The sequence below is a fragment of the Paenibacillus sp. FSL R7-277 genome (assembly GCF_000517965.1).
Taxonomy (GTDB): Bacteria; Bacillota; Bacilli; order Paenibacillales; family Paenibacillaceae; genus Paenibacillus_AQ; species Paenibacillus_AQ silagei.
The window spans coordinates 1-57,671 of record NZ_ASPX01000025.1; the positions used below are offsets into that span (position 1 = coordinate 1).

45 protein-coding genes (1 of these 45 running past the window's edge) are annotated in these 57,671 nt (G+C 43.3%); 1 reads left to right on the forward strand and 44 read right to left on the reverse strand.

Translation table 11 applies throughout. The annotated features are described in order from the left end of the window. The 7 genes from C173_RS09970 to C173_RS10000 form a co-directional block, all read right to left on the reverse strand. Positions 1–792 (reverse strand): sacsin N-terminal ATP-binding-like domain-containing protein (locus C173_RS09970; protein ID WP_036724474.1); only part of this gene is annotated, 792 nt, incomplete at its 3' end. 932 nt (positions 793–1,724) lie between these two features. Beyond that, positions 1,725–2,870 carry a macro domain-containing protein gene (locus C173_RS32815; protein ID WP_051477955.1) on the reverse strand — a complete coding sequence of 382 codons (1,146 nt, stop codon included), beginning with the start codon at positions 2,868–2,870 and terminating at the stop codon, positions 1,725–1,727. A gap of 65 nt (positions 2,871–2,935) precedes the next feature. Then, on the reverse strand, positions 2,936–4,288 hold the full coding sequence (darT, locus tag C173_RS09980; protein ID WP_051477956.1) for a type II toxin-antitoxin system toxin DNA ADP-ribosyl transferase DarT: 1,353 nt from the start codon (positions 4,286–4,288) through the stop codon (positions 2,936–2,938). A gap of 276 nt (positions 4,289–4,564) precedes the next feature. Further along, positions 4,565–6,007: a CD-NTase-associated endodeoxyribonuclease Cap4 gene (gene cap4 / locus C173_RS09985; protein WP_036724476.1), complete on the reverse strand. Its 1,443-nt coding sequence runs from the start codon at positions 6,005–6,007 to the stop codon at positions 4,565–4,567. Between the two features lie 4 nt (positions 6,008–6,011). Further along, a complete protein-coding gene (locus C173_RS09990) occupies positions 6,012–6,479 on the reverse strand; it encodes a Mov34/MPN/PAD-1 family protein (RefSeq protein ID WP_036724478.1) in 468 nt (155 codons plus the stop codon). After that, positions 6,472–8,193 (reverse strand): ThiF family adenylyltransferase, encoded by a 1,722-nt coding sequence (locus C173_RS09995; RefSeq protein ID WP_036724479.1) that lies wholly within the window; start codon positions 8,191–8,193, stop codon positions 6,472–6,474. Before C173_RS09995 ends, C173_RS09990 begins: the two co-directional genes overlap by 8 nt. Next, positions 8,194–9,189 (reverse strand): SMODS domain-containing nucleotidyltransferase, encoded by a 996-nt coding sequence (locus tag C173_RS10000; protein WP_036724480.1) that lies wholly within the window; start codon positions 9,187–9,189, stop codon positions 8,194–8,196. A 233-nt stretch (positions 9,190–9,422) separates the two neighbouring features. On the opposite strand from C173_RS10000, the gene C173_RS10005 reads away from it, so the two are divergent. Next, positions 9,423–15,770, forward strand: coding sequence for an ATP-binding protein (locus C173_RS10005; protein WP_235191844.1), 6,348 nt, complete (start codon positions 9,423–9,425; stop codon positions 15,768–15,770). Positions 15,771–15,868: 98 nt separating this feature from the next. Here the strand turns inward: C173_RS10005 and C173_RS10010 are convergent, their stop codons facing one another. The 37 genes from C173_RS10010 to C173_RS10200 form a co-directional block, all read right to left on the reverse strand. Further along, positions 15,869–16,921 carry a hypothetical protein gene (locus tag C173_RS10010; RefSeq protein WP_036724483.1) on the reverse strand — a complete coding sequence of 351 codons (1,053 nt, stop codon included), beginning with the start codon at positions 16,919–16,921 and terminating at the stop codon, positions 15,869–15,871. A 2-nt stretch (positions 16,922–16,923) separates the two neighbouring features. Further along, complete coding sequence (locus tag C173_RS10015; protein ID WP_036724485.1) at positions 16,924–18,573, reverse strand: hypothetical protein; 1,650 nt, start codon at positions 18,571–18,573, stop codon at positions 16,924–16,926. A 165-nt stretch (positions 18,574–18,738) separates the two neighbouring features. Then, positions 18,739–20,016 carry a Wadjet anti-phage system protein JetD domain-containing protein gene (locus C173_RS10020; RefSeq protein ID WP_036724486.1) on the reverse strand — a complete coding sequence of 426 codons (1,278 nt, stop codon included), beginning with the start codon at positions 20,014–20,016 and terminating at the stop codon, positions 18,739–18,741. Between the two features lie 11 nt (positions 20,017–20,027). After that, positions 20,028–23,366, reverse strand: a complete 3,339-nt coding sequence (locus C173_RS10025; protein WP_036724487.1) for an ATP-binding protein — start codon at positions 23,364–23,366, stop codon at positions 20,028–20,030. Further along, positions 23,335–23,940 carry a DUF4194 domain-containing protein gene (locus C173_RS10030; protein WP_036724489.1) on the reverse strand — a complete coding sequence of 202 codons (606 nt, stop codon included), beginning with the start codon at positions 23,938–23,940 and terminating at the stop codon, positions 23,335–23,337. The genes C173_RS10025 and C173_RS10030 overlap by 32 nt, the downstream gene beginning before the upstream one ends. Beyond that, complete coding sequence (locus C173_RS10035) at positions 23,940–25,373, reverse strand: Wadjet anti-phage system protein JetA family protein (protein WP_036724491.1); 1,434 nt, start codon at positions 25,371–25,373, stop codon at positions 23,940–23,942. Before C173_RS10035 ends, C173_RS10030 begins: the two co-directional genes overlap by 1 nt. 415 nt (positions 25,374–25,788) lie before the next feature. Then, a complete protein-coding gene (locus C173_RS10040; RefSeq protein WP_235191845.1) occupies positions 25,789–25,947 on the reverse strand; it encodes a hypothetical protein in 159 nt (52 codons plus the stop codon). Between the two features lie 955 nt (positions 25,948–26,902). Beyond that, on the reverse strand, positions 26,903–28,756 hold the full coding sequence (locus tag C173_RS10050; RefSeq protein ID WP_081751109.1) for a TnsD family Tn7-like transposition protein: 1,854 nt from the start codon (positions 28,754–28,756) through the stop codon (positions 26,903–26,905). A gap of 92 nt (positions 28,757–28,848) precedes the next feature. Continuing rightward, positions 28,849–30,645, reverse strand: coding sequence for a TnsD family Tn7-like transposition protein (locus C173_RS10055; RefSeq protein WP_081751110.1), 1,797 nt, complete (start codon positions 30,643–30,645; stop codon positions 28,849–28,851). 30 nt (positions 30,646–30,675) lie between these two features. Continuing rightward, on the reverse strand, positions 30,676–32,481 hold the full coding sequence (locus C173_RS10065) for an AAA family ATPase (RefSeq protein ID WP_235191846.1): 1,806 nt from the start codon (positions 32,479–32,481) through the stop codon (positions 30,676–30,678). Further along, positions 32,408–34,591 (reverse strand): hypothetical protein, encoded by a 2,184-nt coding sequence (locus C173_RS10070; protein WP_036724503.1) that lies wholly within the window; start codon positions 34,589–34,591, stop codon positions 32,408–32,410. The genes C173_RS10065 and C173_RS10070 overlap by 74 nt, the downstream gene beginning before the upstream one ends. Positions 34,592–34,607: 16 nt before the next feature. Continuing rightward, positions 34,608–35,447: a heteromeric transposase endonuclease subunit TnsA gene (locus C173_RS10075; protein ID WP_036724504.1), complete on the reverse strand. Its 840-nt coding sequence runs from the start codon at positions 35,445–35,447 to the stop codon at positions 34,608–34,610. A gap of 278 nt (positions 35,448–35,725) precedes the next feature. Further along, the gene (glmS, locus tag C173_RS10080; RefSeq protein ID WP_036724505.1) at positions 35,726–37,558 is read right to left on the reverse strand and encodes a glutamine--fructose-6-phosphate transaminase (isomerizing); all 1,833 of its coding nucleotides are present in this window, start codon (positions 37,556–37,558) and stop codon (positions 35,726–35,728) included. Positions 37,559–38,216: 658 nt separating this feature from the next. Continuing rightward, a complete protein-coding gene (glmM, locus tag C173_RS10085) occupies positions 38,217–39,557 on the reverse strand; it encodes a phosphoglucosamine mutase (protein ID WP_036724506.1) in 1,341 nt (446 codons plus the stop codon). Between the two features lie 112 nt (positions 39,558–39,669). Then, a complete protein-coding gene (locus tag C173_RS10090; RefSeq protein ID WP_051477958.1) occupies positions 39,670–41,124 on the reverse strand; it encodes a CdaR family protein in 1,455 nt (484 codons plus the stop codon). Continuing rightward, positions 41,117–41,950 (reverse strand): diadenylate cyclase CdaA, encoded by an 834-nt coding sequence (cdaA, locus tag C173_RS10095; protein ID WP_036724507.1) that lies wholly within the window; start codon positions 41,948–41,950, stop codon positions 41,117–41,119. Before cdaA ends, C173_RS10090 begins: the two co-directional genes overlap by 8 nt. 211 nt (positions 41,951–42,161) lie before the next feature. Then, a complete protein-coding gene (locus C173_RS10100) occupies positions 42,162–42,776 on the reverse strand; it encodes an anti-sigma factor family protein (protein WP_036724508.1) in 615 nt (204 codons plus the stop codon). Positions 42,777–42,875: 99 nt separating this feature from the next. Further along, positions 42,876–43,442 carry an RNA polymerase sigma factor SigW gene (gene sigW, locus C173_RS10105; protein WP_036696241.1) on the reverse strand — a complete coding sequence of 189 codons (567 nt, stop codon included), beginning with the start codon at positions 43,440–43,442 and terminating at the stop codon, positions 42,876–42,878. Positions 43,443–44,351: 909 nt separating this feature from the next. Continuing rightward, positions 44,352–47,144, reverse strand: a complete 2,793-nt coding sequence (ppc, locus tag C173_RS10115; protein WP_036724511.1) for a phosphoenolpyruvate carboxylase — start codon at positions 47,142–47,144, stop codon at positions 44,352–44,354. 299 nt (positions 47,145–47,443) lie between these two features. After that, complete coding sequence (locus tag C173_RS10120; RefSeq protein WP_200869530.1) at positions 47,444–47,722, reverse strand: holin; 279 nt, start codon at positions 47,720–47,722, stop codon at positions 47,444–47,446. After that, positions 47,722–48,432, reverse strand: a complete 711-nt coding sequence (locus C173_RS10125) for a M15 family metallopeptidase (RefSeq protein ID WP_036724513.1) — start codon at positions 48,430–48,432, stop codon at positions 47,722–47,724. The genes C173_RS10120 and C173_RS10125 overlap by 1 nt, the downstream gene beginning before the upstream one ends. Continuing rightward, positions 48,404–48,796 carry a hypothetical protein gene (locus C173_RS10130; protein WP_036724515.1) on the reverse strand — a complete coding sequence of 131 codons (393 nt, stop codon included), beginning with the start codon at positions 48,794–48,796 and terminating at the stop codon, positions 48,404–48,406. Before C173_RS10130 ends, C173_RS10125 begins: the two co-directional genes overlap by 29 nt. Beyond that, positions 48,783–49,004 (reverse strand): hypothetical protein, encoded by a 222-nt coding sequence (locus tag C173_RS10135; RefSeq protein WP_235191847.1) that lies wholly within the window; start codon positions 49,002–49,004, stop codon positions 48,783–48,785. The genes C173_RS10130 and C173_RS10135 overlap by 14 nt, the downstream gene beginning before the upstream one ends. Beyond that, positions 48,982–49,299 (reverse strand): hypothetical protein, encoded by a 318-nt coding sequence (locus tag C173_RS10140; protein WP_036724518.1) that lies wholly within the window; start codon positions 49,297–49,299, stop codon positions 48,982–48,984. Before C173_RS10140 ends, C173_RS10135 begins: the two co-directional genes overlap by 23 nt. 158 nt (positions 49,300–49,457) lie before the next feature. After that, a complete protein-coding gene (locus C173_RS35340) occupies positions 49,458–49,589 on the reverse strand; it encodes a hypothetical protein (protein ID WP_268748445.1) in 132 nt (43 codons plus the stop codon). A gap of 56 nt (positions 49,590–49,645) precedes the next feature. Next, positions 49,646–50,119, reverse strand: a complete 474-nt coding sequence (locus C173_RS10145; protein ID WP_036724519.1) for an XkdW family protein — start codon at positions 50,117–50,119, stop codon at positions 49,646–49,648. A 13-nt stretch (positions 50,120–50,132) separates the two neighbouring features. Then, positions 50,133–51,590 (reverse strand): hypothetical protein, encoded by a 1,458-nt coding sequence (locus C173_RS10150; RefSeq protein WP_036724521.1) that lies wholly within the window; start codon positions 51,588–51,590, stop codon positions 50,133–50,135. Positions 51,591–51,601: 11 nt separating this feature from the next. Beyond that, positions 51,602–52,213, reverse strand: coding sequence for a YmfQ family protein (locus C173_RS10155; protein WP_036724522.1), 612 nt, complete (start codon positions 52,211–52,213; stop codon positions 51,602–51,604). A 2-nt stretch (positions 52,214–52,215) separates the two neighbouring features. Beyond that, positions 52,216–52,551, reverse strand: a complete 336-nt coding sequence (locus C173_RS10160) for a hypothetical protein (RefSeq protein WP_081751111.1) — start codon at positions 52,549–52,551, stop codon at positions 52,216–52,218. Positions 52,552–52,563: 12 nt separating this feature from the next. Next, entirely contained in the window at positions 52,564–53,586 is a 1,023-nt protein-coding gene (locus C173_RS10165) for a DUF2793 domain-containing protein (protein ID WP_036724524.1), read from the reverse strand. A gap of 1 nt (position 53,587) precedes the next feature. Continuing rightward, entirely contained in the window at positions 53,588–54,001 is a 414-nt protein-coding gene (locus C173_RS10170; protein ID WP_036724526.1) for a hypothetical protein, read from the reverse strand. A 2-nt stretch (positions 54,002–54,003) separates the two neighbouring features. Next, positions 54,004–55,062, reverse strand: a complete 1,059-nt coding sequence (locus C173_RS10175; protein WP_036724527.1) for a baseplate J/gp47 family protein — start codon at positions 55,060–55,062, stop codon at positions 54,004–54,006. Further along, positions 55,055–55,483, reverse strand: coding sequence for a DUF2634 domain-containing protein (locus C173_RS10180; protein ID WP_036724528.1), 429 nt, complete (start codon positions 55,481–55,483; stop codon positions 55,055–55,057). Before C173_RS10180 ends, C173_RS10175 begins: the two co-directional genes overlap by 8 nt. Next, positions 55,480–55,773: a DUF2577 domain-containing protein gene (locus C173_RS10185; RefSeq protein WP_036724530.1), complete on the reverse strand. Its 294-nt coding sequence runs from the start codon at positions 55,771–55,773 to the stop codon at positions 55,480–55,482. Before C173_RS10185 ends, C173_RS10180 begins: the two co-directional genes overlap by 4 nt. Positions 55,774–55,778: 5 nt before the next feature. Continuing rightward, positions 55,779–56,741, reverse strand: coding sequence for an XkdQ/YqbQ family protein (locus C173_RS10190; protein ID WP_036724531.1), 963 nt, complete (start codon positions 56,739–56,741; stop codon positions 55,779–55,781). Between the two features lie 12 nt (positions 56,742–56,753). Beyond that, positions 56,754–57,500 (reverse strand): LysM peptidoglycan-binding domain-containing protein, encoded by a 747-nt coding sequence (locus C173_RS10195; protein WP_036724534.1) that lies wholly within the window; start codon positions 57,498–57,500, stop codon positions 56,754–56,756. A gap of 1 nt (position 57,501) precedes the next feature. Further along, positions 57,502–57,671, reverse strand: the 3' portion of a protein-coding gene (locus tag C173_RS10200) for a hypothetical protein (RefSeq protein ID WP_036724536.1). Its footprint extends 1,816 nt past the window's final position; the window shows 170 of its 1,986 coding nt (coding positions 1,817–1,986); its start codon lies off the right edge, out of view — the gene reads right to left on this strand; it ends in the stop codon at positions 57,502–57,504.

Sequence of the window (57,671 nt, forward strand, 5' to 3'; positions counted from 1 at the left end):
AAGGGCCATACTTTCATTACGTAAAGGTAATTTGATTACTGTAGCAAAGCCTCTTTTGCCTAATCTTGCTATAACAGGATCTTTTTGCTCCACTATTGGAATCGGAAATTGATAGGGCGACAGGTTATCGACTTGACGAAGGATCGCATTCTTAATTGACTCAGTCTGTTCGTCAAGTTCTGGAGTGCTTTGCAACCATCGGCTGTAAAACTCTTCGTGTTGTGTTGGAGACCAGTTTGGAAGGGAAATCCTATCATGCAAAACCGAAAATAATTCTACGTCGGCCTTTGTCTCGATGATCTGATTAATGGCAGTTACCATAGCATCCCGTAGAAAGGCAGGAGAGAAGCGGAAAGAATAACCAGAAAACTTTTCTTCTGTATACGGACCAGAATATATTTCTGGCTCTTCAGTAATTTCCAAAACACTCTTGAAGCCGATCCCCTTATTGCCAATTGATGTATTTGGCTCCTTCGAGCTTTGTCCTAACTTACATATTGCTTTAAAATTATCGTCATTAAGCGGATCTCCTGTATTGGCCACATAGAAGTTAAGGTTATCACGATCGAAGATAATACGAACCGTTCCACCAGTTTCCAGCAATGCGTCGTGTGCGTTTTGGACCAATTCTATAATGAATCTCGAATGGTAATCATGAGTAATTTGCTTAGTTAAACTCGTTATTGATGCAAAGTCATCTGTACCGTTTCGTAACTCGTCCAAAAACGACCTGGTTTTACGGGCAAACCAATCGGCTACGATATAAGATTTGTTGTCGTCTACAGTGATCACTTACTCACCCACTTAGTGTAAATTAATTTAGCGAAAGGATACAAGTTTGATTCATTGTTACACAATATACATGTAAAAATTCGACATTTATCAAAAAAATCCTGTAATCCCCAAAAAACAGACGACAGTAAAAACTAAAAAATGAAGTGCTGCGCAACTTTTTTGCTTTTCATCATTACTATCCATTTCTTAAAATGATAATTTTTTTAAATAAAAAGAGAGAAGCCTGGATTTGTTACTTCAGGATTCCCTCTATAATTAAAATACCAAGTGTCATAATGAAAAGCTCTTACACCCAAAACATCTAGCGAATTAATTGGGACAATCGGTACAATTTTTATGATGTTATTATCTCTTGCAAAATCGAACCAAAATTGATACTCCCCATTGTTTCTGCTACCACATAATATCCGAAAGATGATGGGATAGGTTGTCCGAAAATAGCTGGAGTAGTTGTCCGGGACACTGAACCCGTCAAGGCCGCGAAGCGTTCATTTAGCCTTGACGGGTGTTTCCAACCTGGAAAGCTATCATAAATCCCAGCAAACCCTTGCTGGGCCTGCCACGCGGCGAGCGATGGGGTGCAGGGGAGACATCCCCTACGTGTTCCCCTCTGGGGGACGGAAGGGGAGTTTTTCAAGTAATCACCTTATTCTCCCATGGCAAGTCGGTCGTCAATGTCCACCAGGTGGGGTGAAATGGCCAGTTCTGTCCGTCAGGGCCCCTTTTAGCTAGAAAACAGAAGAATTCGGACAATTTCGTCTGTCAAAATCGGTGAAATGCTATGATATAACAGTGAGCTTTGGACACGTTTCCCGTCAAAATGAGGACAACTTATTTTATCAACCTTCGGAATGGATAGACTGGTAATAACACCCCATCTAAAATTTTATAAAACAAGTGTGCTAAATGAAGTGAGTTCACATATACTATTAGCAATTTTCTAGCCCACTTAATAATGGTTCTAATTTTATCTTTCCGGTGTTATTGCTTATTCCGATTTTTTGCGCTTTTAAAATTTTAAAAACTTCCTGCTCATTATACCAATAATTTATATAGAATATATTGTCGAATGGCTTTTTAAGATACTTCAATAATGAGTCTATTGCTTTCACTTCTAAAGAGTTAATTAATGTTGCATCTGCAAGCTTCTGTCGAAACTTCAGAGCGTTTGAGTTTTCGTAAACTTTCCAGGTTTGATTTGGAATTGCTATTGAAATCACAAGAATTCTTTCATCATCCCAACTATTCTGAAACCTCTTTTGAACATCAAAATTAAGAATACCATATGGTATTACAAAGATCGCTCTAAAGCCCTTTTCTAATATAGCTTTTGCAAATTCATAATCATTATTATTCTTTAAACTAAGTAATAATACCATACTATCTATTGGAATCTCGTTTGTCACCATTAACAAAGAATTAATTTCTTTTTCTGAGGATTTCGCATTAGCTAGGATTGAAAGTTTTTTCCACTTTAATAATTTTGTATTTCCAATACAATATAAATTAAGGCTTGAGCGTCCAGCTAATTCTTTTGGATACAAATCATCATTTGGAGCAATAGTAACAACATTATGCTTAACAAGTTGATTAAACCATTCCTCATTTTTTTTGTTATCTACTGAACTTGTTGGATTAAAAACAAAAATTTTAGTATCTAGGTCGCCCAAATATTTAATAATCATCTCTTTAACTATGTCCCAATCAAGGCCACCATGCCCACATCCTAACGCTGGTAGTGTGACTGTAGCCTCCTTATGCTCGGTAAGATAGTCTCTCAACCAAATTAAACCTTTTTCGATGTAGACGTATTCCGAAGGATTTCTCCAATGTATTTTAGTCGGAAAATTAATAATTGTACAAGTTGTCAGTAGATCAGACTCTATCCAAACATGTGGCTTACCTGGGGCTACTTTATTTTTCTTACAGGCCCGCACATAATCATTAAACATTTGAGGATACCTAGTTTTAAATATCAATGCAACTCCAGCCCCCATAACCCCAACACAATTAACTGTATTCACTCGAATATTTGCTTTATAATCAAAAAAATCTCCACTTACAAACTCCAACACCTCTCACTTCACACTCCCTCCCAGAACGATATTAATATAATATCATTTTCACTATAGATCGTTTATTAGTCTAGCATCGATTCAATAAGAGTATGAATTCTCTCCTCAAGATCAACAAACCACCAAATATTAATTGATTTTACGTCGGCAAGTGTTATAGCTGCTAACATATCTAAACTATTACTGTTTAAATCAAGGTCTCTTAGCTCTTTTTCGCTTCTTCCCTTTACTAAAATTTCGCCAATTAAGTCATGATAACCTACTAGAAGACAAATAGTATTTATTTCATACTTGGATAATTCCTCGAATTCCTCAACAAGTATTCTATTCATCATCATCAGAGAGTCAACTGGATGATCTGCATATGCTGGTTGTACTCCATCTTTCCATTTTGTTTTCGGTCCTTTCCCTATATCATGGAAATATGCTGAAAGCTCTACAATAGAGCTATCCTCCGCATCAAGTCCATTAAAGTAATCAATAGACCTTAAATTATTTACTACTTCTTTTGTATGTTCACAAACAGTATTTCTATGAACATCGTTTTTTGTTTCTAATTTATTTATTCCACTTAATTCATCGATAACACAAAAATCGCTTTTGATTTTATCAAGAGCATCTTTTACATTTTTGAATGATGGATTAGAAGGTTTTCCCTTAAATCTTTCATCTATTATACTTTTTGTTACTTCATCATAAATATCTTTCAGCATACTTGGACCTGTAACAAGTGTTTCATTATGCCTGTCCTTAAAAATCTTAGAATCCTTAAAAAAATGCTTTGTAAAATAAAAATAGGTATCATTGAATGGTTCATACGTAATATTAGGCTCCTGCATCCCCATTTTCTTGAAAAGAGCTTTGATTCTCTTCATGCATACTTTATTAAAAACAATAAAGTAATCAATCCAATCCAATGGGACCTCTTTATAAACCAGAACCTCAGCCATTCTAGCATGTAAATCATCTCTATTCGGAGTTGTCCATTTTTTGGTATTTATAAGTTCCCAATTCAACTCGTCCAAGTACTGTGGATCATTATAGAAATTCGGAGGAATAACTGTATTCGCCGAAGCGTCAGTAAATATCACATTATTCTCTTTTAATTTTTTAAAGGAGATAGCTATATACACTACATATGGCTGATCAATATTTTTGCTATTCAGAACAGAGAGTAACATCGGATTTCTACTGGCAAAATAGAAAGGGACATAATCATGTATATTTCCGTAAGGGTGACAAGGAACTTGAGTATTACTTCTTCGTTCCTGAATATCTTTATTAGCAATATTAATATGGTTTATTCCTTTTAATATCTTTTCATTTGTTGAAATCAACCCATTACTTAAAATAGATTCTATATTATCCATGTGCGTAAAATGATAAAAATGTTTGTTTGAACGACGGTTTTGTAACATGTATATTCCCCTCCAGCTAGTTCGTTAGAATTAGACTGTATTCGATAATTTGGGTCAATATACCTTCATCGTAACAAAAAATACATTTTTCCTATTTTTTCTCTATACCTTTATTCAATCTTCATTAGGACGACGGGATGTATGCTTAAGTAGATTCAAAAGCAAAGACACAGCTACGTAAAGGACTACTATGTCTCTGTTTAGATGCAATTTTCAACTGCAGTATTCTGTTAAACTGCTCGGTGCTTCAGATTTGTTAATATTTAAGTTCAGTCACTATATTAAGCATGTAGCCACATAACTGTTCGCTCCTACCCATTCATAACATTGAATCGGTGGCAGTGAATTGATTCTATGACCAAAGAACAACGCCAAATGTGCAGGTCCTGCATAGAAAAAATCAATTTGTTTTGATTTACTTTCTAAAACAGCAGCAACAATCTCTTTCTTGATCTCATTTACCGCTAAATTAGCTTGTTTAGCAGAGGTGATGGGATGTGAAGAGCATAGGTGTAATCTCGGAGGTGAAACTCCTTGCAGTTTCTTGAATTGAGCAACTTCCGAAGCAAGATTGTCCTTCATAATTCCTACCGTGAGAACTAGGTTATCACCAGTGCCGGCTTCGTAATTACGCTCAAACGAATAATCCGGCGTCTGGAAATCAGGATGATCTTGAGTCGACCAGAGTTCACCACGGTAATCCATAACTACATTAAAGCCCGCAACAGCTGAAAACACAGAGCCTATAGCAACTGAAGTTGAGAGTCGCCGGTTGCCCTTTAATAAGATACAGCGTGACCCACGATTTTCTCTGATCCAACCTGCAGTTTCACGTAACTGCGACATAACTGTGTCATTCCATTTATCAGGTGTAGGATAACTACGATTTGCTCCACCAAAAAAATCTGCCCATTTAAACTGCAGATATTTTTCTCTCTTTGACAATTCTTCAATTTCAGTTGATATAACCACTGAATCTTTTAGCGATTGGATCTTTCCGCCAGTAGCATTTTGGATAGTTTCTTCTATTTGTCGTCTTGTGATTGGGCGTGCTTTATTTGCTTTTAGTAAATCGAGCAGTGCTTTATAAATCTCAGATATTTCTCTACCTGTAAGATCTTGATACTGTGGCATATGAGTGTTTAGTTGTCCCGTTAAAATTCCTTTTGAAGTCGATTCATCACTATTTAGATTCCAAAGGGGTTCAATTAACACATTTTCGTAAAGAAAGTTCGCTACCTTTCTATCTTTTCCGAGCCGTTCAACCCTACGTAAATAATCATCAAATGAATTGATCATTAAAGCAGAGTCTGCATCATAAAAGGACTGCGGATCTCGCACGCGACGCAAACCGATAATCAAAGGCTTAATCTCATCCGAAATCCCGTTGCAACATATCGTAAAATGCTTGTACGTCCCCGGAATTCCTTCATGCAACTCCATAAACCGGTCGATCTCAGCCCAAAATTCTGATGGGGCCATATGATGGTTCTTCGCTTCCACCGCTTCTCTGTATATCCCTTCACTTGGAGAGAAGATCTTAGCTTCAAAATCAGCTGTCGCCTCTCGAATAAGTGAGTCAAATCCCTCCATTGATAGCCAAAGGGGGATTTTACAAAGAATCATATTTGTTTGAAAATCGAAGCCTGACTCTGCTGTATCTCCGCCTTGCGATTGGGGTTCTAGTAAAGAAGGTTTCAACCTATTATTATCAGTCACTAGCTTATCCCTCCAATACGAGCTCACCAGGTATCATTTCATACCCCGGGGCAAATATAAATACATTCCCGGCTAAATTCTCCTTCTGCACTTTCAAAATTAAAAGAACAGCAAAATTTGCGCCTACTAAGGGATCATTCACAATATTCCACATGCTATCTTGATCGCAGCTACTCGGTATGAGTGCAAATGAGGGGTGCGAGTGCCACTCCCCTAAGTAGTTGTACTTTGTGTATTGCTGTCGTGTACTGAGAAAAAATCTCTGCAAAGAATTTCTTAAGGACCCGTCGATTTTTCGTAAGAATGATATCCAAGTACCGCCCTGATGTTGTACAGTTACATCCCATATGCGGAAAACACCATCTTCGATATGTTCTCCCATAAGAATACCGCCAATCTCTTGTACTGCAGCCATTTTCAAATGTTTGAAAAGCCTTCTCTGCATCTCATACGGCATAAGAATCTTAATCATCTTCATTCTCCAAAAGGGACATTAGAAATTCAGTATTCTCCGTATGGGTTTTGTCATCGACCTCTATCATGAACTCTTCTTCAAGCAAGTGTTTAGTATCAATAGGTATAGTATCGAAAGGTTGACTAAATATCCACCCTTCAGACAACCCAATGAGATACATGGAATAAGGAAACATCGAATTTTCTGCGCGCATGGCAGTGTCTATAACTAACCTTGTTAAATGACTGGAAATAACTGATACATCCGCATCGGAAGCGATATAAACTTGGCCATCGCTACTTTCCGCTGTGTAAGGTGCTAAGATTGTATGACTAAATTCCGGTGAATCTACTTTAAACTGATGATATGCCTGTCTCATCGTTTGTGGGCTTGGGTCGTATTCTGGCCGGCTGCGGGCAATCAAACCTCCAATTCCACCAGCATAAACTTCCGCCCAAATAAGCGGTTTCTTGCTGCTGCTAGAAATAAAAGCAAGTAAATTGAAAACCTGTCCATTTGCTGTTGCGTCCACTATAACATCACAATTACTAATCTTGACGACCGCACTATTTACTGAGGCATTCGACTCTTGTCCAGTCAGGTTAATATTCACTGTCTGAATATCAGCTTGAGGAGAAATATACCTGAGCTTCTGGGCGATAGCATCTACCTTATGAAATGCGATGTTACGCCAATCGAGTGTATGGCGTGTCAAATTGCCCTCAAGAAACAAATCTTCATCAATTAAATAAAATGTTTGGGCTCCTATACGGCAAAGGGATTCCGCCACTTTACTACCTACAGAACCTAGTCCAATAATAGCTATTTTTTTGTCACACAATCCTTCACAATAATCAGGTATGCGTTTGCTTTCACTATCATCTAAAACAACCGCAATTTCCGATAACTTATCATTTAAACAATAATAAAAGCGCGGAATGCCGCGTCGATCTATTAAAATGATTCCCGTTATCGATTCCGGTCCGTCGGCTATTGTTAGAGTGAGAGTCTCATTATCATTTGCTTTCGCCAGCTGTAATAATCCCTCTGTTGTACTTACTTTCTTAACTTCGTCTCCAGTAGCAGATGTGCGATAAACAAGCCAACGTTCTTCCATATACTTTTTCAAAAAAGAATCCGGCAATGACACATTAGTGAATTCATCAATTTTCACTACATGAAATACAAGTGTTTTATTTTCAAGAACATATTTCAAGGTAGCATAACCTATTCTCTTCTCTTCGAAAGCCATCAAATATTGCAGTAATGGTAATGCTACATGGATACGAAAAACCTCTGATCGAAGCGATTGACCCGATGTCTGATAATGACGTGATGGAACCACGTCTTTTTCACTAGCCGTTCCAAGAGGGTTTTCCATACTTAGCAGACGAAAAGTGCTCTCAATCATTTGTGCCCCTGTCACATCAGGATGCCAATTATCCGGGCCCCATTCAAGACAAAGTGCACCTGAAGAATATTGATGCGAAGACCAAAACTTATCAAAAGAATCTGGTTCAACGTTAGGTGGTAACGCAGGGAAAAAGTCAGGATAGGTAAGTTTAATATTATATTGATGACTATGTGCTGCGATACTTGCCCTAACTACAAGTTTTTTTCCTTCGAGGTCCCACTCTAATCCTAATAGCCAATCCACATATTTCTGAAGCTCCTCAAGTGCACGGCGTTCATGAGCCAAACGACTGTTATCAGTTAAATACCAAATGGCCATTTACGCGAACCCCTCAGGTTTTTTAGGCTCTACTGCATGATTTGGAAAAGACAGGGACGGGGAGATGGCGCTAGCAATAAGTGAATTAGTTTGTGTCATTCCGGATTTAGGAAATTGCCCCCCAAATAATACACGCCACTTTTGAAGCGATTTCTCAGCATCAAGCTCATTTATAGCTTCTCTCCCAATTATAGCGTGGAGCTTGACTTTATTATAAAATCTCTCGAATGCTTCAAATGTCATGCCGTTGGTAACCGAATTGAAACTAACACCTGGGTCTTGGATAACCGGAACTACTTTAAGTGCAATACTTATGGCATATTTATCGACGATTCTTTCTAAAGTGCCCACAAAGAGCTCACCATATTGGGTCTGATTCCGATCCATGCATTCCGCAACTATGCACTCAATTACAAATCCCTTCGGCTTTTTAGCATTTGTTCCATTCTCTCTTCTCCACCATTTCATAAGCTTCACGAGTGGTTTAAAACGTTCGCCGCTACCTTGATTGACTTCCGTAGTCCAAGACGTATGATTTGGAGGATTAGTCTCAATCCATTGTACTTTTTTACGATCAGGGATATAAAGAGTCCCTTCCATCCCGTAAGGTGCAATGATTGGTACCACATCAATATCGACTTTATCAGTCTTAATACCCACTGACCGATTTTGTGGACGAATGGTTGGATAAGCCGGCTTCAATGCATCATATAATATAGTAATTACTTCTTGGGGGTTATGTGAACGTGTATGGTTTGTAACAACGATGATGTCAACATCGGGACGTGCAGTCTCACCTTCAACTATTTTCGGCCGAATAGCAGTATCCCTTTTATAAGAACCTGTTAAAAATGAATTAACGTATTTCTGCTTATAGGCGAAATGTCCATGAAGATAATTTCGGAGTTTGATATGCCCATCACTTGCATTTGATTTTGTAGTGGGGCTTGGTTCGATATTACGTAAAAATGAGATGAATTGCGCCTGAGTGATCATGCGTCCAACTCCTATCTTCAGTTAATAATGTAAGCGTTATACCCGATTCTATTTATATTATAGTTTTTTTGTTAAAAAAAGATCAATGATAATTCCAATTAACCGCATCTATTAATTATTTACAAGCTCTTCTCGGCCACCACTCCAATAGATATTATATAATGTAGGTGAAAGAAAACTATGGTTTTTTTGATTACTACTACTTATAGAACGGTGTGATGCAAATGCAGAGTATGAATACCAATGCTGGAGCACTTCCTTCAAACGCTGGTGATGACTTCCACCTCCTTTGGGCAGCGGAAAAATTATTAAATATGCTTTATCCTAACTCTGATCTTACCACCGTGACCGTGGAAGGGCCGGCTTGGCAAGACTCTGTTGTTGCTGATCTAGAAGAGAGTAAATTGTATTCGATAGACTTGGCTGAGTATTACGGAGGCGAGACGGTTCATACAGCAACTCGAATTGTCTTTTCACAGTTAAAATATAGTACCTATATGGGTAGTACTGCGTGGACAGTTTCGTCTTTATGTCAATCAGATAATAAAAAAAAGACTAACTCTGTTATCCGTCGACTCGCCGATACCTATGAAGAATACACCAGCAAGTTTGATGATATAAAAGACAAGCTAACTTTAAAACTGGTTAGTAATCGACCAATTTCAGAAAGTTTTAAACAAGCAATCAACGAAGCAAAAAAAACATTGCATGCTGAAAAACCAAAAAATACGAATAGTTTAATAAACAGCCTCTCCGAGACGTCCAAAACAGAAATCAAAAAATTATATGAAGAATCAAAGCTCAAATCACTAGCATTTTTAGGTTTTATTAAGGCTATTAACTTTGAGGATTGCGGAGCAGACACCAGAAGTATCCTAAAGGCTAAAATCATTCAACAATTAGGACATTGGGGTATAGATAGTTTGCAGAATAAGTATAATGAAATAATAATGACCTTACGAGAACAGATGATGTATGAAAGAAACTCACGAATATCTATGACAAAAGATTTTGTATGCTCAATTTTCGGTGGGAATTATATGCGACTTTTTCCTGCTCCTACAAGCATTCCAGAAAAGAAATATGTTGAAAGAGAATGCTCTAATGAACTTATAAAGACTATACTGCAGCAAGATAATAAATCAGTCTTTGTTCATGCCACTGCGGGCATCGGTAAAACTACTCTTGTCAATAATTTTCATAATTACCTTCCCGATGGTTCTACAGTAGTGTTTTATGATTGCTACGGCGGGGGAACTTACTTACAGCCTGCTGATTCAAGGTATGATTATGACACTGCGATTCTTCAAATATGTAATACTTTAGCTCTTGAATGTAAAACCGACTTCCTGTTAGAACGTAGATTAAAGGAAACTGAATTCTGGTATGAATTATCAATAAGACTGACACAAGCAGCAAAATATACTAAATCCTATTCTGAAGATGCTATTGTATTGTTAATTATTGATGCAGCAGACAATAGTGTATTTGCAGCCGAGAAAAATAATAAAGTTTCCTTTGTTCACAAGTTACTACAGCAACCACTACCAGATGGAGTAAAAACACTACTGACTTATCGTACCGAACATACTTTTTATTTCAACTTTCCACATAATTCAGCATTTTTTGAAGTCCCTGCATTTAACCTGCAAGAGAGTACAGAACATGTTAAATCTTATTCACTTGAACTGGCCCAAGAAGTCCTAACAGAATTTCACCACCTAAGCCGGGGAATTCCCCGGGTTCAATCCTATGTATTAGCTGCAAAGCAAAATACACCAAATCAATTAGTCAACATGCTGCTTCCTAATGGTAAAAACACTGAGGATCTACTAAGAGACATTCTTGAAGAGCTTCGTTTGAGATATGGAGAAAGAAACGATGTTATTTCTTTCACCCTTGGTGTCATGATTAATATGCCACGGCCTATACCAATGAAAGTTATTACAAAAATTCTAGATTGCTCTCCAAATATGTTACAAAGTCTAAGTGTTGACTGCTCATTTGGACTATACATTGAAAATGACTTCATTTATTTTAGAGATGAAGATTTTGAAACTTTCTTACGAGAGAAGTATTGTGATAATTCAAAGTCAATAAATACAATTACGGAATATTTATATCAGCATCGTCAATTTGATCCTTACTGTGCAAAACATGTACATAGTTTTCTATCTTTACTCAATGATGGAGTGAGATTATTAGACATCTCCTTAAACGAATCTATTGATGAAGCAATTATTGATGTTACAGAAGTCAGCAGAATTATGCTTTCACGTATTAAGAGCACATTAAGCCTTCCTATACTCAAAACCCAACAATATAGCAACCAAGCCTTCCAACTTATTTATAGAAGCATTGATTTCTCTAAAAGCGATGAAGCTATAATAAAACTTATTAAGGAATATCCTGAGCAGGCATCGTTATACTGTGATAAAGATACACTCTTAAATATCTTTACAACTGAGAGAAATGGCTTTAAGAGTCTAGGAAAAGCGGTATTTGTATTCTCTATGGACTCAAACACAAAATCAAAAGCATTATCTTACTTGGATAGCTATCGGGGCGCTTTTAATTATTATTATAGTAAACAAGAAGAGGAGCAGGACTCATTTGAAGAACCACGTCTAGATGATACAGTAAACATTGCTGACTCGGTTTTACGTCTAAAAGATGAAACTGAGATGAAACGCTGGATAACAGTTTGGAGTAGCAAGAAATTGCAAGCAACCATACTGTTCAAAGTCGTAGTACGATTAATCAATCGGAATGATTTAGAATCAATCTCTAATATTTTAAGAATAGACTGGCCCACTCACTGTATGCTTTCTATAGTTGCCGCTCATTTAAAATGCAAAAAAGATCCACCAATTAATTTAACAGAGTATCTCATTCGCCTGTTCAGACGGTCAAAAATGATCGATTTAAACGTTTTGGAGCAAACTCAATTGATTTTATTTCTTGAGTATCTACTCAGCCAAAATAACGTTGATTTGATTAACATTGTGCTTTCTGAATATCAAATTAATACTCGAGTATCATATGTACCTTATATTCATCGTGAAGATGAACAACAGATCGACTTAAATATTCGACTTTATGTACTAAAGAAAACTGCCCAAGATGAACCTGTCAATTCAGATGATTTTGTAGATTATGACGGACTGAATAAAGACCTCAAACATAAAGATATTTCAGAGCGAGTAAATGAAATAAAAAAAGTGTATAATCTTCTTCTTCCCGCCTATAAATACCGCGTTATGGCTATAAAGCATCAAAGCTGGGAGAAGACAAAACCATTACATGATGAGTGTGTAGAAAATTTAGATCGCTTATTCTGGAGTGATAGAAACAATAATAAGATTGGCAGTATTCGGCTTTGCTTATTGGCTCTAGCTGATGGAGTTTTAAATACTCCTGAATTCACTCCCCAACAAACACATAATCACCTATCGAAAATTTTAAATGTCACCAAAATATATCGAGAAACAAAGTTAGCTTTGTCTGATTTATGTGCATATGATCGTCGCTCACACCAATTTTCTTTAGAAATCATTAAATCTCTGTCAAACGAGCTCCTTCAGCATCCAACTTCTGCTCCGGAGGCATATGAGTTTTATGTCCAATGCGCTCAGATTGGGCAGAGAATTCAAGTCAGTGTTGGCCAACATTATTTTGATCAAGCTCTCCAAGCTGCTAAGGGATTAGATTATGAATCTTATAAAAAGCTTGAATTACTTAATATCATATCTTTTATGGCCTCAGAAGAAAACGATTTAAATGAAGTCAGACTTTCTCATGAATTTATTCGGCTATCAGAGGATTTTTATCGAAAAATGTGGGATTCTAAGCACTTCCCATATGAAGAAGTATTCAATACCGCGACACAATTATGTCCAATGAATATTTTCTCCATAATGTGTCGTCTAGATGATCGTGATGATTTTGACCATTTTTCTCTACCTGAAAGCGCCTTTCATGTATTAAAAGAGTTATTAAGAATAGGCGTGTATCCAGCAGATATAATCACATCATTAGCAACTATTTTATTGCCAGATCAACCATCAGATTATGTTGAAGTGGCAGGATATATATTATCTAAGCTTTCAGAATCAGATGCGACAATCCAACAAAATGTATTAGAACTTTTAATCCAAAACACATTATTTTATGTGCCGTTAAACTATAAGAATACCTTAGCAACGGAAATTGCGGCTACTATAAATAAACTTCGACTGACTAATATTAAAAACAGCTCTCTGATTGTAACGTTAAATGACTTTCTTGAGTCTATCTCAAAGCCAGAAAAAGATATTCAATTGTACTTAAAACCATCAAATAAAGAAGAAATATACTTACCTAAAGAAGAGTTAAAGGTTGGTCCATTTTGTTTTTCTGATGCAAAACAATTTACTGAGCATCTAAAAAGGTTAGATCAAGATAGCCAGACGATTTTCGTGGGCGAGTGGCTTGCTAATTCTCTACCAGAATCTTATGTTATCAATGTAAGTATTTTATTAGAGTCATCTTTTGAAATCTCAAATTTATTTTATAATTCAAAGATACAAAAGATTTTCATGGAGTATCTAAATAATTGGAGCGTTTGGCCTGATGTAGCTGCATGGCGAAACAATGTGGATATCCAAAGGACATTTTTTATTAGTAATATGCACGAAATAATACATTTTCAAAATTATTATGATAATTTGATCCAAATATTCAAATGTAAACCTGAAGATATAAAGTCATTTTTTATAGAATACTTAGTACAGGAAGATAATGTGTCGAGTGAAAGTATCATTGAAATACTAAAAAGAATATCTATTATCCTCCCTCCTAACATGGCAATGCATATCATGAGATGGTGTATAACTACAGAAATCTCTAATATTCATCCTAAGTCTGGAGACCAACCATATTGTGATTCTTTCTCTCAAAATGATGAAGCACTAATGCCAATCAGTAAATTGTTATGGCGTATGTTAGGACATCCTGATAAAAAACTGAGGTTGAACGCAGCACATATAATAGAAAGTTTATATTCGTCGGGTTACTCAAGTATCATAAATAATTTAATCTCATTATATAAGCTACCTTTCGATCAAAAATATATAGATGAAAAAAACTTCTTCTTTTATGATTCAGCAAAGCTCTTTTTCTTAATTACATGTCATCGAATTTTTTTGGAGGAACCTTCCAAGGGAGAAGCATACTATAGCTTTTTCAAAGAAATTGCTTGTTCAAAACAAATTACGCATGCTTTACAACGCCGTCTCGCTAAACTAATCTGTCTTAGAATTGCAGAGCATATGCATTCCAATGATATCCATGCCCTCGAAGCATGTGACGAAATGAAGTGCGGTACTACAAACAAGAAAACTAAATATGCTAGAGCAAATTTATCATCAAGGCAACAGTTCCGATTCCATTTTGATTATATGGATACACTACCTTATTGGTACAATGATCTGGCTAATATATTTGTTCTCACTCAAGAAGAAGTGGCCAAAGACTGTGATATTTTTATTCATCAATTCAATATAAACAATGACAACGCTCGAAAGTGGCGAGATGACTTCATTCGCTTCAATAGATATCGAAATCGTAACACCCTTAATAGCCACGGCAGCTTACCAGAGATTGAAACACTAGATAAGTATGCAGAGTGGCATGCAATGTTTTATGTTGCTGATCAGTACAGATGTACACTTCCATTTATCGTAGACACTTATTACGATTACCATCAATGGCTCGACTCTTTTCTCCCTGGATATCAAGGATATTGGACAAGTGAATTTCGAGCTCATATACCTTATATACCATTTTTATGGGAGTTCAAAAAATATAAAAACCCTGACAACGAATATGAATATATGATTCCACCAGATTTAGTTCAATCATTAATCGTGAGAAAAGGCTATATTTCTTCCCATCTAGACTATCACTCGTCTTTTGACCAGAGTAGTCAGAGCATTAATATTCAAAGTGCTTTAATAGACGAAGAAAATATAACCAAACTGATTGCTGAACTAAAGAAACCACACACATTTTTTGATGATTTCTTTGCAGCAGATCCTGAAGAGCGGATGTTTCGAAAAGAAACAGATTTTTCAATTAAACCTATAAATGCTAATATTGACTTTTTTAAAGGAGATCGACTTGATGAACATGATTCCTTTGCAAAGAATCTCAACACATACTCCCTCACTTTTGCTGATGATATACTAAATTTTGTTGGACTAAAAGATTTAAATGCTGCATTATTATCACTTCCATCAAAGAATCCAAACCTTCCGCTTCGTATAAAGAACTGGAGCGAACCAAGTGAAGATGGCGGGTATTATAATCAAGGAACATATGGAAACATTGCTGAAATTGATATGGAATTGTTTATGGAGTATCTTAACAAAACTAATAAGGCCCTTGTTCTTGAGTATAAAGTGACATTTGAGGATCAAACTTACCAATTTTACGGGACGCCCAGCAAGACTGCCAAAGAAAAAGGGATAATTGTAATACGGTCAAACGGTAATATTGAGTCACATGTATTAGATTCAGACTCGGACGGCTTAGTTGATTAAATGTAAATAAAATATTGAATTTACTGTTATAAAAGGGGATGGGGGAAATGTCTGGCTAATTTTGTTTTTAACACGATTAGCCAGATTATGATAAATAATCAAATACCTTCTAATGTTTTCATTTCACTCAATATATCTTTCACCGGATCACAATCTTCCGCTGCCTCTCTTACCAATTGGATATAGGTAGTTATCAACTCCTTTTCCGTCTCATCCATACAAGCTGCAACAAACCTCTCCAACTCCTCAGTGTAACCCCGGAGTTTTTGAGCCTTAAACCAGTTATTCATTTGATTCTCAATATTTTGTGTTAGGTGTTGTCTGCGAAGATTGTATTCTTCAAGTCGCTTGAGCTCCAGCTTTTTCGCTTCCTCAATAGTACAAAGACGCTCCTGCTCTTTTTTCTTAATTTCAAATTCGCGTTCAACGATATGTCTATATACACTTATATCAATTGCATTCATCAAAAGGTCTGCTATAAATTCACCTATTTGTTCTTCAAACGGCCGATCAAGAGTTTCAGAATAACATATTGATTTGGCCTTTTTATTTCTATCCACATAACCGAGAATCTCCTTGATCTCCATTTTGAGCAATCCACTGGGAATCTTCTCGTACATAGGCCTTAAACCAATCGTCATGCTTCCGGATTGAAGCTCTGACAATAAAGAACGTCTTTTCACTTTGGTTTCAATCAGTGAAACGGAAAAGTCATGATTAAATAATCGTATGTGGGCATTATCTTCTTCGCCTGCATGCACATTCAGATTCCCGCCCAATTCACCTACCGCATCAATTAAGCAATTCATAATTCTGAATGCCCTATTGGCTAGTTTGTCGGATATATCCATTGATAACACAGCTTTATTCCTGCGATATTCAACCTTCGAATGCCTTAGCAAATATGGATCGATCTCTTTTCGAAATTGATGTTCTTCGTCGCGTGCCTTTCTGTAAGCAAGTTCATTCTGATATTCGGCAATTAACGGATGTAGATACTTGGTCTGCTTCACAACTTGAAGAGCCTTGCACCATTTGTTGAATTTAACCTTTGATTCCGGTGTCATTAGTTCATATGCATCAAGCTCTTTTAATTGATCAATAGAATAATCGTTCATATCCATTATTTCTATAAAATCATATCGCCCCACCGCTATTCTCCCTCCTGACCGGAAAAGGAAAAACCACCTCTTAACAGATCATCAACTAATTCCTCAAGCTCCGTTTCTAAAGCCATTCCCTCGGGAACAAAATAACGACTCAGGTTATCATTTAACATTGCTGAAAACGAGCCTAAGAAATCCGAATTCTCGGGAATATCATATTTATATAGATAGGTATTTCCGTCTTTATAATGTTTATGGGAAAATCCCGTTCGGCTGGGAAGCTTAGACAAATGAATGCCGACAATCGCTGTTCTTATCTCGCTTAACCGATTAAAATCTTCTTGAAAATCACCGTTGTAATTTTTTCGTTTAATCAGCCTTGAAAGATCTATAGCAAACTTTAATTTATACTTCATTTCTTTGACCACATTATTGATGTTCACAACGTCCTCAGCAGATTGCATTAAATACTTTGACTTTCCATTTTGCTTCTGTGGGCCATTAACCAAAGCAATTTTCATGGTTTTATACTTTTTCATACTTTTTTCGAGAATAGAGTACTGCCTGAAGAACTCCTCCTCACCATAGGTCTGAGACCGCAATGGTGATAACAACTCCAGTGTATCAGGCACCCCACATTGAGAGAACGTATCCGTTAGATTCTTTAAAATTACATCAAGTCGTACCGAGTCCTTCCACAATAAGTCATTCTCTTTTTCATAGCTCAGACGCAAAATATACGCTTTATTTGGAGGAGTCTTTAAAGCTCCTGTTGTCGTTTCGAGAAACATCATATTGCTCTTGATATCAATAGGGTATATCATACCCATGGTTTTTACAGGCACTAACACGTTAATGTGTTTTACAATGCTTACTCTTTTAGTAAAAATACATAAGTTCACATACTCAGGCCAGTAATCCTCATCATTCGCATCCTCAAATACCCATACATACATAATCAGCATTTCCAATTCGCCTTTGCGTCCATTAATAAACGGGCGATGCTCGTTCTCTTTGTACAGGGCACCCATATTAAAAGGGTTATCGTTGTACCTATGATTATACCTATTAATATAATAGAAATGCTCTGACTCCTTGTTGTAAATTCGCTCTATGTATTCATTAAAAAAAATACTTGTATAATTTTGAGCAAACTCAAATAAATTCACACCATAACTGCGGTAGGTCTCTCTTACCCAGTCAATTAGGCTGTTATCCAAATATTTAAATCCAGAAATGGAGGGTCTCTCTGTCTCCTTTACTTTTATCTCTTCTGCTAAAATGATCAATTGATTCCGATACTGTTGAATCTCTATTCCTTTCATTTTGCCACTGTTACAGAACCTATAAATGATATGCTCATAATCCTCAGCACTATAAAAAAGATCCATGTATTTTCGCTCATACATCCATGATTTTAATAACCGGTCTATCCTACTCCTTGTTTTTTTGTAGTATTCAATAATAAAATCTTTGCTTCTAGGAAAGGCTTCCTCTATCTCCTGAGCAATTTTTAATGCGGACTGCTCTGTCTTAATGTTCTCATAATCGTATTCCTCTGGATTCAAATAATCATTGAAATAATCCATTACATATTTCAACACAGTTGACATGTTTTCGGCATGATTTTTAAAATCGAACTCATCGAGCTTATCCTTTTTCTTCATTTTTGTTATGTATTGTTCAACCGTAAGCATTCAAGATCCCCTCACCTACAATTTAGTTTACACTGAACTGAAAAAGATTCCCGAATCCAAGAATTCAAAGGAGTCTTGTTCTTGAAGGGAGTCCATGGATTCACTTAAAAAGAATTTTGTTACCACACTGTCGTGAAGCCTGCTTAAGGCGCTTCGTCCATTTCATTACTTTGACGAATTGAAAACCTTTTGTACAAGTTCATCCGGAACAGCCTCTTGTTCCAAACGCAATCCTGTTTTAGCCATAGTTTCCAGTAAAATGTGCCAATTTGCATAAGAATCATTCTGCAACAGATCATTGGCTTTCTGACAATACCGCTCCAGATGTTCTCCACCCGCTTCTCCAAATTGTGTAAGTGTTCCCTCATCCATAAACAAAGGACGAATATCAAAAGGACAATCACGTTGCAAAAAGCGATAGATCTGGAGTCCACCCAGGTCAATGTCCCCCCAATGGAATACTGAAAAGGAAGCATTAGTAATCTGTAATTCATCCCACAACCGTCGTAAAAATGATTGAAGAATTCGATGTGGAAAACCTCCTGTGTATATAACCAATTCACTCACAGGCTGCCGGACTCGAAACCATTGGTGGTAGGTGCTTAAATTCTCGATCATCACGATGCGTTCAGCATTTAATTCAACCCATTGAAAAACTTTTAGTGTCTCGGGGTACAAAGCCATTCCATCCGGGAACAATTCCAATGATAATGGTTTTCCGTTAAGTGTGAACTGCCCACAACCGCCCAACAGCACCGGTTTGGGATGGGGTACAATACCGATCAGATCCAGTTCTCCTTCTCCCAGTTCCGATGCTTCCCCCATCCCCTGCTTGATAATAGAAAGAAGCCTTCGTTCTACATATCGTTCGAAATATTTGCTGTTTCCAAAGACTCTCATACTAAGCATACGCTTGGGAATGTCTCCTGATATAGACGGTAACTCCTTCAGTACACGTACTGCATCCACATAGCTTTTCAGATCATTTAAATCCATTCCCCCCGAGCGCTGACCACCTAAGACCATTACTGTCCCTTGGGCCCATTTGGCTAACCAATCCCAGGGATGATCATTCAGTTCTCCAAGGATAGACCTCAATTCAGCCAGCTTGTCTCTTTTCGGCTGTCTACCCACTTGTTTATATACAAATTCTATCTTTTCCCATTTCAAATAGACTTTCTGTATGACATGGGATGATCTTTCCCGTCTCACATCGACGATTCCTTCAGCTAAACATACCTCTATAACTTGGTGCATCCATTCACGCTTACGAAAATTCATTTCGTCCTCAAAGTCTGCTTTAAACGGCTCTTCAATTAATAAAAGCTGTGGTCGTTGCTTCGTTTCTTCACCTATAATAAAGGCCTTGCTTCGCTCGTATTTATTCAAAAGATGGTTAAGTAGCTTATTCTTAAACTCCCCTTTAAACTCCTGTTCGTTCACCCAATATCACCTCAAAACAATGTTTCCTGCTGCCAATCTGCTTCAGTTTCCCTAGGCTCGATTACTTGAGTTTCTTCGTCCTCCCAACGATCAATCATATCGACAAAACACCTGTAATCCTGATTGGTGACAATAAGCGTAGTTGTCACTTCAGGAGCCATATGCTGTATTTTTTCATCAGGTACGGCAGCTATCAATTGGAGATTCATTTTTTTGATTAATTTGAGGCTGGTCTGAATCCGTTGCTCGTCCATCTTATTAAATGCTTCATCGAACACAACTATTCTAAGAGTTCGTTCAGAACGATAAAGGTGATAGAATGAAGCAAGTATAGCCACATAAAACGGTGTCTGAGTTTCTCCACCAGACTTCTCCTTCAGCACTTGCGAAAATCGATATTGGTTATCCCCCTGGCGTACCAAAATATCATAATCCAGATACCGACGATAATCCGTGAATTCTTCCATGTCCTCTGCTTCGTTTTGTACAAGTTGCTCAAATAGTTCCTGTAGCGCATCAGCCCGTTCATCATCGATCACATCAAACAAGGTTCCTCGCTCCATGAGCCTCGGATCCATCACAGCATCGTAATATCTGCGATATTTCTCGCTTGGTACAACGTGGAAATGATACTTGTCGGAGGAAAATGGAAAGTTGTCCAGTGCGTAGTTCAACTCCCTGAACTCTCTTTTTGCCATTTCAATAGCTTCTCGCAGTTTAAAAACGAAATGTGACTTGAACTCTTCCTCGGAAACCCGAAGTGCAGCCTCCACCTTCTTCTGATAATCGGGGATATCTAACCCTTCTATTTGCTCAAGCAAATGGCTGTAGACTTCATTATTTTCTGCGTCTATATTGGTTGTAAACGTATAGGTCGCATTATACTCAGCTCTGAGCTGGGCCAATTGTTGAGATTCTTCATCACGCTTGGTTTCATTCCCCTTGCGGCTGCTCTCCCAATTGATTAATTTAGTCTCTGTGGCAATCGTAGAGCGAATAGGATCTTCCAGTCGTCCCTGTGCAAACTGCAAGCGTTCCGGCCATGCTGCCTTCCACTGCTCCACAATGGCCTCCTTATCTTTTATAAAGTTGATTTGCAGAAACCTTCTCGTCTCAACCTCCTTGACTCCTTCTTCAAGAGAACCGATTTTTCGGTTTAAACTGTCCCTATTTTCCTCCCAGTGTTTCTCCGTCTTTTCCCAGCTTCCAATCTGCTCCCGCAACCGATCTGCTTCACTTAAATCTATTGTTTTTCGTTCTTCTTCCCACCGCTGTAACTCGGCCATGCAATTTGCTACATCCCGTTGAAGCTCCAACTGATCTGCCAGCATTACCAAAAGGGATTGTTTACCTTTAAGCTGATCCAACCAAGCTTGCAGTTGCTCCAAATCCACAGAAAGCAGAGCATGCTGCCTCCGTAACTGTACAAGCTCCTCTCGTTTCAGCTCCAATTGGCGGGTTACAGCCTGTGCTCCAATATAAGGCGGAGAGTATAATCGCTCCGGGATTTGCCGAGCTACCAGATTACTGTATCCCATACAACTAGCTGTTACCGCAGTTCGGTAACGCAATAAGTCCTGGTCATCAACAGCTTTCATCACTCTTCCCAACAAATGCTCCATATGGGCCTGGATAACAGAATTCGATGTGTCAATCGACTCTGCCAGAGAGCCATCTTGAGACGTATTCAGATACTTCTGTTCTGCTGCGGTATTTACCAGGCCAATTCCTTCAATACGGCGGCTACGCTTCTCCCGCTCATATATGGACAAAGCTTCACGAAATACGGATGGCTCAACCAGAAGGTCAAATCGCTGAGTATTTAAATAGCCTTCAATTGCATTCCGCCACGTTTCATCCATCAACTCCATCTCTTCGCAGAATATCCAAACTGGTGAGCGTGTTCCGAGGCGTTCTTCAAGTAATGTTTTAAGTTTCATTACTCCTTCATGATAAGGACGCTTGTGCTGCTCTAGATTGTGAATAACCCCTTCTGTTTCTCTGATCTGTTGTTCTAATTCTCTCAGATTATCACTGGAACGTGTCCGTGTTTCGGACATACGTTCCTGAACCTCCTCCAGCTGGTCTCCCATTCTCCTAAGCCGTTCCTTTTCCGGTTCAATATCACCCTCATAGTTTGAAAAATTAGCTGATAGTCCACTAAGTACATCTGCTGCATTTTGCAATTGCTTCCGGTCATTATCTGAAAAACCCCAAATGCTGTTACCATTCCAAATTCCAAGATTCGCTAAAAATTCAGCCTGTTTTTGCATAGAACGTTTCCAGACAGAAAACCGCTCCTCCAAATCTATCAAGCTTTTCTTTCCGCTTTCTATATTTAGATCCAGTTCATTTTTTCTTTTTTCTTCACTATTTTCATATAACTTACGGGATAGTTCATCTTTTTGCCGGGTTGCCTCTTCTTTCTTCTGTTTGGCCAGTTCCAGTTCACTCCGAGTCTGTTCCAGTTTCAGGTTTATTCCCTGCAACTCCAAGACCAGTTGATCAAATGTCTCTTTTTCCTTGAGTACACGCAATGAGCGGATTACATAATCCTGCTCAATTACAAGATGTCTATACTTTTCAACATTCTGAAATCGCTCTTGAATTTGGCCCAACTTGTTCTTGCGCTTTTGTAGTTCTTGTAATTCAAACTGATAGCGCTCATGTACAGCAAAGTTTTCTTTCATCAAACCAAGCTGCAGCTCCTGACGATCCAAAATATTTTGGTATACAAAATCACGAATATTCTGAATTGGTTTAAAGGACAATGCACGGGTAAAAGTCTGAAAAAAACGCTCATGTACATGTCCCATACGAGAAAGCAACGCTTTCTGATATTGTGATTTGTTCTGCTCGAACACGGATTTAATACTGCTATTCCCTTGATAATATCCTCTGAATTCATCACGGCTTCGCAACCGTCCATCGGGCTTAATCAGTTCCAACATGTCCAAGTTCATAGGAGCCAGAATAAAAAACTCTTCAGCGTGTTCCAGACTGGAGAATACATCCGCAACCATACCGACAACGAACGATTCCCGTTTTTCCTGATCCTCAAATTCGGCGAGCAAATAGGTGTTGAAATCACCATCCCGTACATATCCTCGTTCATCGCTTCCAATTTTGCCCTTTAAGTAATCAAGTAAAGTACGTTTGGCATCCTCGTGGGCAGCAGGATTAAACTTAATCATTCGCTGGTTGGCTACAAACAATACTTGCATAGCGTCAATAATGGTCGATTTCCCCGCAGCGTTTTTACCGGTAATCAAAGTTTGCTTACCGAAATCCATCACTTCGTCAGCAAAGTAATGCCAGTTAATCAAACGCAGCTTCTTTAACCATTTCATTAGTTATCCCCTTTTCTTCCTCAACCCTGTATTGTTCGATTCGACTTTGAATAGCATCCAGTTGTTCTAAATCAATCACGTATAGCCAGGTGTGATAAAGCACAATTCTGCAATCGTCAGAACGTATATCTGCGTCAAGCGCTTCAACGAGCTGGTACCTTGTACAGAGCTTAATAGCTTGATCCAACTTGGTTTTCCCCAGCCAGGAGAGATGAAAGGTTTCGTATTTTGTACGAATTTCATGAATCGTTGTTGTGGGGAAGGCACTGATGGTCAGCCCTTGTCTTTTTTCCTGATACAAGAGCCGTAGAATGAGCATCCAAATGCTTAAATCCCGATCCAAAGAGCGCCGAAACGAGCTGTCTGGGGATTGTAAAAATACACATTCGTGTCTCTCATCAACAATCACTTCCCAATCCAGCATTTGAAGGTATTCTTCAATAGCTCTCTTATGTCGCCGGACTATAGTATAGCTATCACGATCTTTTTCCCGGACTAGATAATTAACCGCCAAAAGATGATTTAGCACAGCCTTGATTTTTTGCCGTTCTTGTTCACTGATCTCTTCCCACATTATGTTTGTTGCCTCCCTCCGGATATTCGTGGTTTGATCTTATGGTTGTAGAAACGATAGGGAGCGGCATGTAAAATCAAACGATCTTTACTGCGTTCAATTTGGTAGGGGGAACCTCCATCCTGGCCGTATAAGTATACATACGTCAGAAGCAGCACTTCCTCCACATTCTGAGGCGCCAGTTCCGCGATCTCCATACTATCTTTATTCTGCAAGCGAGAAAGGACGAAATCGTCCACCTTCTTACGCGTAACGGCCTTGCGCATACGCTCAAGTCTTTCTTTACGCAATTGCTCACGTACTTCTTCCGGGATAGGTATTACATAATGTTCTTCAGGCTGATGCGGAATCCGTTTCTTTCTGACAGGAAGAAGTGATCCCTCGTTTAAACTCTGTATATTCTGCAATCGTGAAAGTGGAATGAGCTCTTCATCTGGTAAAGGAAACGATGAATTCCCCAGCATTTCCAGTAATAAGGCCAGCTTTTGATCTATTCCTTGATGATGCTGGCTTAAATAGCGTGCCCGGTCATAAGAGGAACGCAGATACTGATTATGACGAAGATCAATCCTATAGAACGTATCATCAAGTCCTAAATATATTGCTTCAATATCCCGTAAAGACTGTCTCAGGTGGGACTTGGCTTCTTCAGAACTCTCATATAGCCCGCCTGAAATTCCATCCTGTACAGCCTGCTCCATCCAATCGCTGTCTAGTTGCCATTGCTGCACAATATCAAGGATTTGATGACGATACCTGGCTACGTGATCTGAAGTCTTCAATCGATGGTAACTATTCTCGACAATATCTTTCTGATAACGATCAAAGTGATGGTCCAGCACTTCTTGAATCGTTTTTTTGCTAACCACCTGTTCCATATGATGTTTCATATTATTGTAGAGAGTAAACAACTCTCGATCGAACTGAAGGGTATTGGATAATGCCTCCCGAACGGCCATAGCAGGACGCTCACGAGCTTCTTCACCAGATAGCATACCGTAGGTCGCAAAAGCATAACGCTGGTATTCAATAGCCCTTCCCTCACATAGTTCCTGAATGAGTGATAGCATCCGAATAGTATAATGAGGTAATACAATATAAATTTCATAACGATCCCGCGTTTCCAGCTCAATCCAGCCTAAAGTTTCTAGCCTTCGTATCAAGCTATTTGCCTTGGCACGCGATACTTCTTCTAAGTCCACTTGTCCTGGAGAGAGAGACCGAGGTTCTTCATCCCACTCCAGTTGCGTATCTAACTCTTCCCACGATTCAATCAGTTCCTGGTACAAGTCCCGCATCAATTCAATCCGGATGCCAAAACGCTCACGTTTAGCATGTTCGTATAAAAGTTGAACAGCCTCAACGTTTAATTGCTTATTTATTCCCGATAATAATCGAAAAAAGGACTCTGGTACTACCTCAAATAGCTTCAACTAGAATCCTCCTTAAACCTTTTTTCCTGTTATTAACATCATTCGACGAAAAAATTAAATTCTCCTCTTCTATTCAGGTCATTTAATCTACATTTTTGGAACAACAGATAATATTATGTTGTTTTTAAGAGGAGCTCATCCTATCTTGCTAAATCCTCAAGGCGTATAAATCGTAGCTGCTTCTGCACATATACGCGACCGCTCATTTTGGAGAAAGATCTTATACCTTAATCTTAATAAATTAAATGAAATAAAAGTGATTCATTTATTTCAATGATAATAAACATTAGGTTAATTTCAAAGATTAAGCCCTCGTAAATTCCTAAAACAAAAAAGCACCACAAACCTCAATTACACATCCAAGGTTTAGGTGCTTTCTACATAATCACTCTGGTAAAAATCTAATAATGTTACTCTAAATCCAATCTTCTGTAAGATCCAATTTTCTATTACAGATATCACAATGTACTTCTATAACTGTACCAAGACCAGTTGGAGTAAAGGTATAAGAAAACTTAGCACCGGTAACATCAACTGCTTTACACGAATCCCATTCCTTTATCTTTTTTTCCATTTTGCTAGTGATTTCAAAAAGCATAAGCCTCCCCTTCCTCAATTCCAGTATATATGCATTCTAAATACAAAACATGTATCTCATTTGCTACATACCAGATTCAAATTCAGCTTCAATAGAAGCAGTCTTTGAAAAGTATCGATCTGCACAACTACTAACAAGCATTTCACGAGTTTTCTCATGAATTTTCAACAACTGATTTAGGACGAAGACCCGTTGAACATTAGCTTCAGCAAACATGAATAATTGTCTCTTATAGTAATCAATTTGCCTCTGGTGAGGTCCAGAGTACCGCTGATTTTTTTCATATATACTAAGTAATTGTAAATGTAACTTATAAACATCTTCGTAGTTCATATTTGTTGATACCTCTCTATAAATACAGTATTGTTATATCATTGTCTCCATCTTTAAATTATTCATACCGTTTTTTCAACAGCTCCAGTTCGTTTTTACGAATTATAGTTTATCAACGATCAGAAGTATCATATGTGTCGTTTATTAGACACTATCAAAAAATGTGTCTATATGATTTGAATAAAAACTTAGAACTCGTGCACATTCGATAACTACTTTCGTTGGAATGTATTCGTGTTCATTATTAATCCAGTTTCAGCGAAAAGCACGAGATATCTTCGGCTCCTAGCTGAGGTATTGTTAACCGCCGGTCAAACCTTCACTCAAGTTAGTCCTATCGCAAAGGAAGGACAAATGTAGATGAGATTGGTGCGGATAGCGTGAATGGAGACTTTCCAGTTTACTGATTCCAGCCTCCTGTGGTTGTTCACGGCCCTATTTCACTCCGACTCCTATGGGTACAGACCGGGGAAATTGCGATTGATGCAGTAAGACTAACAAGAAGCAGCTATTGGCGATATTGCGAAGTTGTTCTAAGCGGAGGTATTGTTATCAAGGATTATACTCTCATATATCCAGTGCCATTAACTCCCTCTACTTACCTAATAGTTACTGCGTCAATCTGTTCACGGTGAGATTCAATAAAATTCCGCCTTAACCCGGAGGCACGAATGAGCTCCCATTGTTTTACCAATGTATTTGTTTTCTTTAACTCCAATGTTCTAAGTTCAATTCGCCTAGTTTGGAATTCTTCAACCGACTCCACCACGCTGTCTAGTTGTTTTGATGTCTCGGGTAATTTATGTAGCATATTAAATAATAGAGGTAACTTACCCAGTCTTCGCCCAATTTCGCTTTTCGTTACTCTGATCAGTTTACCCGTGTTTCCGTTCTTGATTTCTTCCGCTGCTATTTGAATCTCCTTAGCTAGCTGATGGTCTCGTTTTTCCCAATTCACCCGTTCTTTAGGCGTATTTCCTTTATTTTTCTTTGGCGAATTTTCAAACAACCACTTATTATCGTGCCTGTACAGCCAGATATACAGCGCCTGATCTATTTTCCGAAGCTCAGTTACTGACGACTGTCTGTTATCTCTTTTTAATTCGGCCCACCTTTCCCTATTTATCATTTTTTCCTGGTCCAGTTCAATTATAATTTCAGCAGAGATTTCTTTATTAGCCAGATTACTAATCACTGTTTTTGAATCACAACCGAGTGTTCTTGCCATTTCTCGTATCGAAATATCTTGTTGTGCTATGATTCGTAACTTTCTATCCCACTCTTCCCCAAAGTTCTTCACTCTTCCAATTTTATAACGATCATCCAAGACCTGATCTGGCCCCTTACGTGAATATACAAATCCACATGAACATGAGAAAGTACCAACCGGTTGCCTTGTTTTGGAGTCTCTTGTAACTTCGCATATCTGTATGATCGAGTCCTTATAATGACTTGCAGCTTTATTAAGACACGGCCACGGCCCTGTCCCAAAAGGTTCATACACTGGATTACCTACAGAAATTTCGTAATACATATTTTCAAAAGTCTCACCTAGAAAGTAAAGCAACAGCAAATGCCTTAATGGATGGCACGTAACGCGTGGTTTTCGAAGTAGTTTATGTAGCCAGGTATCTTCTTGCGAGGGTCCAATATAACTTTGTAACTCTAGAAGCAATCCATTGCTGAAACAATGATTGAATGCACAAATTAGATCGGTCCATCTAATTCTTCCTGAGTGATTAGCCAGGCCTAATCGTTGTAATTTCATTATGTAAAAATCTTTAATCCTATGTAGTCCTAAGGATGTAAACTTATTATTCAAAATTACATATGTTTGTTCGGCGAGAAACATTTGAATGTCTAAAGAATCCGATTGATTTAGATCTTCTCGGTATCCGCCGTCCTTCAAGATACTCTCTAACGAGAAAAACATATGCTTATTTCTTCTATTGGCATGAGAGGATGTGCTACATATAAGGGGGTTTCTATGGATATGGCAAATATACACCCCTTCCATTTGATGCGATCTATGCCAATATGCCTCTCCATATAGATCTCGATCTTGCTCAACACAAGTCGGACAGAACTTGAGTACCTCTTCTATTTTAACTGTCGAGGCTGGTCTACCTAACTGCATATATGTAGTAGGCCCATTTTCTGAGATCATGATTTCTATCATTTCTTTGTTTCTACTATCCGAAATAAAAGGTTGATAGTAAGGGAGAAATGTATGATTAGCTATTAACTCTTCAGGGGTAATCTTACTTCCGATTGGCATTCTATCACAAAGAGCTCTTAGATGAGATGGAAGCAATAGTGAAGCACATACATTTCTGTTACCAAATAAATCTTCGACCGTCTGTTTATGATTTTCACTTCCTGAATCTCTATGATATCTGGAAAAAGCACTGTATAGAATTTCATCCGGAAATAAAAAGGGGAAATTTATCATCGTGCGTTCACTCCTAATTTTTACATTAAGAGTATTATCCCCATAAACTACACTATAAATTCCCCTGTATCATTAACTTTAGCTGATATTATTTATATTAACTTCCCTCGTTCAGAAAGAAAAACTCGAATATGTTCATCAACTTCTTCATTACCCTTTTGATAATAAGTACCTGTTGCTTTATTTTTAAATTGGTTTACTGTCATTCCATTACTATATCTAGCTGAAATCCTGAGATAATATCTGGGTATACTTCTTATTAGATATTCTTGTGTTGTTTCAACATACTTATCAAGCTCTAGTACAGCTAGAGGCAACTTATCACGATAATATTGCTTGAATCTATTACTATAAAGTTTAGATAATTTTGATATAATCGTTCCTCTTCGAATGGGTAAGTGATAATCGGAGGGAATACTCTCCGCTGCTTCACGTATTTTTTGCTGTAGTTCCTGATCAATAGCACTAAAATCTAATTTTTTTTTTGAATGATAAATTTCCGGTGGTATTCTTAGCACTAACCATTCCTTATCGTAATGCATTAGCCAACTAAAAAGATACTGAGCTTGTTTTCGCAATTCAGTACGGGTTCTATATGTGCGACCAGTTAACAATTTAATCATTGCCATTCTTTTCTCTTCTCGCCTGTCTTCAAAATTCGTACTAGATACTGCTGCTACTTGTTGACGAGCAACCTGGATTTCATTTATAGCAAGTTGGATATTGTCAGTTTTTTTCATTTTGTAGACAGAAGTTACCTCTCCCTTCATACGGCTTACGTGCTTACAATTATCGCAATAATACTTTATAGAATATACTCCAGAACTATTGTTCACATCTCGAGCACAATGATTAATTCTTGGTAACCCATATGTTTCGCATTTTCGATTTAAGCATGCCCATGGTCCATTACCAAAAGGAATTTCTATTGCATACGTATTTTCCGACTCAATTAATTGTTTGAGTGAGTCAGAGAGTAATTGAGCAAGCAGAAAATAAAATGGTATAAACTTTACCATTGAGTTTCGACTAAATATGCAACCCCTAAAATATTTAATTCCTATATTCAACAAATCATATCCCATTATCTTGAAATGTGCATTCTCTCCTTTAATAAATGAGAGAATTTCTTTTTTTTTTAACTCTCCTCTTAGAGTAATATAATTATTAGCAAATAATAATTGCATGAGTTTTACATACAAAGTATCAACACTCAACGTCATATGATTGTCTCTGACAAACACTAAATCATCCAGCAACTTGATCTGCATTTTATACAATAAGTTTAATTCTACTTCTCCAGACGGAAGAGCATCACCACACCACTTACATGCAACTTCCTTAAGTAAATGGCCAGAGTGGGTATCACCGTAACTATTCATGCATGTGGGACACTTACTAAATAATTGTACACGGTGACTAGGACATAGTTGCAGAAAAGATAATTGGTGCTCTCTATGCACATAAACTTCACCATATGTTTCTTCATCATTCGAAACACAAATAGGACAATATTTAATTTCTGATGATAAAACAGCCTGCGCCCCAGATATTTGGGGTTGTCCCTTTGCATTTCTAGCATTGGACCCATAAAGTATATTCTGGTACATGGCTTTATTTCTTTCATCTGTAAGGAATACTTTATATAATCCAAACCATGTGTGTTCATAGAGAAATAATTCAGCTGTAAATGTGTGTCCAATAGGTAGCTTGTTTAACATAGTTTGTAGTCCTCTTGGAAACATCTTTTGCTTATATGAATATGCTCCAAAAAGATCGTTTTGAGTTTGACTAAACTCCGTATTTCCAGAACGCAAATGATACCTATACACTATGCTTCGGAAATCTTCATCCGGAAATGGCTCAATAAATGAGAAGATTCTATCCATTTTATACAGTTTGAATCATCCTTTCATCATTTAATTTAATTGAGATATTAAATCAAATAGCTCATCTACTCCTCTTATATATCCTTTTTCCTCAAGTGCTTCTTCAGTCGTTAGTTTTCGTTTATGCCCCATTTCAACAATATAACGTATGTCATCCGTTTCCATCGCTGGTTTTAATCGTTTCCTATTCTTTATTTTTGGAATCTCAGCGCTTGGCTCTTCCTCTTTTTGTTCAGCCCTTTCCGTAGTTTCTTTACTTTCTATTATATGCTGTGCAATTTGACCAAACATTAGTGAAATATCACCTAGTCCTGAGCTAGCATCATAGACTCTATTTGCAATTTCCTCTGCTTCTGCTGGAGTTTGAACCAACTGTAGTGCAAATTTTGTTAGTTCAATCAATATCTCATCCTTTCTTCTTTTTTGAAGAGCTCTTGCATGATCCTCTTTTAAATTACCGTGAACTGTAATTCGATGTGATGCCTCTTTTAGGTATCCATTGAGTGGGATCCAATCAGGTTTAACATCTTCTAAATCTCCATATGCCGAGATATCCCCAGAACGCATTCGATCAAAAATTTGTTGGACCATTCTAAGACTTTTCTCTGATACATCACGAATAACCTTTTTCCGAATGCGTTCATCACCACCATTTATGATGGTCCGACATTGTACATGAATAAAAAGCTTAACTGCAATATCCGGGATTCCAAAAGAATAATAGTGCATTTCTGCCTTAAGTGCTGGTGTGAGCTCGGTATATGTTTTGGTGTATTGAAATGACCAGAGTTCCTTGATAAAATGATTCCACTCCCAACTGTCTTTAAGCATAAATCCGGAAATATTTTCAGCATAACCGTTTGGCAAGTACTTTCTGGTATTGGCTAAAGAATCTTTAAATAAGTAAAGCGCTTTATATGAACCAAGCAATATCACTGGAATGCCAATCGTGTTTACAAGTTGAGTAATAAAATCAATCATATTATCTTTGCCACCAGAGTAAGCCTTCTGTATTTTCTGGATTTCATCAATAAATAGACCGCCAAGATTAGTTTGAACAACTGTAAAAATCATTCTATTCACCAACGTTCCAATATTCCCGGGTTTTTCGGCAAATAATGCATAATAGTTACTTCCTAATACTTTATCTACCTCAGAGTAGAAGCTCTTGACAAACGTTCCGACTGATTTGTTAAATGGACATTCCACTTTAATCCATACCAACTGAGTTTTTGGTAGTACTCTTCCCTGATATTCACTGTGATGAATGACTTGAGGAAAGAGTTGTGTTAACATGCGTTCGTATATTTGTGTTTTCCCATATCCATTAATCGCAATTTCAACAAGACTCTCCGCAGTTTGAATATTTCCCGCTAAATTCGCACCATTTTCATCAACTCCTGCTCTATATATTTCATCCCAGCCCATAGCAAATTGACGATTATACATAGCGTGCATTGGATTTCTTGACTGATATCCTATTTTTAACATTGAATATAAGTTTCGATACTTTTCATAATGAGAAGGTAACGGCCGCCAGAAGTCCGGCTTGATTTGTTGTACAAACTCTAATCGATCCTCCATGGATAATTTGGAATACTTTGAAGTGAGCGGAGGATCTGAAGAGAGCACATCAATAAATTCACTTTCTGATATTCGATTAGGTAGAGCTTCTATAAATGGGTTTCCTTGATTCTTGGGATTAATCTGTTCATGATATTTTGCCATAACATGTGTTCCTTTTAGTCCGGAAATCCCCTCATTATTCATCGGCCATATCTCGCTTTCTTTTTTCTTCGCTTTTTCTCGAATAAAGTGACTGTCTCTCTTTTTCACTATTAGGCATACTCTCATCAGAGTCATATGAAAGTGGAAAATGGACTACATTATCTTCATTTTCTAATGAAATGTCATCCCTACTAAACGACTCATGTGATATGTTAGTCATTGCCCCCATCGCTCCCCAAACTTTGCTATCTTCTTTTCTAGTCTCACGTTTGTTTTGATTCCTGGAATAGAAGCTTTGGTCTTTAGTAGCAGCCTTTGTCTCCTCAGTTGCCTTTTTATCCGCTACTGCAGCAAAAGCATGTAACTCAGACCGGTGTTGCTTTTCTTTTTTTTCTTGTTCTTTAATTTGAGCATCGCGATACTCCATAATTTTATCTACTTCGTCAAAATGTATTTCCTCAAATTCCTTATATTTTCCAGTCAGAGAACATTGGATTAAATCTTTTTTATACTTTAGGAAGATACTACTGCAATTTCTTGGATCATATGTAATTTCAATATCTGTTTTCCCATCAATTCCTGCTCCATCTCCAACAAACCACCCTTCCTGAATAGCTTTACTACAGGTATAATTAAGTCCTCTATACTCAATACCTCTACGAGATACTCTCGCTGATGCACGCGGGAGTAAATTATAGCGGAGCTCATCTTTAGATCGTTTATGTAGCAATCTTCTTCCTTTACTCCAATTCCAAACACCTAATGGAGTAAGTTCAACTTGATCGGTATACATTTCTTTCGTAGGAACATAATCTTTACTTAATGCGCTCTTGTTGTAAGTCAAAAAGTACACAATTAAAAAGCGATTGAACTCTTCGATAGTCCAAGATGATTCTTTTGCCGGATTATAATCTCCTCGCACAAGTTCTCCAGCCTCCACTGCACCAGATAGTAATTGCCTGATCACCTCATTTGTTATATGAAAGTTTGATTCTATATGCGGTTTTAAATCACCACGGTAAGAAGGTGCATTTAAAACATCTACTCCTATGTTGGAAAATCTCTCGGATTGTTGTGATTTTAACTCTCCGCGATCACCAACTAGATTTCTAGGTAAAAAGTGACAAGGCCATTCTTCTTCAGTAATGTCAATACCATAACGTGTACAAAACTCCACTTTATCAGTTGCTGCATTTTCAATTGCTATCATAGATTCAAACCATGAACCATTAGCTAAACTCACATGATAACCAGCAACAAATCTACTAAATACATCCATTACTACATATAACAGCGGCTTGCCCAGTATTGTCTTACGATCAAACGACACCAATTCAATATCTGCTTTAGTTCCGTCTACTTCAAATACTGCTCCAACGCAAGTGCCCTTCTCGGAAGCATCTTCAACCATTGGACGTATCTCCATAGTTGCACGTCGCTTACCACGTTTGTGGGTATACTGAGCAGTTGGTGAATATTCGTTTTTGTACCAGTAACGAAATTGACGCAATGATGGATTTAAATCCGGATCAACAATTGGGACCATTACACCATATTTTCGATAGTAACCACGTTTGTAATACGTCTCACACATTCGTTCATGCGTCTTAGCAATATTCATTCCTAATCGAATGCGAAACACTCTTATTGCCGATTTAAAAATTTCTTTGTCTGCTTCAGTTACCTTCGTTTTATTTGAGGTTTTTCGGCCTGGCTTTGCATTATATACTCGATCTTTAGCAGGAACACCACAATCGAAATAATTATTGAGTAGACCATTTATAGACTTACCATAAAACCAATACTTTAGTAAATTATCCCGTATAACCTTGGCAGTTTTACCTGAAGCTAAAGCTGCGTCATTAACTAATTTCCCCCTTCGCTTAGATATATAGATATTTGGTTCTTGATTTACAATATCTTTAATTAGATTCCATCGTCGATCTCTATTATCTTTGTACTTTTTTAGATATTCTTCATCGGGTGAAACAATTCTCATATCCACTTCCAGCTCAGTTACCCTACTCATTCCCTCATCAATTTCGTATAAAATTTCCTGACATTTTATAAAATAGGGATACGACATTTTTCGAAGATTGCTGACATCCATGACTACAGCTTCTTCTTGGTTGCTATCAAGCCAAAGTACACGCAATACCTCTACTGCTTTTAGATCCTCGTCCAATCGTTCAATTATTGAGTTAATTACAATTTGCAAGTTAAATTCCTCCTTTCTAAGCCAAGTAAATGATTCTCCCAATTACTTCATTCTTATAAATCATCAGTGGTTCACTTTCTCGAATAATTCTTTTATTCACTTCGGTTTCCCAATATTTATTAGCTAACATATACTGAAGGATAAACAGACAAGTTCCTTTGGTTAACCCCATTTCTTTATCTGTTCGTATACAAAGGTTCATCAGCGAGGAGTTACCTGCATCTTTAATAAAAACCTCATATATATCCTCCGACAATAATTCAATAAGCTCCTCATTAACTACTTGCTGTGTATCCAGATATTTTGCATGTGCCATCCATTCAACATTCTTCACAAGGTAATTGGGAATCTTATATTCCGTAACTATGGACCAATCGATATCCAGTTCTGCAAAGTAGATTCTTTCAATTTCAAAGAGTTCTAAAGTACGAGTGGTTAATTTTTCGATGGGTTTTATTGTTCGGACCACATTACGAATTCCATTTTTAGTTGTTAGTGTTAACATAAAATCCGTTGTCATAATTACCGGAATGCCATCAATATGTGGATGTACAATACCAAGTTGCTCTGCAATCTCAATCGTTTTTTCCAGAGGGAGCAAAGGCCACTGTTCTCTGATATCAGAAACTCCATCTAACCATTCGCAATAATATAAATACTTTCTTTCATGCTCAGACAATGTATGGTGTATTCGCTTTGTTTTCCATCCTTTATGCCTTGTTATCCAACCCTCGGAAGCAATCTTATTGTCATGTGCTTGAATAAACGGCAGATACTTCTCTCCAACGCCTTGTCCCCTTCCTTTTTTAAGGTAATTAGCTTGCAACTTCACTTTTCTTTCAGCACGTTTGCTCATAAAACCCTCCATTTTCATTAGTTGTCCTGTGAACGAGCCGTTTTCGAGTATACAAATAATGGCCCCACCCTAAAAATAAAGGGTGAAGCCATTAGATATATAAGTTATTTGCAGTTCTAGATGTCATTAGATTCATTTTAGCCAAGTTCAATTACTAATAAACCATGAAGATATAAACTATATTGTCAAGACACAAACTTTTTGTAAATATACAAACTTTATTGTGCAGACACAAACTTTATTGTCACTGAACATACAGCTTTAGTTTCCCTTATCCCTTACTCCACAGTAACACTCTTAGCCAGGTTTCTTGGCTTATCGACATCATGACCCAGGGCCAGAGACGCATAGTAAGCCAGCAGCTGCAGGGTAACTACAGACAGTGCAGCAGTCAGCAGCGGCAGGGTCTGAGGGATCACGAATACCTGGTCAACGGAGCGGAGCAGGTCGTCTTTGTGCTCTTCGTGGGTGATGGCCATGACATGGGCGCCACGGGCCTTAACTTCTTTGATGTTGCTGACGGTCTTCTCCAACACGGATTCCAGGGTAGCCAGAGCGATGACAGGAACGCCTTCTTCGATCAGTGCCAAGGTACCATGCTTCAGTTCACCCGCAGCATAGGCTTCGGAGTGAATGTAGGAGATTTCCTTGAGCTTCAGCGAGCCTTCCTGAGCTACAGCGTAATCTACGCCGCGGCCGATGAAGAACAGGTGCTTGTGCTCAGCGATTTGCTCAGCGTAGGCTTTGATCGCGTCTTTTTGACTCAGAATGACTTCTACTTGCTCCGGCAGAGACTGCATAGCGGCCAGAATCTTGGTAACCTCAGACTCAGACTGTGTGCCGCGTACTTCAGCCAGATACAGACCCAGCAAAGTGAATGCGATCAGCTGGGAAGTATACGCTTTGGTCGAGGCTACAGCGATCTCTGGACCAGCCAGCGTAACCAGTACACTGTCTGCTTCCCGGGCGATAGAGCTGCCTACTACGTTGGTGATCGCCAGCACATGGGCTCCGTTCGCTTGACCTTCACGAAGAGCAGCCAGTGTATCAGCAGTTTCACCCGATTGGCTGACTACAATAACCAGTGTCTCCGGAGTTACGATTGGCGAACGGTAACGGTATTCAGAAGCAATATCATTCTCTACAGGAATGCGTACCAGGGACTCAATCAGGTTACGTCCAACCAGACCGGCATTATATGCAGTACCGCAAGCTACCACTTGGATATTGCGGATGTTCTTGATTTGTTCTTCTGTCAGGTTAAGCTCAGGCAGAATGACTTTGTTGCCTTCCGCATTCATCCGTCCGCGCATGGTATCACGGTATGCCTTAGGCTGCTCGTGGATTTCTTTCAGCATGAAATGCTCATAACCGCCCTTTTCTGCGGTAACGGCATCCCAATCGACAGTAATCATTTCCCGAGAAATAAAGTTGCCTTCAATTGTCATCAGTTCGACAGCATCCCGTGTCAATACAGCCATTTCGCCGTCGTTCAGGATATATACGTTCCGGGTGTATTCCAGCAATGCAGGAATATCGGACCCGATAAAGTTCTCGCCTTCTCCAAGACCGATGATCAGCGGGCTGGCTTGACGCACAGCTACCAGCTTATCCGGTTCATATTCAGTCAGTACACCCAGGGCAAACGCTCCGCGCATGTAAGAAATCGCCTGCTGTACAGCCTTAACGATATCTCCCTTGTATTCACGGGCAATCAGGTGGGAGATGACTTCTGTATCTGTTTCCGAGGTGAAGTGGCATCCTCCGGCAATCAGTTCTTCCTTGAGATCCAGGTAATTCTCGACAATCCCGTTGTGTACTACCGAGAATTTGTGGCTGTTGTCAGTGTGAGGATGAGAGTTCTCATCGGACGGCTTGCCGTGTGTTGCCCAGCGGGTGTGGCCGATGCCGGCACTTCCTGTCAGCGGAGTCGCATCCAGACGGGATTCCAGGTTCGCCATACGTCCCTGTGCTTTTACCACCTGCAGACCATCCTTCGTGAATACGGCAATCCCTGCGGAATCGTACCCGCGATACTCCAGCTTCTTCAGACCCTCTACCAAGATCCCCTGCGAATTCTGATTACCAATATATCCTACAATACCACACATTATAATTTCCTCCGTCCAATTTATCGTAATTAGGCGCGCATGAGGAAAGAAACGTGCCGTGCGGCATGTTTTGAAGAAAAGCAAATATGATGTTGTCCATTACAACCAACATGATAACCTGTCAAATCCATCGTTAGTCACGATTATGCACAGTCTTCTCCTCTGCCGTGGCAGAACCGTCTGCGTTCCTGCAAATGCGCATACCCATGATTTGTACATCTTTAAGTTAGCACCCACAAAAGCGTTGTGTGCAAGGTCGCCCTCGCATTTTCCGCTTCCATTTACGGCTCTGGTGCATCACCGGGAGGTCCCCGCCGAACATTTCGAACACCTCCACCTCGTCAGCTTACATCTGCCGTGATCCGTTCAGACCTTCCTGTACTGCTTACGCAGCCACCGGTCCTCCCTTCTCTCCCGCGCAAGATCAAGCTCTGGCGCTTGTGTTGCAATAACCTTACGATCCCCGCTTTCCTTCTGGAATGACACTTAGTCTATTATATGCACCTCAACCCGTTTTTGCAACGATGTGGCGAAGAAAACCTTTTTCATCCATTTCACACTTTTTCCAAACAGCCATGACCACATTAATCATTCAGCCGGTGAACGAATCAGATTGATCCATCCACCGGCTACCCGTTCCTGCTACTTCAGTGAGTGATTACACCAGCTCGCGCTGAACCACTTCAACAATCTGCCCTACAAAAAGATCCAGCTCCGCCTTATCCGGCCCTTCGGCCATTACACGGATCAGCGGCTCGGTTCCCGAAGGACGCACCAGGACACGCCCGTTGTCGCCCAGCTTGCTTTCCACTTCTATGATCGCGGCCTCAATGGCCGGATTGTTCGGATAATTGGTTTTGTCCTGAACACGCACATTGACCAGCACCTGCGGATACTTAGTCATCATGGACTTCAGTGTGCTTAGCTTTTTGCCGGAAGACTTCATGGTATTCACCAGTTGAATCGCAGTCAGAATACCGTCACCTGTAGTATTATAGTCCAGGAAAATCACATGGCCGGATTGTTCCCCGCCCAGATTATAGCCGCCGCGGCGCATCTCTTCCATCACATAACGGTCACCGACCGCAGTCTTCGCCGTATTCAGCGACAGCTTCTCTGTTGCCTTGTAGAAACCGATGTTGCTCATTACTGTAGATACAATGGTGCCATCCTTCAGCTTCCCTGCACGGTTCATCGCATCCCCGCAAATGCAGAGAATGAAGTCGCCGTCCACCTCGTCGCCGTTCTCATCGATAGCGATCAGGCGGTCCGCATCCCCGTCAAAAGCAAGCCCAAGATCCGCACCATGGCGCAGCACCTCTGCACGCAGAGTCTCCGGGTGTGTGGAGCCGAAGCCGTCATTGATATTAAGCCCGTCCGGCTCTGCCCCAATGGCAATTACTTCTGCGCCCAGTTCCTTGAATAATCGCGGTGCCAGCTCATAGGCTGCACCGTGTGCGCAGTCGAGCACCACCTTCGTGCCCTTGAAGCTCTGGTCGATGGTGGTCTTCAGATACTCCAGGTAGAGATATTTCGCTTGATCATCGACCCGCAGCGTGCCCAGACCCGATCCTACCGGACGCGGCAGCTCATCGTGCTCGGCATCCATCAGCTCCTCAATGCGCAGCTCCGTTTCGTCTGTCAGCTTGAAGCCGTCTCCGCCAAAGAACTTGATTCCGTTATCCTCCACCGGATTATGTGAAGCAGAGATCATCACTCCGGCATCCGCCTGGAGCAATCTTGTGATATAAGCAACAGCAGGTGTAGAGACTACACCCAGACGGATCACATCTGCCCCAATGGACAACAAACCCGCAATGAGTGAAGATTCCAGCATTGGACCTGAGATCCGTGTATCCATGCCGATGACCACTTTAGGCTTTTCCACATTTCCTGCCAGCACATATCCCCCGCAGCGTCCAATACTGTAGGCCATTTCTGCTGTTAATTCACGGTTAGCCACCCCGCGTACGCCATCTGTTCCGAAATACTTACCCATCTTTTTTTCTCCTTTAGAATACGCTGCTTCAGCTTAATAAATTATAGTATGAATGATTCGATAATTCGTGTATGTCAGGTGCATATAAATAGACTTTTACATGCCCGGAAGGTTACGTTCCGCCCGTACTGTCGGCATTATTGCCGCTTGCGGGCGGCGTTGGTTCAGCAGTCTCCGGCGGAATATGTGTCGGCGTCGGGGTCTCCTCTATAATCTCGGTGGTGTGCTCCGGGGTTGGCTCTACGAGCGTCTCGTCCCCGGATGCAGGCTCAGCACTGGGCTCCGGCGTAGGCGTCGGGATAGGGCTACTGTCCGGCACGGCAGTCGCGGCCGGAGCAGCAGGCGCTACCAGCTCCACCTTCGCAACAAGCTGCGAGGCGGCATTCTCCAGGGTAATGAACCGGGGGAGCGACACCTGCAGCGTAATATCGTAAACACCGGCCGTGAGCCCCACGACATCTGCAACCACACTGATGCTATCCTGGTCGAGCTGGTCCAGCAGTGTTGGCGCACCTGATAGGGTCAGATCCATAGTGGCGCTTCCGGGGTCTATGACACGGGCTGTCAGCCCGCTGCTGACGCCCTCCAGCTTAATGGGGATAGCAGAGAGGGTCCGCTGGGTAATCTCCGCCGCAGAGACCGCTACGGTCATTGCCGCAGGTTCAATCTTGCCTGTGCCCTCCGGCGGCTTAAGCTCCAGCTTCATTTGCTCAGTACCCGCATTCTTGATAGTGCTCAAATCCAGGACAGCCTCATACGAGGATAAGGTCTTAAGGGTCTCTGCACTGCCGTACACCGTTACCATATCCTGTTCAGGCGTTACCCTAGACAGCACCAGGGAACCGGGCAGACTGCCGGTGAAGCTGATGTCCAGCGGCAAGGTTTTGGACGGGAGGGTAACAGGCACTTCTACCGCTACTGTAGAGGGTTCAATGACCGCATCCTCCAGCTCATTCCCCTTACTGTCCAGAGCAAAGAGCTTCAGCCTCTTCTCACTAAAAGTCTCATTCTGCCCCTCCAGCTCCACCTTCCCCTGCACCTTCGCTACCCGTCCAAGATCACTTGCCGGAAGAGTAACCTCCACGGATACCGGGTCAATCACAGGACTGCCTACTTCATAGCCTGCTGCCGGCTCTCCCGTAATATTCAGCGAGACGGGAAAAGACTTCGTCGTCCGCGGCTCGATATGCACATTCACCTGATTCGGGACCATAGCTTCCAGGGTTACACCACTCGGAGTCGAATACATCAGCGGAAGCGTGTTATCACCGGGCTTCACATCCTTCAGATCCAGCCATACCCGATAAGCATCGGAGAATTTATAGGTCAGATCGGACTTTTTGCCCATTACCTCCATCCTGACGCTGTCCACATCCTTGGTCAGTACATAATTCTCACTGTCAAAACCTTCAATCTCCACTTTGACATTCTCAATCGTCTTCGATTCGTTATTAACCGTAGTCTGGTACGTTGGCGCTGTATCCACATGCACAATGGTCCACAGAATAATCCCCAGAGCCAGGGCAAGGATCTTGTTGAAGTTATTGTTCTTCATCCATTTATCCATTGTCTTTATTCCCCCTCCGTTTCCAGAAAGCGGAGCTCTTCTCCATCAGGGGCGAGCTGGTTGCGCTCAGCTCTTGGTGCAGCTTCGAGATCAGGGACTCTTCCTTGATATCCCGGACAATTTGTCCATTGATGGCCAGCGAGATCAGGCCGGTCTCCTCAGAGACGACCACAGACACCGAGTCTGCCACCTCACTGATACCGATTGCGGCCCGGTGCCGGGTTCCCAGCTCCTTGCTGATGAACGGATTCTCCGAGAGCGGCAGGTAACAGGCTGCCGCAGCGATCTGGCCTCCCTGCATAATCAGCGCTCCGTCATGCAGCGGCGTATTGGGGATGAAGATATTAATCAGCAGCTCGGAGCTGACCTCAGAGCGCATGGCGATCCCGGATTCCGTATATTCATTAAGCCCCGTGGCCCGTTCGAATACGATCAATGCCCCGATTTTGCGGACAGCCAGATAATTCACGGCTTTAATCACTTCACCGATTAATTTACTGATCTCCTCATCATTCTCCGCATTCCGCCCGAAGAACTTGCCCCGGCCGAGCTGTTCCAGCCCCCGCCGCAGCTCCGGCTGAAAAATAATAAAAATCGCGAGTATCCCAAAAGTAAACACCTGGTTCATCAGCCACCTCAGGGTATACAGATCCAGTAGAGTACTGCCGCCCCAGATGACGACCAGGACCATAATCCCCTTCAGCAGTTGAACCGCCCGCGTCCCGCGCACCATATTGAGCACTTTATAGATAATGTAGCTGACAATTAGAATATCAATTATATCTTTAATGGATTCTTTCCATGTAAGGTCGGTAAAGTAGCTCATGGCCGAAAACCCCCGTGATTTCAAATTAACTGGGTTTATGTAAATTGTCTGTTAAGCTTGAATCTTATTCTAGGTTATAACGTTACGCCTCCGGTTGCAAGTTTGGCGGCTGGTAAATTGATGAACCTGTCATTTCAGGCAACAAAAAAGCGCCATCTTTCCGGAAAAAGAGGCGCAAATGAGTTATCTGCTACAAGCGACCAACATTTAGCTATCGGTAGGCAACTTCAGAGAACATGTTCGTCACTTTATACCAGATCCAGCTTACGGCTTGGTCTATACTTTTGACTTGCCCGGAGATATGGGCGGTTGAAGCCTGATACAGCGAGCCGTCGATGACCGTTACGTTCCCGTTGACTTCCCCGTAGACTTGAGTCTTACCGTTCTCCACCGTCAGATCGCCGGAGATAATTTTGCCGGAGGGTACAATCACCGTATTCCCCTTGATCACAACCTGGTCGAGGTCTGCCCCTCTAACCACAAGCTGCCGATCCTGATTCCAAAAGGTTACGGAGCTCATCAGCATCACAAGAATGAACATAGACGCCGCCGTCAGGGCCGGATGCCGCTTGATCCAGGTGATGAAGGCTCTTTCCTTCTTGGGTTTCGGTAATGAATCCATAATCCGGCCAACCAAATCCTCCGAGGCCACAGGTGTCTGGTGCATCAGGGAAAACATCAGCATATCGGTCTGTTCCAGTTCTTTGAACCTCGCACGGCACTCCGTACAGGATAAAAGATGCTCCTTCAATTCCCTCTGCTGCAGGTCGGGCAAGTCGTCATCCAGGTAGTCGTGCATCATAGAGACGGCCAGTTTGCATTCCATAGGAGCCAATCCTTTCATACGTGCTAATTTAGTGCATAAGACTTGCTTAACTTACATACGTCCCTGCAATGCAGGAGTTTCATAAAAAATAATCTATTTTTACAATTTGGGTCCTAACTTCTTACGTAAAAACTCACGGCCACGATGCACCCGGGTCTTGATCGTCGTTACAGGCATATCCAGCACATCGCCGATCTCCTGAAGTGACAAATCCTGCAGGTAGCGCAGAATCATAACCGACCTGTACTTCACGGGCAGGCTGTCGATGGCTTCATAGATGAGTCTCTGTGTCTCCGAGAGCAGCAGCTCCGTCTCCGGGGTCACATTATCGCTCGGAATCATCGAATACCCGTCAATCCCCTCCTGGTCGTTCATCTCGGCATCCAGGGAATAGGTCGGGCGACGCTTACGCAGCCGGTCAATGCAGAGGTTCGTGCCAATCCGGTAGATCCATGTCGAGAACTTCTGCTTATCATCATACCTGTCCAAATTTCTGTAGACGCGCAAAAAAGTCTCCTGAACAACATCCTCCGCCTCATGGCGGTTATTCAGCATACGGTAAGCCAAATGATAAATTTTGTCTTTATATAGTTCCACAAGCTCGGCAAATGCCCTTTGGTCACCCTTCAGGGCGAGCTTTGTCAGTCTGCCTTCCAGATTCTCCACCTGTTAACTCCCCCAGACTTGCCGCCCTTGGACTGTCAGCTCTTCGAAGACCACGGTACAAGCATTTAAATCGTAAATCATGTGCTTGCAAAAATCAAGGTTTGTATTGTTACCTTCTATATAATGTGCTGGAAAAGCTTGCTGCCGGGTTGCTGGCGGCTGATCGCTGGAGGAACCCCCTGGCCCCCATGGCGGCTGATTAGTCGGGGGCTGCGCAGAACATTTGGACTTCCGGTCGCTGTTATTGGCAGATTTCCTGATTGGAACCGCTAGCTGCGGTTGAAATCTGCCAATAAAGGCGAACGCTATCGCTCCTACAGTTCCAAATTTCCGCTCCGCCCCCTCCATCAGCCTGGTTCCCCCCACTGCTTTTCTTGTTGCCCAAAGTATATCTCAGGCAACAATGGGGTGGGGCATGGGCTCGGCCGGGTCTGCGACTCCCGGCCTCCCTTCCTTTACAACAAAACCCTCCTAACACATAGAGCATGACGTTGCCTTATGCCCCTCTTAGAGCAGCACCCCACTGTTTTGCATCCACCTGCTTTATCCTCATTCTATTTCTATTCGGTTTTTCACATACATTGGCTCATATGCCTTCGTCACTGCCCATTGTGTTCGGTTTTTCGCATATAATGTGCCCATGTGCCTTCGTGACCGCAAATTCCTATAAAAAAAGCCCACCTCCGGTTAGGAAGCGGGCGGGGAATTCTGAAGCGGCTTAGGGCAGGCTTCAAAGATTCAAGACCGAAAGACCAGGGCCTAAGATCGGAAAATCAAAACCTTAAAGCGGCTTCGCCGACTTTGAGATCCAAAACCCTAAAGCGGCTTCGCCGACTTTGAGTTCAAAACCTTAAAGCGGCTTCGCCGACTTTTTAGATCAAGATCGTCAGAGCGGGTGCTCACAAACCATCAGCCGGTATTCCGAAGACCGGCAGCAATACCATTGATCGTAAGCAGTACCTCACGCAGCAGCTCAGCGTCATCCCCCTCAGCCTCACGCAGGGCGCGAAGCTCGGCGAGGAGCTGAACCTGGAGGTAGCTGAGCGGATCAACATACGGATTGCGCAGGCGGATGGATTCCTGAATGACCGGAACATTATCCAGAATGTCCTGCTGGCCGGTGATCTGAAGGATTAGCTCGGAGGTCAGCTTGAACTCAGCCTCGATCTGGCCGAAGATTCGCGCGCGCGCCTCCTCGTTCTTGCCCATCCCGGCGTATTCCTTGGCGATGACAAGATCCGCCTTCGCAATAGCCATCTGCAGCGTATCGATCAGGGTCGTGAAGAATGAGAAGTTCGCATACATATGCTGCATGATCTTCATATTCTCTTCCTTGCCCTCATAGAAGCTCTGCAGACCGGTTCCGGCGGCATACCATGCTGGAAGCAGATAACGGCTCTGCGTCCAAGCGAATACCCAAGGAATCGCACGCAGGTCCTCGAAGCGCTCGCTATTCTTCCGCTTCGAAGGGCGTGAACCGATATTCAGCTCGCCTACCTCCGGCAGCGGGGTTGACTCTTTGAAGTACGTCAGGAAATCCGGATCACGGAAGATCAGATCCTGATACTTGTTCAGCGAGACTTCAGAGATACGGGCAATAATCTCATCCCACTTGGCTTCGTACAGATCCGCTTGCGGCGATCTGGCATGAATAGCGGCCGTAATCAGAGCGGATGTCGCCTGCTCCAGACTGCGGTAAGCAATGCCTTTCATCGAATAACGGGAGGAGATAACCTCACCCTGCTCGGTAATCTTAATCCCGCCGCCGATGGTGGAAGCCGGCTGGGCCAGAATGCTCCGGTTGAGCGGCATACCGCCGCGTCCGAGGGCGCCGCCCCGTCCATGGAAGAATTTCAGCTTAATGCCGAACTCATCGGCAGTCGCTGTGATCTGCTTCAGGGCCACTCGCAGCTCCCAGTTCGCTGTAACGACGCCGCCGTCTTTATTACTGTCGGAATATCCCAGCATAATCTCCTGCAGATCATTCATCGCACGGACCGCATCGCGGTAGATCGGCATGCTGAGCAGCGTACGCATAATCTGCGGCGCATCATGCAGGTCGTCAATCGTCTCGAACAGCGGCACAGCCTGCAGAGTACAGACTACCGTACCGTCGTTGTCTTTGCGGAACAAGCCGACTTCCTTGGAGAAGACCATAACCTCGAGAATATCGCTTGCCGCCTCCGCCATACTGATCAGATAACTTGTAATACACTGCTTGCCGTATTCCTCCTGCGCCTCATAGATCGCACGGTATACCGCCAGGCATTCCTCTGTCCCTTCACTATACGACTGGTAAGGGGAAGTCAGCGGACGCGGATCATTCAGCAGCTTCTCCAGCAGCACAATCTTCTCTTGCTCAGACAGCTTGGAGTAATCCGGTGTAACATTCATCTTGGCCAGAACCTCTGTCATTGCATTCTCATGCTCCTGACTGTGCTGGCGGACATCCAGCGTAGAGGTGTGGAAGCCGAAGAGCTCCACCTGACGAATCAGCTTCTTTATGTAGGTATCTGCTACATAATCGGCGTAGTGATGCCGCAGGCTGCGGTCAATCACGTTCAGGTCGTCAATGAATTGCGCCGGGGATGCGTAGCGCTCTGGTGTTCCTTTTTTCTCATCGTCCAGCACATTCTGTGTCTTGGAGATCATATAGCTGAGCTTAATCCGGTAAGGCTCGTTATCATTACGCCAGGCATCGACCCGGTTAAGATTGATAATATTCCGGTCTGCCTCAATCGATTCCAGCAGTTCCGGCGTCACATTCACAATGCTTGTACTAAAGCTCAGGTACTGCATCAGCTCGCGCATAATACGCTGGTATTCACGAATAGCCAGCTTGCGCTGCAGACGGAGGGTCTGCAAGGTAACGGTTGCCTTCACGGAAGGGTTGCCGTCGCGGTCTCCCCCGATCCATGAACCGAAACGCAAATAGGTCGGCACATGCCAGTTCTGGCCCGGATAATATTTGCTCAGACAGCGCTCAAGCTCCTGATATACATCCGGCAGCACTTCAAAAATCGTCTCATGGAAGTAATACATCCCGTTACGCACTTCATCCAGCACCGTTGGCTTACGGTCACGCAGTTCATCAGTCTGCCACAAGGTAATAACCTCATTCAGCAGCTTCTCCCGGAGCTGTTCGCGTTCGCGGAACGTTAACGTCGGATTATCCAAGCCCATGACGTCGTCGGAGATCCGTTTGTGGATATCGAGAATTGCACGGCGCATAGCTTCAGTAGGGTGAGCGGTCATAACCAGCTCGAGTGACATGCCGCTCATGATCTCAAGAACCTCTTCGTGGGAGAAATCCCGTTCGCGAAGCTCCTGAACCGCGCTCTCAATCGACCCCGGCTGTACAGTCTCCCCGGCAGAACGTTCGTAGTCGCGTTTACGGCGAATCCGGTGGTTCTGCTCGGCGATATTCACCAGCTGGAAATAAATCGCAAAGGCACGGATCACCTGATGGCGATTCTCCGGGTCCAGTGAGCTAATCAGCTCTTTAAATTCGTTGTGCAGTTCAGGCAAAAACAATGAGCGCAGCGATTTGCTGGTCTCCCGGATTTTCTCCACAATATCCAGCAGTTCGTTGCCGCCTTGGTGTACCAAGACTTCGCCCAGTATGTTCCCCAGGAACCGTACGTCCCGCCGCAGCAGATTGTTGGAGTTGCTTTTGCTAACGGTAGTCGTAAGTTCGGTCATGCTGCTCCCCCCATCCTCTTCCGGATCAATGCTCTTAACATTGTCTATTTGAAAAGCTTCCTCATATCATACAATAAAACCGCCCGGAAATCTTCAACTTTATTGCGCGGTAAAGCAGTGCAGTGATTTCGATTATACACCAAACCGGCCATTTATGCAGTCCCAAAAAATTATGTATTTCTTCCTGGTATATTCTCTCTTTGATATGTACTTTATGCAGTGTTCATGTGAAGTTATATGACGTAAAACGACAAAAACAGCCAGCTCCGCAGAGCCGGCCGTTGATCACAGGTTAACTTTTATTTCATTGTGTGCCCTGAGCGGTTGTTGAATGCCAATTCGAATAATCCGGTAGCCGATAACCCGGCCAATCCGCCTGACCATAGACGCAAGATCAACTCCAGCTCTGTAAAAGGATACGCCGCCGCTCCAACCAGCAGCCCGATGCCAAGTCCGATAAAAGGGATGCTGTTACGCGGCAAACGGGTATTATTTTTGATCAGCTGCACTAGGGTAAGAATAAAGACCGACAGGATTGAGGCAAAAGCCAATACATTATCCAGCAGTTCGCTGTTCATCATGAGATTGCTCCTTTCTGCGGGATGGTGGTGATATCAACGGTGTTGGCAGCCGGATGGTAGGCAATCTGAGCGCCCAGTGCCTCCGCAATTTTACGTGCAGGAACATAGGTAACCCCATTCTCCAGCCACCCGTCCGCAATCTTCCTCCCATTCACCTGTACTGCAACTTTCATCTGAGTCCTCATCGCTTGTTCCTCCTTGGGCTTGATGCGTTCAACCACCGCCTCCACGGCCGCAGCCGTAGGCTTTTTCCTGGTTCGCAGATCTGCCAGACTTAATCCGAAGCTCATCTGCAGATGCGGGTAATCCTTGAAGCTAGTCCAGTCGCCGCCCCATTCGAACCCGATGGCCTTAGCGTGCTGCACCACCTCCAGCCAATCCCGGGTCCCATTCTGGTTCTCATCCCTGTTCATATCCCAAGAGACACTTGAACCATCCGGAAGCAGCAGCGCAAAATCCGCCGCCAATCCATAATTGTGATAGCTGTACCCGCCGCGCGCATTCGTCACGATTGCTCCCGGCCGGGTTCGCCCCTGGGCATAGAGCGCATCCTGTTCGGCAATCGTCCGCAGGCCTTGCGTGATCAGAATGGGAACTCCAACAGCATAACTGCGTTCAATCAGTGCAGTCGCTGCGGCAAGGACGGCGGGATGAAGCCCGGACAGGCGGGCAGCGGATTTATTCAGAACCTGAGCCAGCGTCAGCATGCGATTCCTCCCCTTTCCTGATTTCAGAGAGGACCACGAACAGATCCTGGCGTCTGGTGTACATCAAGAGGGTTAGGATGACTAGCCCTATGGTCGTTCCCGTCTGGGCAATAGCCCAGGCATCCGATTGCAGCGAGCTTCGTATAGCGTCCGGGACGGGAGCGGAGCTGAATCTGATCCAGAAGGCCACCGCCATTTTAACCGTATACGCCCCGAGGAAAAAAAACGCAGCCAGCATAAACAGACTGACCACGCGCACCCGGAATCTTCGGCGGAAATACAAAAAAAGCGCAGCCATCAGCAGCAGCGCACAGATAAAGGATATAGAATAGGCCAGTAACAACACAATATCAATGCTGCTCATCTTCTGCCCCCCGATCATAGATTAGGAACTCGGCGAACCCGTTGTTCCTGATTTCTTCCTGAATGTCTTTAGAGACATTCTTATACCTGCGGATAGAGAGCGATACTCGGTGTCCTGCCAGCGCCAGCCTCCGCTCTCTGTCCCGGTGCAGGGGCGATAGACGCTTGATCCACGCACTCAGCACGTTATCCCCCCCTGTCTTCTTCATTAGTACTGGTACTACCCGTATGGCTGCCTGCGGAATGGTCTATCTTCAAGCGCTGTAAGACTTCAAGCGTGGGTGCCATGAAGTCTGACCGCTCTTTGTCGAGGATATTCTGCAGCCTGTCCCGGTCTTCCTCAGCACGCTCCAGCAGTTCACGCGGCACCAGATTCCCCTTCACAATTGACCGCAAAAGCACAAGCATAATCATGAGCAGAATCAGAGCGATGATATAAGCCAGTCCATACTTATCCGCAAGCGGCAGCAGCTTCTCCAGATTCGCTACATCGTTGCTGTCCATTGCTTCACTCCCTTCTGTGTGGTTATTAAAGTAGTTATATAAGACGCACTTAAGATTTAAACTTGAAGCTTCATCGTCACTGCGGTGAATATTTGGACTTAGCCCCCGGACGGGTCCGAGGGCAAAATAAAAACGCCCTGAGCGGCGCCTGTGGCAATCTACTCTTCAGTTACAAGAAACGTAAGTCCGTTCTCCACCAGAATCTGCTTGACGGCAGGCTTCAGCGTAGAGGGGATCTCGCTATACTTCGTCTTCCCCAGCGTAACGCGTTGTGCGAAAAATAATGCCATTGCTCTCACCACCTTACTATAATAGAGGTAATGCGCAGGTTAGACCCGCTGAACGATTACGTGTAGACTTGCGTGGCCATCTCCGCAATGAGATCCTCAATGAAATCCGCCCGTTCGCTGAGCGCGTTATTCTGCGCCTTTAGCCACAGATTCTCTTGCTGCAACTGTTCCAGCTCTGTCAGTACCGGCGGCTTGTTGGCCTCAGCCTCCTGGTACGCTTCCCACGCCGCCTGTAATTCAGCCTCTGTCGGCTGCGGCACCTCCAGCTTCCAGACCGCAATATATGGCCCGCGTTCTACGAGATCATAATCCTCGCCTTCGGTCAGCAGATTGTAGTCGATGCCGTGGCGGTAGTGGACGCCTTCTACGGGTTGTTCGCCGATTTCTGGCAGCTTGATCTCGTAGCGTACCTGGCCTTTAGTTTCGGCTCCTGGCCGCAGGACGGGTTCCGGGCCGTTGTCTTGGACGATGAAGTCGTGCATGGGGTTGGCAGTTGGGTATAAATAGTTAATTGCTTGTGCTAGGTTCATTTATTCATCTCCTTTATGCAACTCGAATTAAAGATACATGTGTGTATGGATCATGAGCAGAAATAGAAATATTTTGAGTAGGGTTTATGAATATTTCTACGTACTCTCCCGCACTAAGGCGCAAAAGCGAAGATCCACCCAATGATAGCCCTAATTGACTCGCATCACTCGTCTGTTCTATTAAAAGTCCATTTAGATTCCCATTTACGAAAGCTCCAATAGCGGCCCGCCCTGCTCCTGAATTAGATATCGCTACACGGACATTCAATAGATATACTCCCGTTTCAGGAGAAATAAGTCGACTGTTTGCTATGTCCGCAACATTTTTAATACTGTAAAGAGACTGGTTTAATGTAACCTTGCCCCATACTCCAGCACTTAACAATTGGTCAGAGAGAGGCTTCATTTCAGCCATAGGCCGATTTAATGTTGTATTATCCCCCCATGGGTTAATAACCCCAGGCCCCATTGAAATAGTTGCTCCATTTGAGGTATATGAAACTCCCGACAAGGAATTTCCATCTCCACCGATTTTCGCCGATTCCATTGCATAATATGCGTTAGAATTCGAAACACCAGAACACCAAATTACGTAGACATTTGACCCACTGCGAGCCAATATAGCCGCCCATTTATTAGATATAGTACACGTTGCAAGAACTGCAGTTCCGCCATAGATAACGAACGCAGAGTTTGAATTATCAACTGCTAACGCTGAACATTTATTAAAATATGTCCAAGAGCAATAACTAAATTCAAAACAATTCGAACTGTTTGTAGTACTGGTAAGTGTAGATAATGTTACAGGAATTGTATTTGCGCTGCCTAAAACATTTAATATATTCACGGAAGCTGTTCCCGAAATGCCAAAAGAACCTTTTCCTGTAAATCCTTTAATTACTATTGTTTCAGCATAGTTACCTGCCGCAACATTAATATTCACATCATGGTTGATTACTTTAGGGAGCGTATTAATTGCTTTTGTAATCGTCTTAAAAGCCCCACCCGCCGTATTAGAAAGCCCGGTGTTATTGTCATTCCCATCAGTACGGACAAAGTAGGTAACATCCGCCGTAGTCTGCTGCGGTGTAGTCACTAGATTCGCCTTGCCATTCCAGGCCGTCTTCTCCGCATCGGTTACGAAGCGGTTGGACGAGTCCTGTACGATGACCGATGGCGAATGCGTGGAAGGATGCACATAATTATTAGCACCCTGCGCCACACTATCCAGCTTCGACTTGTCCCCTGCGGCCATCAGCCCAGCAGCATTCGTGGTCGCAACCGACGTAGACGCCTTGGCGTTCCATGCCGTGCGCTCCGCGGCTGTGATGTGCTTGACCGCATCTGCGGCGTGATCCTGCGCGGCCTTGACGGCGGTGTCCAGAATATCCATATTGCCGTTCAGGTCGGTGATATCTACAATGTCTGTACCATCGGGCTTTTTCAGCCCCAGATTACCCGTTGTTTTCATCGCTCACACTCCTATTCATATACTCTTAGTTCATTCCAGGTCTTGCCGTGCGCACCGTTCCAGGTGAGGGACTTCAAGGAGTCCCACCAGGTGTAGCTGTATACGAAGCTGTAATCCAGATGGGCCGGCTTAATCTCTTCCATGATCTGAATCAGACCTGCCATATTGGCCGGGATGCCCAGCGTGCCGACGAAGCGCACCTCGAAGCTGTACGCTTCGGGCACCTCGACTACCTCCACATCTCCCCCGGAAAAAGCAGACGCCGTCCGCCTAATCATTTCCGGCGTAGTTGTTCCGCTGCCTCGCAGCTTGGCCTTGATCATCTCCCGCCGGGTGGCGTAGGACTTGTTCGGATCTGAGGCCAGTCCCAGCATCCGCTCCCAGCGGGACAGCCCCCAGGTAGCCGACTCCAGCGTCTTCTGATCGTCACTGTCGGCCATGGCGTATGCCACTTCACCGCAGGCTCTACCTGCGCTGGCCTGCACAGCCTCCATCTCAGGCACGCCCTGATAATACTCGGGCAGGTATTTCATTAGATCGGGAGCGGTAATCTCCGGCCCTTCCCCTGTCACATCATCTGCCGAATATGCCACAACGCCATATATACTGTCTCCATAAGCCACAGCTACACCCCCTTCAGCTGGTTCCAGGTCAGCGGACCCTTCGGCATATAATCATGGGTATGTGCAGCTGCCGGATAGACGGAAGGCTTGCCGTCCACACCTGACCACGGAACCGTATCCGCAGCCTGGGCATAATCAACCTTGCCGTTGTTATTCGTGTCGTAGATGCTTTTCAGCATATCGCCTGTGCTTTGGCCTGCCGCCAGCAGCATATTGCTGCTGCCGCTGCCGATGAACAGCTTGCCGCTATCCGTGCAGTAGCCCAGCTCGCCTGCGGCTAGCGTACCCAGCGCACTCTCCAGGCCGCGGCGGATTTGAATCAATGTCTTCCGTGCCATGGTCACCGCCTCCTAGAATGTTCCGCCGTCGATAGTGCTTACCGTGAGCTGGTTGCCATTGGCCGAATCGTAGACGATACTCGATCCGTCAATGTTGACCTCGATGCCAGTGGAGTTTACCAGAATTCCCTTACCCGGCTTGGCCGCAACACTGGTTGAGCCGACAACGATCCCGTTGCCTGCCCCGACGCTCAGCGTGACACTGTCCGCCTGCCCGCCGCCGGTAAGCCCATTCCCCGCCGTGATCGTCTGTAGCGCGCCGCCCGTACGCACCCAGGCGCTCCCGTTCCAGCTGTAGATTTTCTGCTCATCGTCCACATAAGCCGTCCAGCCGACAGCCGGAACATAATAGGCCCAGCTACCTGCGGCATACTCCGCAATCTGACTGGTTTTACCCGCCCAGACGCCGGTTGCGCCGGAAGGAATGATATACCGGTCAGCTTCCGCAGGACTAGATGGCGGAGCCGTCAAGTTTTGATCCTTCACAGAAGCCTGCGGCTCAATATTATGCTTGGCCAGCTCGATTTCGTTTTTGATTTTTTGCGCGGACCACAGGTCTGTAATCGTCGACCCGCCGTCGTTGATGATTCTGTGCTTCGCGGCATCGTTAAGATGCGTTGCAATTTCTGCGGCAGTCTTCGAATTCGTGCCGTCCGACACTTTATTGGGATGCCCTGCTGTAAGATCCGCCTTGAGCACCTTGGCATACGTGGAGCCGTCAGCAATATCGTCCACCGTTCCGCTCACATCTGTTAATTTTTGTGCGTTAACCCGCCGCCAGGCGGCCCCGTCATCGAAATACAAATACCCGCTGTTACTCCCGCTGCTAACATAGTATAGACGCCCCGCCGAGGCTGCCGCAGGACGCGAAGCTTCGGGACCGGACAAGGCCCGGCCCACCATGGAGTTGGAGCTACCGTCTCCGATATAGACCTCCTTCGTATCTGTACAGAAGCCCATTTCGCCCGCCTTCAGCATCCCGTAAGTGGACAGCTCGGCCCGGGTACCGCGTTTGACCTGAATGGTCTGTGCCATATTACACCTCTCTTCTAAAAGATCCGCCGTCAATCAGACCGGCCTGTTTATACCGCTCCAGTTCACGCTGCGTAGCCGTAAGCCCGCCCTGTAACTGGTTCACATCATCCGCTTCCACAGTGTCTCCCGGTGTCTCGTAAGTCACATAGACTTCCGGCACATCCGCATAGATGTTAATGAGCCGCCGCCAAGGAGCCTCGTCCGGGAAAGAGACCGAGTAATTCCGTACCTCTGTCCCGCTGAAGCGGGAGCCTGTGTACACGGCCAGCGTCTGATTGTTAATATTGTCGTGGGCCAGCAATCCGCTGAATACACCACTTGTAAGCCGAAGCTTCTCCTCTACAACATGGCTGCCGCCGTTTGCCTTTTTGTTCAGCTTATCCTGAAAGACATCGATTTGCTCCGGATACCCCATGCCTACACCTCCAGTACGACATTGCCGAACAGTGGCACTTCTGTCTCCAGCAGAGGGATATTTACCGTCCCGCCGTTCAGCTTCAGCCCGCTATAGTCCACTACGCCCTCCGTATTCAGCAGCAATGCGCCAATGACCGATTGACTGATATAGGTAGCAGCAAAAGCCTTCTCCTTACGATACTTCTCCAGGAGCGCGGTAAAAGCTTGAATAACCGGCTGCAGCGCATAGCCGGCAGCGAGCGTAACCTTAGCTGAGACATCAACCACCTTGCCTGTGGCCGATGCCACCGTCACCACCGCTCCCACCGGAGCCTGGCCCTCGCCAAGACCCGGCGCAGGATCAATGAACTGCTGCACCTGGGAGACCAGCAGCGGGGAGGCGGGCTGATGCTCCGCGTTCACAATGACCACCTTGACCGTCTTCGGTCCGGCCCACAGCGGGAAGACCCGCGCTCCCCCTACGCCCTGAATCTGCTGCGCCCACTCCATATAATGATATTTATTGCCGCTCGTTGCAGGCCGCCGGGCCGAATCGAAGTACCGCTGCCGCAGCGCTTCATCCGGCTCCGCATCCGTCCCCGGAACCAGCAGGCCCGTAATCTCCCCCCGGGCCAGTCCCGGGATATAATCAATCGGCAGCAGCGCGCCTGAATACTGATTCCCCTCAGCCCCGGCAGTTTCGCTCTCCAGGCGGTACGTCCCGGGAGCCAGCTTCTCCGCCGCACTATAATGAAGCAGTCCCAGGGAGAAACGGCTGCCCAGCGGAATATCCAGAGGCTGTTCGCCACTGGTATAGAACCTCGCACCAAGCTGCGCTTTGCCTGCGGGCTGACGCTTCAGTCCCGTCCAGGCAATGGTTCGTTCCAGATATTCGCCGTCCGCCGTATCCGGGAAGAACAGATTATTACTGACCTCAAGCTCAAGATACATCTGGGCCATTTCAGCCGCCGTCGGCGCAAGCGCATCATAGATAATACTTCCCTCGCGCTTGTCCAGCCCCTCTGGAACCCGATCCAGCATACGTTCCAGCAGAGCCTCGTACGTCTGATCCTCATACACTGGCCATCCCCTCCTTTCTAAGCTCCAAATCACCGTATACTGTGACAGCCGTACAGCTGAAGCTAACCGTATCTCCGTCAAAAAGTATCTCCACATCCTCAAGCGCCTGAATCCGCTCATCCTGGAGCAGCGCATCGCTGATCAGCCGGCGCAGCTCCGGCCGGGCCAGCAGCCTGTCCTGACCCAGCACCAGCTTCCACTCCGTTCCGTAGTCCGCGCTATAGATCAGGTGTTCATATCGGCTGGTCTGCAGCACCTTAATTGCTGCCTGCTTCACCGCTTCAAGTCCGTCTACCTGCCCGCCGATCCGCCTGCGCCCCCAGTCCATCCGGTACGTCAGGCTCGGGGCATTCCCCGGAGCGCTCACATTCCCTTCCAGAGCTCCCGTCACCGGACCGGATCTGCCTATCGCCGGAATCATAGGTCCACCAGCCGATCGAGGACAATATAGCTCTGTCCGCCTTGCATCCGCACGAGCAGCACGCGGTCTCCCGCTTCAAGTCCACGGCGCAGCAGAATCTCCCGGCCTTCGATTACGGCCTTGCTCTCCATCACGGATTCAACCACCACCAGTGCGGCTCCTGTCAGCAGCAGCCGCTGCTCCACCTGAATCTGCAGCGGCTGTGCCAGAACCACTGTCCCATAAGCCAAAGCCACCGGATTCGTATTCGATACGGCCCCGAGGCTTGCCTGTTTAATAATATCGAGCATGTTGTCTACACCACCTTAATGTCTAGGGACATCGTATGCTCCCCTCCGGAAATTTTATGGCTGCATTGATCCACCAGGAACAGCTGCGTCTGGAATTCATCCAGCAGCACATAGATGAAGTTCCCCGCCCTCACCCGTATATCGCCAATAGCCTGCACAGAAAGACTGACCTTCTCACGGTTATGCTGCTTAAGCAGATTGCCTGCCTTTTCCTGAATCTGCGCAGCATTCGCATTATCGTCCGCCTTCTGGTAGAGATGCAGGATACCCCAGCGCTTTACATTTTCTTTATCTGTGACCGGATAGAACTCGCGTTTGCCGGTCTTTTCGTTGTCCTGGTAGAGCAGAATCGTATTGTACGTATTATCGTCGATGCTTCTTTTGAGCGAATAATCATACAGATAATGGCCTGCCCCCAGAATCACCTTCAGCAGCATGGACTGCGGACTGCGCAGCGTCAGCTTGCCAAAATCATCATAGAACGCCATCAGCTGGCCCTTATACTGCAGCTCACTGCCGACCGCACCCATAATAATATCGAGCAGCTTTTTGCCGTCTTCGATCAACGAGGGAATCTTGTACTCAGCCGGTTCCAGTAGTCCAAGTCGCAAGCCGCGGTCTTTGGCAATGGTGCTGATCACCTCAGCCGCAGTAACGTCCTGAAGCACATAACTGCCATTGCCCAGCAGATAGCGGATCTGATCGTACGCCGTCAGCTTGATCTCCTGATTCGCCCCCGTGTCGATGCTGAAAACGAAGCCGTAGAATACATCGACTCCATCTCTGCGGAACTGCACAATATCCCCGTTGCTGATCGCGAACTTTTTATGCTGATACATACCGCTGTCCACCAGCGTAAGCTCAAGCGTCGCAGGCTTGCCGGTCCGGGTGGTTTTCCACGTGATATCCGTAACGATTCCGGCAATATTCCAGATGGCGCCTTCCTTATTAATTATGATTAATTCCATCGCCACGGCCTCCTAAGACAGCTTGATCACTCGGCCAATTTTGAGCTTCTTCAGTTCGCTGTCCGAGATATTGTTCAGCTTTTGCAGCGTTTTGGATTTACTGCCGTCACCGAGCAGCTTTTGGGCCACCGACCAGAGCGTATCCCCGGCTTTGAGCGTATAGGTAGCAGGTGCTGCCTTCTCGCTTGCCCGCTTCTGCTGTTTCTTCACTTCACCGGTGCTGCCCACCTTCACAGCCAGAGCCTGATAGAACACATACTTTTTGAGTCCAAGTGTATAATCGATATCCCCCGAGGACCCCGCACTCAGCTTCCAGGAGAAGTTCTCAATACTGACCGCCATATTAATGCCAATATCCCCGGTAAAAGCCTGCTGCGCCTGTGCCCTGGCCTGCTTCAGCCAGTCTGGGGTCTGCGTATTCTGCACGTTCGCCGATTTCAGCCCTGAGAAAACAAACCGGACCGGCCTGCGGCTGAGCATCCATTTGCGGATTAGCTCTACATACTCATAGGGCTTCAGCAGCTTACCGGCATTCTCGCCGGAGTACACCACGAACGGATAATATTGTGCCGGGAACATACTCTCAATCGTAATCTCCGTCAGCTTCGGATAAGCGATCGCATTGATTTCACCGAAATCCACTATGGTATAGCTTTTGCCATCGCTGTTCTCCTTGATCTCCAGCGTCTCAGGGTTAACCGGAAGCCGGATCACCTCTTCATAATTATTGAAGCTAAGATAGAATCCATACTCCTCCATGTTACGTGTACACCCCCTGCGCCGTAGAGACGAACTCCTCTTTCAGCTTTTGTCCGATCTTCGTGATGATGGAGTCAATATCGCCGGAATTATTAATATTTCCGGTTGTTACCTGCACCGTCGGCGTCAGCTCGACAAAATTCTGAATCGCCTGAATCTCCGCCAGCTCCC

What these genes read in the sequence shown, in the direction of transcription:
- C173_RS10120 (WP_200869530.1), bottom strand. Translation starts at nt 47,722, where the DNA reads ATGAACAGCGAACTGCTGGATAATGTATTGGCTTTTGCCTCAATCCTG.
- C173_RS10100 (WP_036724508.1), bottom strand. Translation starts at nt 42,776, where the DNA reads ATGGAATGCAAACTGGCCGTCTCTATGATGCACGACTACCTGGATGAC.
- C173_RS10180 (WP_036724528.1), bottom strand. Translation starts at nt 55,483, where the DNA reads ATGATTCCGGCGATAGGCAGATCCGGTCCGGTGACGGGAGCTCTGGAA.
- C173_RS10150 (WP_036724521.1), bottom strand. Translation starts at nt 51,590, where the DNA reads ATGAAAACAACGGGTAATCTGGGGCTGAAAAAGCCCGATGGTACAGAC.
- C173_RS10160 (WP_081751111.1), bottom strand. Translation starts at nt 52,551, where the DNA reads ATGGCACGGAAGACATTGATTCAAATCCGCCGCGGCCTGGAGAGTGCG.
- cdaA (WP_036724507.1), bottom strand. Translation starts at nt 41,950, where the DNA reads ATGAGCTACTTTACCGACCTTACATGGAAAGAATCCATTAAAGATATA.
- glmS (WP_036724505.1), bottom strand. Translation starts at nt 37,558, where the DNA reads ATGTGTGGTATTGTAGGATATATTGGTAATCAGAATTCGCAGGGGATC.
- ppc (WP_036724511.1), bottom strand. Translation starts at nt 47,144, where the DNA reads ATGACCGAACTTACGACTACCGTTAGCAAAAGCAACTCCAACAATCTG.
- C173_RS10090 (WP_051477958.1), bottom strand. Translation starts at nt 41,124, where the DNA reads ATGGATAAATGGATGAAGAACAATAACTTCAACAAGATCCTTGCCCTG.
- C173_RS09990 (WP_036724478.1), bottom strand. Translation starts at nt 6,479, where the DNA reads ATGATTAAGATTCTTATGCCGTATGAGATGCAGAGAAGGCTTTTCAAA.
- C173_RS10015 (WP_036724485.1), bottom strand. Translation starts at nt 18,573, where the DNA reads ATGCTTACGGTTGAACAATACATAACAAAAATGAAGAAAAAGGATAAG.
- C173_RS10000 (WP_036724480.1), bottom strand. Translation starts at nt 9,189, where the DNA reads ATGATCACTCAGGCGCAATTCATCTCATTTTTACGTAATATCGAACCA.
- C173_RS10055 (WP_081751110.1), bottom strand. Translation starts at nt 30,645, where the DNA reads ATGGATAGAATCTTCTCATTTATTGAGCCATTTCCGGATGAAGATTTC.
- C173_RS10130 (WP_036724515.1), bottom strand. Translation starts at nt 48,796, where the DNA reads ATGAGCAGCATTGATATTGTGTTGTTACTGGCCTATTCTATATCCTTT.
- C173_RS10040 (WP_235191845.1), bottom strand. Translation starts at nt 25,947, where the DNA reads ATGGAAAAAAAGATAAAGGAATGGGATTCGTGTAAAGCAGTTGATGTT.
- glmM (WP_036724506.1), bottom strand. Translation starts at nt 39,557, where the DNA reads ATGGGTAAGTATTTCGGAACAGATGGCGTACGCGGGGTGGCTAACCGT.
- C173_RS10140 (WP_036724518.1), bottom strand. Translation starts at nt 49,299, where the DNA reads ATGGACAGCAACGATGTAGCGAATCTGGAGAAGCTGCTGCCGCTTGCG.
- C173_RS10145 (WP_036724519.1), bottom strand. Translation starts at nt 50,119, where the DNA reads ATGAACCTAGCACAAGCAATTAACTATTTATACCCAACTGCCAACCCC.
- C173_RS10190 (WP_036724531.1), bottom strand. Translation starts at nt 56,741, where the DNA reads ATGGAATTAATCATAATTAATAAGGAAGGCGCCATCTGGAATATTGCC.
- C173_RS09995 (WP_036724479.1), bottom strand. Translation starts at nt 8,193, where the DNA reads ATGGCCATTTGGTATTTAACTGATAACAGTCGTTTGGCTCATGAACGC.
- C173_RS10170 (WP_036724526.1), bottom strand. Translation starts at nt 54,001, where the DNA reads ATGGGGTATCCGGAGCAAATCGATGTCTTTCAGGATAAGCTGAACAAA.
- C173_RS10135 (WP_235191847.1), bottom strand. Translation starts at nt 49,004, where the DNA reads ATGAAGAAGACAGGGGGGGATAACGTGCTGAGTGCGTGGATCAAGCGT.
- C173_RS10185 (WP_036724530.1), bottom strand. Translation starts at nt 55,773, where the DNA reads ATGCTCGATATTATTAAACAGGCAAGCCTCGGGGCCGTATCGAATACG.
- C173_RS10195 (WP_036724534.1), bottom strand. Translation starts at nt 57,500, where the DNA reads ATGGAGGAGTATGGATTCTATCTTAGCTTCAATAATTATGAAGAGGTG.
- C173_RS10025 (WP_036724487.1), bottom strand. Translation starts at nt 23,366, where the DNA reads ATGAAATGGTTAAAGAAGCTGCGTTTGATTAACTGGCATTACTTTGCT.
- C173_RS10050 (WP_081751109.1), bottom strand. Translation starts at nt 28,756, where the DNA reads ATGATAAATTTCCCCTTTTTATTTCCGGATGAAATTCTATACAGTGCT.
- C173_RS10125 (WP_036724513.1), bottom strand. Translation starts at nt 48,432, where the DNA reads ATGCTGACGCTGGCTCAGGTTCTGAATAAATCCGCTGCCCGCCTGTCC.
- darT (WP_051477956.1), bottom strand. Translation starts at nt 4,288, where the DNA reads ATGTTACAAAACCGTCGTTCAAACAAACATTTTTATCATTTTACGCAC.
- C173_RS10030 (WP_036724489.1), bottom strand. Translation starts at nt 23,940, where the DNA reads ATGTGGGAAGAGATCAGTGAACAAGAACGGCAAAAAATCAAGGCTGTG.
- C173_RS10005 (WP_235191844.1), top strand. Translation starts at nt 9,423, where the DNA reads ATGAATACCAATGCTGGAGCACTTCCTTCAAACGCTGGTGATGACTTC.
- C173_RS10165 (WP_036724524.1), bottom strand. Translation starts at nt 53,586, where the DNA reads ATGGCACAGACCATTCAGGTCAAACGCGGTACCCGGGCCGAGCTGTCC.
- C173_RS10075 (WP_036724504.1), bottom strand. Translation starts at nt 35,447, where the DNA reads ATGAGCAAACGTGCTGAAAGAAAAGTGAAGTTGCAAGCTAATTACCTT.
- C173_RS35340 (WP_268748445.1), bottom strand. Translation starts at nt 49,589, where the DNA reads ATGGCATTATTTTTCGCACAACGCGTTACGCTGGGGAAGACGAAGTAT.